Source organism: Shewanella sp. MF08487, from assembly GCF_050848685.1.
GTDB lineage: Bacteria > Pseudomonadota > Gammaproteobacteria > Enterobacterales > Shewanellaceae > Shewanella > Shewanella glacialipiscicola.
This window is the reverse complement of the sequence record NZ_JBOZPB010000002.1, coordinates 1-57671: the sequence shown is the minus strand read 5'-3', so window position 1 is coordinate 57671 and position 57671 is coordinate 1. Positions and strand designations below refer to the sequence as shown.

Genomic DNA, 57671 nt, shown 5'->3' with positions numbered 1-57671 from the left:
CAAATAGCGCATCACGGGCGCGATAACCACAGTGAGTAACGAAGCAAAGGCTATCGCGATAAGATAATGTACGTTCTCAACCCAAATTAACGGATAATTGCCTAGCATCATATCCCTTAGCGTGCCGCCGCCAATCGCAGTAGCGCAGCCAATAATCACCACACCAAATAAATCCATCTGCTTACGACCCGCCGCTAAAGCGCCCGTCATCGCCTCAGCAAGAATACCTATTAACCAAAGTAACCCAATAATCTCAGTCTCATGCATCTTAACTACGGCCGACAACTCAAAGAAGCTGATTTTGCCTGAAAAGTCTGAGGTTCTATAATGATTTAATTTTGATTTAAGCATTAGTAATTTTAATGCAAAGATTAGCTCTCAGCTAAACGTAATGTGATTTACTATCAAAGGCCATCAAATAAAGCATTTTAATAATAGCGAGTTATAAAAATGCTGATTCTAACTGTGACTTATTTCGCAAAAACTATGATAAGTATTAGTAAAGCAAATTTAACTAAATTGTAAATAACGACTCAAACTCTGTTTTAGTGTGTGAATGTATAAAAATCAGCCACAAAAAAACAGCCATAAGGCTGCTTCATTTTTACTAAAACACTATTAAAATTTAAGCTTGAACAGTGTTACTACTTAGCATCGGGTTTGGGTGGATAATTTGCCATCACACTCGCCACCGCTTCATTAATAATCTTCACTCTTTCTTCTGGGGTATTTTTATCACGAATAGTATCAACGACCGATCCGCGCCAGACAAGTTTAGAACTTTTATTATCAATAAAATCAATTATTAAGGTACCCACTTCATATTCTCTAACCGTAGTTTGAGTCTGCATATTACCGCCCCACCCCCAGCCAGGCCCATAGTAAGGGCTGTAACCGAAGTTACTATTAAAGGTGTCTACATTGATTTTTTTATCCACTTTAGTGAAGTAGTTAACTAACACATCGGCATCTTTGGCATCGACTAACGTCATACCTTTTGCTACCAACTGTGTATTAACGGCTTCTCTTACTCTTTGGTCCATTAAACCATCGAGGTGATAATTTGTAGAGTCTGATTTCTGAGCAACCCAAGCATAGGTTTTATATTGCGTAAAACTGGCGCTGGGATCGTAGTCCCAACCGGCCTTCATTGTGCTACAAGCACTGAGTGCCAGTGCGGCTAGCGCGATAAAAATATTTTTCATCTTAATTTCCTCAGATATACAAACCGAACAAAGATAAGTAAGTGCTATAGATATAAATTTAGCTTACATAGCAATTGCTGGTTCTACAACTCAATTGATTATTAAACTAGCATTTCATTTAACTTGACTTAAGCAAAATAAAACCAGATGATAATGATTATCAATTGAATGATTAGGCAAAGGGTGGCGTACATGTATTGGTTTGCGAGCGCGTTTATTGTAGCGTCTATTATTTTTTTCCTTGCACCAGAAAAAATTTCACTTGAAGCCAATAACGCTAAGCTAAAAAGGCACTTACCCGTAAGCCTGCTTGTTTTACCTATCATAGTGCTAGGTTGGTTAGTGATTAATGCCCTTTCTAACGGCGCCAATTTTACCACAGTCGCGGCTTTTGGGTTCGTCATCACCGCCTGCTTAATTGCTTTACCTAAGCTACATAAATTTATCATGCCCAGCGCCTTACTCACTGCTACCGCTTTGATTATCATGCTAGTCCTACGCATTCATTAATCTCATTTTCAAAAAATATGCTTACCTCCCTGCAAAGAGTTAGCATTTTGTTTGGACCACTTAGTGATAATTCTTAAGTGGTCTTTTTTTACCTCCCAGAACCCCCTCTAATTTGGTAAACTCAATGAGTACCAGCCACTTCTCTTACCAATGAATAAAATCTATGAAAGCAGATCCTAATGTGTCTTTAGTATATAGCACCGATAAAGGCCGTATTAATGCAGAGCCTGTTGCTCCGCTTATTCCAGAATCCGATGGCATCGTCAGGATCTATAGGGACAGTAAGGGCCGAAAAGGCAAAGGTGTTTCTATTATTTCTGGCTTGGGTCTTGATGAAAGCGCATTAAAAATACTGGCTCAAACCCTTAAAAAACAATGTGGTTGTGGTGGAACTGTTAAAGATTTTACCATTGAAGTCCAGACGGACAACCGCGAACAACTCAAGCTATTACTAGAGAAGCTGCATTACAAAGTAAAATTAGCAGGCGGTTAATCTCGCTCAATACAGCAATATAACCCTATGCGCTAATACAGCTTAGCCATATCAAACGGAGTCGTTTAATGGAGAGTTTGCAAAACCATTTCTTAATTGCCATGCCTTCACTGCATGATACGTTTTTTGAACGCTCGGTTATCTACATCTGTGAGCATGATGCCAAGGGCGCCATGGGGCTAGTGATCAACAAACCACTTGATATCGAAGTTAATTCTTTATTAGAACAAATGGAATTACCTACTGAGCAAATTTCCTCGGATATGGTACTCAACACCAATGTTATGATGGGTGGACCTGTTTCCCAAGATCGTGGCTTTGTGCTGCATACCTCTCAACCTTATTGGGCCAACAGCACAGATCTTAATTGTGGTTTAATGTTAACTACCTCTCGCGATGTATTAACCGCCATAGGAAGCAATAGATCGCCAGATAAATTTCTCGTCGCTCTAGGTTATGCTGGCTGGAGTAAAGATCAGCTTGAACAAGAACTTGCTGATAATTCTTGGTTAACGATTCCTGCAACGCATGCCCTTTTATTTGACGTTAAACACGAAGACCGTTGGCCGCATGCTAGCCGTACTCTTGGATTTGATGCTTGGCAAGTTTCAGCTCAAACGGGCCATGCTTAAACCTATTTTTTAATATAAGTCTGCACACTATGAATTCGAAAACTGTATTAGGTTTTGATTTTGGCACTAAGAGTATTGGTGTGGCTATAGGCCAAGAAATTACTGCCAGTGCCACACCATTATTGTCAATTAAAGCCGTCGATGGCATTCCAAACTGGGATCAAATTGGTGATTTAATCAAAGAATGGCAACCCGACTTAGTTGTCGTAGGCCTCCCCTTAAATATGGATGGCACAGAGCAAGACATGACCCATAGGGCGCGTAAATTTGCCAATCGCATCAATGCTAAATTTAAAGTAAAAATAGCCACTCAAGATGAGCGGTTAACCACTGCCGATGCTAAAGCCAGACTGTTTGAATTAGGTGGCTTTAAGGCGCTGACTAAAGGCCAAATCGATGCTGTGTCAGCGGTGCTGATTATTGAAAGCTATTTCGAAAATAATTTCGGTCAATAAAACCACCGCAAAAAGAAAAAGGATAAGTTGCCTTATCCTTTTTATATCATTTCAACACTCTGATTTGTCGAATTAAAAATAGGGTTTAACTAAGTTAGCCATCATAGTGATATGTTCGTCATTATCATTCAGCGCAGCAATATAACGGAATTTCTCGCCACCCGCCGCTGTAAATATATGGCCATTTTCACCGACGATCTCCTCCAGCGTTTCTAAACAATCGGCGCTAAAAGCAGGGCAAATAATAGCAACATCACGCACACCTTCTTTAGGTAATGCTCCCATTGTCGCGTCGGTATAGGGTTGCAACCATTTCGCTTTACCAAAACGCGATTGGAAAGTCATCACAAACTCATCTTTACCTAAACCCAGTTTTTCGGTAACGAGCCGAGTCGTTTTCATGCAGAAACAGTAATAAGGATCGCCTAAATGCAAATTACGCTCAGGCATACCATGGTAAGACAACACCAATTTTTGCGGTTTACCATGGGCGTCAAAATCTGCCTTGATAGAATTTGCCAGAGCATTAATAAAGTCAGCATTGTCATGATAAGTATTAATAAAATGCAGTGCTGGAATATAGCGCCACTTGGACAACTCAGCCGCAATCGCATCAAAAGCAGACCCCGTAGTTGGCGCCGCATATTGGGGATACAGAGGTAACACAATGATTTTATCAACGCCATTTTTATGCATTGTCTGCAACGTACTGGCGACCGATGGATTACCGTAACGCATGGCTAAATGCACCGAAACGTCATGGTTATCCGCTTTTAACTTTTCTGCCAACTTTGCCGCTTGGCGTAAACTAATGTCCATTAACGGCGAGCCTGCAGCGCTCCAGACTTTCTGGTACAACGCCGCTGATTTGGCCGGACGTATGCGCAAAATAATCCCATGTAAAATTAGCATCCAAACTAATTTAGGAATTTCGACTACGCGAGTATCCGCTAAAAACTCTGCAAGATAACGCCTAACCGCAGATGCGGTAGGCTCATCAGGGGTGCCTAGATTCAATAACAACACGCCAACTTTACCGCGTTGCCCGTGTCCAACCTCTTTGGATAAGCCTGAAAATTTAGCCAAAACAGCCTCTTAATTAATGTTATAACAATGAAATTACAGTACTGATTCTATCGCTTGTTTAAGCTCTTCGCTATCAGGCTTCACTTTAGAATTAAATTGTTGCACCACAGTACCGTCTCCACTGACGACATACTTATAAAAATTCCACTTTGGCGCCGCAGTTTTTTCGGCTAAGTATTTAAAGACACTATTAGCATCGCTGCCGCGTACTGGCGATGTGGCCAGCATAGTAAAGGTGACACCGTAATTGATGTAACACACCTTAGCGGTGTCTTTTTCATTATTTTCTTCTTGGAAAAAATCATCCGATGGAAAACCAATAACGACTAAGCCTTTATCTTTATAGTTTTCATGCAATGCTTCGAGTGCTTTAAACTGCGGCGTAAAACCACAATTACTGGCCGTGTTTACAATCAATACCGGTTTTCCTTGCGTTAGCTCGCAAAGATTAACGGTTTCTTCAGAATGTAACTTTCGTACTTCAAGGTTCAGATACTCGGGACAAGTGGCCGCCATAGCGCCAACGCTCATCAAGCTCGCGGTTAAAGCCAAAACTGTGGGTAATTTATTCATTGCTTTCTCCTTTACCTTTTCATTACGCAAACATACGAGGTAAAGATCATATTGAATTAAAAAATAAAAGCTACGCCTATGGACTGCATAGCGATGAAATAAAACCACTTTATTTATAAGTCTTTATCCATATAAATAAAAAACAGCCCATAAAGAGCTGTTTAACACTTACTTTGACTGAGTTAATCCATATCTAAGGTGACGCCTTCCATAAAACCTGAGCCGGTAGATTCTTTACTTTGTAATTTAATCATTAGACGTAAATCATTCGGCGAATCAGCATGATGCAGAGCATCTGCATAACTAATCTCACCATCGGTATAGAGTTTTAATAGAGCTTGATCGAATGTTTGCATGCCTTGTTCATTCGATTTAGCCATGGTTTCTTTCAACAAATGTAGTTCGTTCTTCGCAATTAAACTTGCAACTCTTGGAGTGTTAATTAACACTTCAATTGCGGCGCGGCGGCCATTACCATCGAGTCTAGGAATTAATTGTTGTGCGACAATACCGCGTAAATTCAATGATAAATCGAACAATAATTGTTGATGTTTACTCTGGGGCACGAGATGCATAATACGATCTAAGGCTTGGTTAGCGTTGTTTGCATGCAAGGTTGCCATGCAAAGGTGACCGGTCTCGGCAAATGACAGGGCAAACTCCATCGTCTCTTGGGTACGAATTTCACCAATTAAAATAACATCAGGCGCTTGGCGTAAAGAGCTTTTTAATGCAGCATCAAAAGACTCAGTATCGATACCGACTTCACGCTGGGTAATAATACTCTTTCTATGGTCGTGAACAAATTCAACCGGATCTTCAATCGTTAAAATATGTCCACGCGCATGACCATTTCGATAACCGACCAATGCCGCCAAAGATGTCGATTTACCCGTACCCGTTCCACCCACCATAATGATGAGACCACGCTTACTCATCACTAAATCTTTTAGGATTGGCGGTAATTTAAGTTCATCTACATCAGGAATTTTTGTTTCAATACGGCGCATAACGCAGCCTGGAGATTCACGCTGCCAAAAAGCACTAACCCTAAAACGGCCTAAATCCTTTACGGCAAAAGCAAAGTTACATTCACGACTCGTATGAAACTCTTTTTTCTGAGCCTCAGTCATCAATGACTCTACAAAATCCAGTGATTGGGCTGGCGTAAAAGCACTTTCTGCTAAAGGACGCAACTCACCATCAATTTTAGCGCTTGGCGGAAAACCAGCTGTGATAAATAAATCAGAGGCTTTACGTTCAACGATCACCTTTAAATACGGACGAACATCCATCATAAATCCTTAAAATGTCGCTTGCTTATTTGAACTTTTCGCCATCGCATCTTCACGAGTGATAAGACCGCGATTGACCAAGTTCTGCATACATTGTTCTAAGGTCTGCATTCCGTGAGCCATACCCGTTTGAATTGCCGAATACATCTGCGCCACTTTATCCTCACGAATAAGATTACGAATTGCCGGGGTGCCCATCATTATTTCATGTGCTGCCACACGGCCTCCACCCACCTTTTTGATCAGGGTTTGTGATATTACGGCTTGTAATGATTCTGACAACATAGTGCGCACCATGCTCTTTTCACCCGCAGGAAACACGTCAACTACACGGTCAATAGTTTTAGCGGCAGACGTGGTATGCAAGGTGCCAAAGACTAAATGGCCTGTTTCTGCAGCCGTCATAGCCAAACGAATGGTTTCAAGGTCGCGCATTTCACCGACTAAGATCACATCAGGATCTTCACGCAATGCGCTCCTAAGGGCGGCATTAAAGCTGTGAGTATGGCGGTGAACTTCACGTTGATTTATTAAGCATTGTTTATTTTGGTGAACAAATTCAATGGGATCTTCAATGGTTAAGATGTGATCATGTCGATTTTCATTCACGTAATCCACCATAGCAGCAAGTGTGGTACTCTTGCCTGACCCCGTTGGCCCCGTCACTAATACCAATCCTCTGGGGAAACTGGCAATTTTTTTAAAAATTTCCGGAGCACCTAATTGCTCGAGTGACAAAATATCACTCGGGATAGTACGAAATACAGCGGCGGCACCACGGGACTGATTAAATGCGTTAACACGGAAACGCGCTAAATTAGGGACTTCGAACGAAAAATCGATTTCTAAATGTTCTTCATAATCCTTACGCTGCTTATCATTCATTATGTCATACACTAGACTGTGTACACCTTGATGATCGAGCGCCGGCAGGTTAATTTTTCTCACTTCACCGTCGACACGGATCATCGGAGATACCCCTGCAGAAAGGTGTAGATCTGAAGCTTTGTGTTTTACACTAAAGGCCAATAACTCAGTGATTTCCATCGTTTGGGATATCCTTGCAACTAGATAATTACATCATGACAACAATAGCAGACAGACTCGCAATCGCCCATAGCAGGATTGCACAAGCCGCACAAAAATGTGATCGCCAGCCTAGCAGCATTCGCTTACTTGCCGTTAGCAAGACTAAACCTATTGAAGACATTATAGCAGCCTACCAAGCTGGGCAGCGCTGCTTTGGAGAAAACTATGTCCAAGAAGGCGCTGAAAAAATTACCGCACTCAAAGGGAATTATCCGGACATTGAATGGCATTTTATTGGCCCACTTCAATCCAATAAAACCAGCATAGTCGCGCAACATTTCGATTGGATGCACACAGTGTCTCGAGATAAAATTGCACAACGTCTTAATGATCAACGCCAAAACGAATTAGCACCATTAAATATCTGTATTCAAATTAATATCAGCGCAGAAGACACAAAATCGGGCATAGATGCCACCCAAATGTTACCACTGGCCCAACTGATAGCTCAGTTACCTAACCTAACACTGAGGGGCTTAATGGCTATTCCCACGGCAACCGCGGATACCGAGTTACAGCTTAAAGAATTTTCAACCTTACATAATTTATTCCAAACATTAAAATTGCATTATCCCTCTGTCGACACGCTTTCTATGGGGATGAGTAATGACCTAGATGCAGCCATTAGCAGCGGTTCAACTATGGTACGCATTGGCAGTGCTATTTTTGGTGAGCGCAATTATCCAGTATAAAAACGACTCATTGGCATGAAATGTAATGATAGCGTGTTACTTTAGCCTTGTTTTTAATAAGTTTCGCCCAAATATTTTATTTAAGATCCATTAATTTTAACGATTATAAGGTCAATTAGCTTAAGCCGTTCAATCAGGCTTTCATATTCAAATGACTAGCCGTTTTATCATCTTAATTTAAGGTGAATCTGTTACAAGATAACGGTTAACACACTGAAGAGAATCAAATGAGTCAACAAAAAATCTGCTTTATCGGTGCCGGCAACATGACGCGCAGTATCATCAGTGGCCTAGTGAAGAGTGGCTACCCCGCTCAACTTATTCAAGCGACCAATCCTAGCCAAGGCAAACTCGATGCACTCCAAGCGGATTTAGGCATTTTGGTTTCTCAAGATAATTTAGCTGCAGCGCAAACTGCTGATGTCATAGTGCTGTCGGTAAAGCCACAATTAATGCAGCAGGTTTGTGAAGCATTACAAACTGTTGATATGTCAAAAAAGTTAGTTATTACTATCGCAGCAGGCATTAAAGCACAGCGTTATACCGACTATTTAGCGCAAAATATTACACTTATCCGCGCAATGCCAAACACACCGATGCAAATAGGTGTGGGTATGACAGGTCTTTATGCGCCTCAAGCTATCTCAGACAAACAAAAAGCCATTTGCGATCGTTTGATGTCAAGCGGCGGCGAAATCGTGTGGGTGAATGAAGAATCAGAATTAGACCAAGTGATTGCACTATCAGGCAGTTCACCGGCTTATTTCTTTTTGCTGATGGAGTCTATGATAGATGCAGGCAAAGAAATGGGCATGGATGAAGCTAAAGCCAGAAGTTTAGTGCAGCAAGCCGCACTCGGTGCTGCTATGATGGCCAAGCAAAATCCACAGCTTACTTTAGGTAATCTAAGAGAAAATGTGACCTCAAAGGGTGGTACCACCGCGCAAGCACTTGCGACCTTTGAAGATGCGGATATGCGAGGTTTAGTCAAAAAGGCCATGGAAAATTGCATTAAACGTGCAGAAGAAATGGCAAAGACATTTTAACTTATACCCTTTACTCTTAACGCGTTTTTTATCGAACTTAAATAGGTAGAAATATCGATGAATGCATTAACCTTTTTAATCACCACCCTATTCGATCTCTACTTGATGGTAGTGATTTTGCGGATCTGGCTCCAATTGGCAAGAGCCGACTTTTATAATCCATTTAGCCAGTTTATTGTCAAAGCGACTCAGCCCATTATTGCGCCAATGCGCCGTATACTGCCTTCACTAGGGCGATTTGATACCGCATCTTTCGTGCTGGCACTGCTGGTTGTTATCGTCAAAGTGTTACTCATCAGTCTTATCGCTGGCGGTGGTATAGATATACTGTTGTTCTTGATGTTTGCCGTCGTATCTGTGATCAAAAAAGCAGGGGTCTTACTGTTTTGGATGCTGTTGATACGCGCAATATTAAGCTGGTTTAACCAAGGCTATAACCCAATTGTGATGGTCATGGGTCAGTTAACTGAACCCGTATTAGCGCCAATCCGCCGTATCATACCGCCAATTGGTGGCTTAGATTTATCCGTAATGCTGGTCATTATTGGTATGAATTTTCTCAATATGTTACTTGCCCAATATATCCCTTATTGGGCTGTGATCTAATGAGTGCAGTGACTTTGCAGCAAGGTGACTTGCTGCTTAATCTCTACATTCAGCCTAAGGCCAGCCGAGATCAAATTGTAGGACTGCACGGTGATGAGCTAAAAGTAGCCATCACTGCGCCGCCTATTGATGGCAAGGCAAATGCCTATTTAAGTAAATACTTAGCAAAAGCCTTTAAAGTACCAAAGAGCAATATCCACATAGTAAAAGGTGAACTTGGCAGACATAAGCAAATTAGGGTTATCGACCCTAAACTTATCCCAAGTGTGATCACTGAACTCATAGAACACAGTAGTAAAGGTTAATACTGTTGAAAGACTGAAAACGAATTAGCCACATTGGATGTCAATAATTTATTGAAAACTGTACTGACTGCGGCTTCTACTCAAGCATCTCAAATATAAAGGTACCCCATTATGCTGCGTAATCTTCTCGCTATATTAGCTCTCACTGCGAGCCTTTGCGGCGTTGCCAGCGCTGAGCAAAAAGAAACCGTAGGTAAGTTTGATATCCACTATATGGCTCTTGGCAGTACATTTTTAACACCTAGCATAGCCAAATCCTATGGTATTCAGCGCAGTAGTTATAGAGGTATTATTAATATTGCCGTACTGGACAATAGCGAAACCAATAAACCCGCAGTGCCTGTTGAAATAACCGGTGTCGCTAATAATTTATTAGATGCTCGCATCAATCTCATCTTTAAAGAAATTCGTGAAGATGATGCTATTTATTACATAGCAGAAGTGCCCTACCGCGATGATCAGGAGATCAACTTCAATATTGCGATAAAGCACGGTAATCAATTAAATACCAATTTACAGTTCAAGCAAAAATTCTACGTCGAATAAGCTAGGCTACGATTATCGCAAAATATAAGTCACTTTTGGACGATACAATTCTGTACCGTCCCGCCCTTTTTCTATCCTTTAGCCCACAGCTTGGGTATCATTGCCGCAGTATAAGTCGCCCCAATGATATAGGTATTCCATGCAACAAATCGTCCTCGCCAGCGGTAATAAAGGCAAACTCGCCGAATTTGATCAAATGCTCGCAAGCTACGGTGTCACTGTACTGCCGCAGAGCCAATTTAATGTCAGCGAAGTGGCAGAAACGGGCACTACTTTTGTCGAAAATGCCATTATCAAAGCCAGGCACGCTGCCGAAATCACCGGACTTGCGGCCATTGCTGATGATTCCGGTTTAGAAGTGGATTTACTCCAAGGCGCTCCTGGCATTTATTCAGCGCGTTACGCGGGCGAAAATGCGAAAGATCAAGATAACGTCTTAAAACTACTTGAGACATTAAAAGACCAGCCTGCACCTCGCAGTGCGAGATTCCAATGCGTACTGGTGTATATGCGCCACGCGAAAGACCCAACCCCAATTATTTGCCAAGCGTCATGGGAAGGCCAAATCGACTTTAACCAACGCGGCGACAATGGCCATGGCTACGATCCGATTTTTATCCCTGAAAATCATCAATGTAGTGCCGCGGAGCTGAGCAGCAACGAGAAAAATGCCTTAAGCCATCGTGGTAAAGCTCTAGTGCAACTCATCGCCGCCATGCAAGCCCAAGGCGTGTTAACCGGCGGGAATGCACAATAATGTCGTCAACTGCCGTGACTACTGCGATGAAGCTCGAACTGCCACCACTGAGTCTATATATCCATATTCCTTGGTGCGTACAAAAGTGTCCTTATTGTGACTTTAATTCCCATGGTCAAAATGGCGAACTGCCACAGGAGGCCTATGTTGATGCGCTATTGGAAGACTTACGCCAAGACTTACATCTCGTCCAAGGGCGGCAAATCCATACCCTCTTTATCGGTGGCGGCACGCCATCATTATTCGATGCTAAACAAATCAAACGCATACTCGATGGTGCTAATGCGCTAATCCCCTTTAGTGACAATATTGAAATCACCATGGAAGCCAACCCTGGCACCTTAGAACACGATGACTTTAGTGCCTATCGCGCAGCGGGTGTCACTCGTTTATCTATCGGGGTGCAGAGTTTTTCTAAGGATAAGCTCAACTTGCTCGGACGTATTCACGATCAAAACGAGGCACAAGTCGCTGCTCAAAAAGCCAGCCAAGCGGGATACTTGAGTTTTAACCTCGATTTAATGCATGGATTACCCAACCAAAGTTTTGCTGAAGCGATGGCCGATATCGACACGGCAGCGGCGCTCAATCCGCCCCACCTATCTTGGTATCAGTTAACAATTGAGCCCAACACCCTATTCCACTCAAAACCGCCGCAGTTGCCCGATGACGAAGCGCTCTGGCATATCTATGAGCAAGGTCAACAAAAGCTGGCCGCATTAGGGTATGAGCAATACGAAATATCCGCTTATGCGAAACCCGGTTACCAATGTAAGCACAATCTCAACTACTGGCAGTTTGGTGATTATCTAGGCATAGGCTGTGGCGCCCACGGTAAAGTGACGCTGCCAGAAGAAAACCGCATTATACGCACGGTAAAAATTAAACATCCCAAGGGATATCTGAGTGCCAGCAACTACACCTTCGAATCGATTGATGTGGCAGAGGAAGACCGCGCGCTCGAATATTTAATGAATCGCCTGCGCCTGATGACACCTATCCCTAAGCAAGAATTTGAACTGCGCACCGGACAACACAGAGACACATTGACCGAAGGAATGGAAAAAGCCAAACAACGCGGTTTACTCACAGAATCTGCTGAACATTGGCAATTAACCAGCAAAGGTCATATGTTTGTTAATGATTTACTGACACAATTCTGCTGAGTGAGCCGTTAAAATAGCTCTATAAATAATGTGTTAGTAACTAATAGTACAATTTAACACTATTACTGCTAACACATTTTCTAACATTAATATCCATACATTCTTGTCCAGCTTCTTTAGAATTGATGCAACTCAATCCAGGAAGCCTGATCATGCCAATAAAAACTAAAATCAGCTTAGTCGCACTGACCCTTTCAGCTCTGCTGACCATTCCCGCTTATGCAGCATCAACTTCGCCAGCCTTACACAGTGCAAGCGAACCTGTGAATGCAGTAGCACAAACCGAGTCAGAAAAAGCCAATGCGCTGTTCGAAACCATCTTCATGGAAAATATTATGGCGAGCCCCATTTCGCAGACCTATATGGGGATCAAGCAAGACTATGATAAATGGGATGAACTAGGTGATACCGCCGATGATAAAGCCCTAGCTCGCACGAAAAAACAACTGGCGCAGGTCAATCAGATTGATGCCGCCAAGCTCGATCCACAAACAAAACTCAGCCTCACCTTACTAAAACAAAATCTGCAAAATGACATCGAAGATGACCAATGGCGCTATCATAATTATCCTGTAAATCAAATGTATGGCGGCCACTCTATGATCGCCTCCTTCTTGATTAACCAACATCAAATCACAGATGTTAGCGATGCGAAGGCCTATATCAGCCGCTTGAATGGCGTGCCCAAACGCTTAAGTCAATTACAGACAGTATTAGACGTTCGCGCAGATAAAGGCATTATCGCGCCTAAGTTTGTATTCGCTTATGTGATTTCAGACAGCCAAAACATTATCAAAGGTGCGCCTTTTGATAAGGGCGACGACAGCGCGCTACTCGCAGATTTTCGCCGTAAAGTGAACGCATTAGCGATTCAAGAAACGGAAAAGCAAGCGTTAATAAAACAAGCTAAGCAAGCACTCGTTACTCAAGTTGAACCCGCCTACAACAAGCTCATCAGTTACATCAAAACCTTAGCAACAAAAGCTGATGACCGCGATGGTGCGTGGAAACTCCCTAATGGCGCGGCTTTTTACAATAATGCTTTGGCCCGTACTACGACGACAAACATGACCGCCGATCAAATCCATGACTTAGGCCTTTCTGAGGTGGAACGTATCCATAATGAAATGCGCGCCATCATGAAGAAGGTCAATTTTAAAGGCGATTTACAGCAATTCTTTAGCTTTATGCGTGACGATCCCCAGTTCTACTACCCCAATACTGCCGAAGGCAAAGCAGCTTATTTAGCTGAGGCGACTAAGTTCATCGACAATATGAAGTCGCGCTTGGATGAAGTGTTCAAAGTAAAACCTAAGGCCGCCATGGTAGTGAAGCAGGTTGAAGCCTTTAGAGAGAAATCCGCGGGTAAAGCCTTCTATGAACAACCAGCACCGGATGGTTCGCGTCCCGGTAGCTACTATGCAAACCTATATGACATGAAAGCCATGCCGAAATACCAAATGGAGGCACTGGCCTACCACGAAGGTATTCCGGGTCATCACATGCAGATCGCCATTTCCCAAGAACTGCAAAATATTCCTAAGTTCCGCAAGTTTGGTGGTTATACCGCGTATATCGAGGGCTGGGGTTTATATAGCGAATCTTTCCCAAAAGAAATGGGACTGTACGCCGATCCTTACTCTGATTTTGGTCGCCTAGCAATGGAGTTGTGGCGTGCATGTCGCTTAGTCGTTGATACTGGTATCCACACTAAAAAGTGGACCCGCGAGCAAGGCATAACCTATTACGTGGACAATACGCCCAATGCTAAATCGGATGCGGTGAAAATGGTTGAACGCCATATCGTTATGCCATCGCAAGCGACAGCCTATAAAGTGGGCATGATTAAGCTGCTGGAACTCAGACATAAAGCAGAGCTACAGCTTGGCAGTCAATTTGATATCCGAGACTTCCATACGCTAGTGCTTGCTAACGGCGCATTGCCACTGGATGTGTTAGAACAACAAGTCGATGTTTGGATTGCCAGCAAGAAGAAGGCCTAATACCCTGATGTTTTAAAGCCTTAATGCCTTAATGCTGAGTCGTGAAGTACTGTTAACTTGCTTCACGACTAAAGCGACATAGATGAAAGCCTTAAGCTGCGCCCAATAAAAAAGCCACTCGAAAGTGGCTTTTTTATTGGTACCATTATCCCGTTAGATAACAGAACCCTTCTCACTGTGGGTCACTATATTTGTTGTATTAATTTATGCTTTAGCACTCGCTTTCACATCACTTAACACACAGTTGCGACTTTAGGGTACAGGGAGACAAAACGCTTATCTAAGGCTGCACAAACCATCAATAAAAAATTACCTCAGCGATAAGGCTGAGGTAAACCAAAAACTAGGATGATGGTTTAAAGAGCCAACATTGTTTTAGTTCTCAAACTTCTGTTGGCTGTGATCCAAAACTGCATTAACGCCGACCTGTATACAAAAATTGAAAGGGGTCATTTCCAATAAACGTATAGGACTCAGATCATTCCGAATCAACTGTCACCATTGTATTCAATTAAGAACAGAGTTCAAGTATGTTATAAAAAAGTGCTTTAGAAAACCCTAAAAAACCATCAGCAAATGCACTCAAAAACTCAACCTAACGTATTGATTTTAAATAACCAACAAAGTGTTAGCTCAATTTAAAACCACATAAAGCTGCTTTTGAGAACAATGTTTCCTATTTTACTGACGTTCACTGAATAATTCGACATAGGGCGCATCCCAGTAAGGCGGTGTTCCTATGTGTTCTTTAATAAACTCGATAAAGGAACTGACCTTAGGTGCCAAGTGTTTACGACGAGGATAAACCGCCTGTAAGGGTAAATGATTGGTCAATTGCCAATCTTTGAGTAAGGGGACTAATGTCCCCTTAGTAATTTCATCTTCCATAAGATAACTCGCCAGATACACGACTCCAAGACCACTGATTGCAGCAGACTTTAATGCGGGCGCATTATCCACTCTGAAATTACCTGATACGCCAATTTCACAATAATCATCACCCTTTTTAAATTGCCACATACTGTGCTCATGCCATTCACCTTGATAGACCAAACAATTATGGTCAACCAATTGTTCAGGTCGAGAAGGCTCGCCATGTTGAGCAATATAGCCAGGAGATGCAACTAACAGGAATTGGCACTTCATCAGCGGTCTTGCGACCATGCCTAACGGTAATTGCTCGGACATGGTTAACAGTAAATCTAAGCCTTCACTCACCACATCGACTTTATGGTCAAGTAAGCTCACCTGTAGCTCTAACTCCGGGTGTTTTGCCATAAAGGATGGCAAAGCGGGAATGATATGCATCACCCCAAACGATTGCGAGATTCCCACTTTAAGCACGCCGCGAGTCGCATCATTTAAGTTATGTACGCTAGCAATCGCTTGCTCTGCATCACGCAGGAGCTCTTCACCCTGTAGATACAATAAATGCCCCGCTTCAGTCAGACTTAAGCTGCGCGTTGTACGTTGGATTAATTGAACACCAAGTTTATGTTCAAGATCAGCGACTTGTGTACTAACCTTCGACTTAGAAATTCCAAGTCTTCTTGCGGCTGCACTAAAACTACCTGCTCTGGCTACATGAGTAAAAATCGCAATAGGTTCTAACAGTTCTAACATGGAAGTCGCCTTAAGCTGTTTACGACAATAATATTAATTTTCGGTGGGGCGGCAATGGCTTAGCGCAATCTTCGCTTAAAAATAACCAGAGCATGGAGATCTCGCATTTAACGTACAAAACACTGAGATTTAGACCGAAAACATCCACTAAAGTAGGAGTTATATCTGACTGATATGCCAGCTTTTAATTATATTTTAAGAGTATATCAAATATTACTCTGCAAAATGTAACATTCAACGCCAAATTAGCGTAAGTGATAGCATGTTAAACGCTTTACGCTTTCAGTCATTAGTATTACAGGCAATTAACAGTCATATTCTGCATTGTAAAAAATAAAGCCCCTAGCACGATTAAGTGTAGGGGCTCATATGATAAGGTATGGTCACTGCTTCTTAACTTAAAATGATACTGTTAATCACGCAAAATATTTATTTTAATACCGTTGGCGAAGTCTCTTTAGTTAACGGAAAAGGCGCAAGTTCTGGCACATCTTGGCGCACTTGTTTTTCTAGTACCAATAGTGATTCCATATTACCGCACACTTTATCTGCGCGTAATTTTAAAGCGTCAGATTGTGATTCAATTTGCTTTTCAATGCCTTTACCTAAACCATCCATTTTTTTAGAAAACGCATTCATTTTTGCTTCAAAAGAACCACCATCAGCAGACATTAACTGCCCACCCATAGTCATCATAATAGTGCCTAATGAGCTTTGTACTATCTGGCCCATTTCAGCCTCAAATTCATTGTTAAAGGTATCCTGAATTGAACCTTCAGTTGCACTTAAATAGAAGTTATTGCCATTTTGATGAGCTATCCCATCGACTCTTGTCTGTACGCCGCCCATCATCTTATCAATCTGTACACCTGAGGCATCGCCCAATAACGGGGTAAGCGCCGTACTCACAGCTTGCGTTGCGAGTGTCACGCCATCATTCACTAAGCTCACCACTTCAGGTACTTGTGTTGATACATCTGCGGCATATTGGCTAACTAATTTTTGCTGTTTATCATTTAACTTAACTTGTTTACCTTGCACAAATAATTTATTGCTATCAATACGATATTGCTCGGCCCCCTTGTCGCTCACAATAACTTTTTTAGGTTCAATGTTAATATCATAATTAAGCGCCACGTCGCAGCGCTTATCCGCAGTAAATGACATCGCAAAAGTCGATTGCCCACTACCCATGCCAAATAACACCGCTGATAACACCAATCCACTACCTATATTTATGTTCATATTGACGATTCCTGTAAGTGAAGTGGCCTTTGAATTAAATGGCCCAATAAACGAAATGAGTGCCCAACTAACAGCATTGGCTATAACTAAGTAAGCTTTAGCAGAATACATGCCAGAATCGTAACGAGTTGATTTAATGAATCTTAAATAATAAGTCGGCTATTAACGGGATATAACGCTTTGTCAAAAGCGCAACTTTTACATTGTTACGCCAAATAGTACCTTATTTTACAACTAGATAAACTAAGGTACGAATATGGTAGCAATGCGGTGATGATTAGAAAATAGATCGGCCAAGACGTTGGCTTAAATGCTCAAGCATGGCCGTACCAGCAAGTGAATTACCATGGTTATCAAGCTCTGGCGACCAAACGCAAATCGACAGTTCCCCAGGAATAACGGCAATGATGCCACCACCGACGCCACTTTTACCTGGCATACCAACACGATAGGCAAACTCACCTGCACCGTCATATAGGCCCGAGGTCGCCAACAGGGCATTAAGCTGCCGAGTTTGCACCGGAGAAATAAGCTCAGTCCCCGCGATACTTTTACCGCGATTAGCCAAATACAACATGGCCTTAGACAAGTCAGCACAATTCATCTTTAAAGCGCAGTAATGAAAATACGTGCGCAGCACAGTATCGACATCGCCTTGAAAATTACCAAAGGACTTCATCAAATAAGCAATCGCCGCATTGCGCGCACTATGCTGATATTCTGAATCGGCCACTTGTTTGTCGAAACTCACTTTATCGTTTTGGCTAAGTTGCCTAACTAACTCGAGCATTCTATGTTTAGGCGCACCTAAACGGCTCTGCAATAAGTCAGCAATCACTAACGCGCCTGCATTGATAAATGGATTACGCGGCTTGCCACGCTCTAACTCGACTTGCACTAAAGAGTTGAATGAATGGCCCGAAGGTTCTTTGCCAACACGGCTCCAGATTTCGGCTTCTTCATATAAAGTTAACGCTAAGGTTAAGCTGAAAACTTTGGAGATACTTTGAATCGAAAACGGCTCAAGGTAATCGCCCGCACCTAAAGTTTCACCGTCAACAGTTGTAACGGCAATGCCTAATTTGCCAGCATCAACGCTGGCCAGTGCGGGGATATAATTTGCAACCTTTCCTTGGCCGAGCAAGGGTCGAACTTTCTCGACCACTTCCTCAAGTAATGCCAACTCGGGCATTAACCCCACCAAATGTCATACAGTTCGCTAACTTCAACCTGAGACACTTTTTGGGTCGCCCAGAATGCCTTAACTGCAGCAATATCTTCTTCGGTACATTTACCAATCGTTTGGGTGGCGATAATGCCTTCCCATTCGATGTGGCCGCCGCCATGGAAACCTAATTTACGGGTTTCGATCACTTCATCGATGAATTTATCTACCGTTGCATCGATATCGGCTTCTGATACTGATGCATCAAAAGACCAAGTCATATCAAAACCTAACTCTTGGAATTCATCAACGCGCATTTTCTTACGTAAACGACGGCTACGATTAGTTGCCATAGAGATTTTCCCCGTTGTGTTAAAAAACTAATTAATCATTCAATTGAAATATCTAAATTAAGCGATACGCTCAAACATTAGATCCCATACACCGTGACCCAATCTATGGCCGCGGGCTTCAAACTTGGTTAATGGACGATGATCGGGGCGTGGCACCACAGTGCCATCACTTGACTGGTTTTGATAACCAGGAGCCGCCTGCATCACTTCCAACATATGTTCGCTGTATTCTTCCCAGTCGGTTGCCATATGGAACACGCCACCAATTTTTAGCTTACCGCGGATAAGCTCAGCAAATTCAGCTTGCACGATACGGCGCTTATGGTGACGTTTTTTATGCCAAGGATCGGGGAAAAACAATTGCACTCGAGCTAATGAACCGTCAGCAATTGCATGCTCTAATACTTCCATGGCATCGTGATGATACACACGTAAATTAGTCACCTCTGCAATGGCGGCATCGCTTAAGCAAGAACCGACACCCGGTTTATGCACTTCAATACCTATGAAATTTTGCTCTGGTGCGTCTTTAGCCATTTGCACTAAAGAAGCGCCCATGCCAAAGCCAATTTCCAGCACGGTATCAGCTTCACGACCAAAAACGTCACTTAGTACCAATGGCGTTGGGCTGTAATCTAAACCCATTGTTGGCCACTGACTGTCAATAGCGTGTGCTTGGCCTTTGGTTAAGCGACCTTCTCTTAGGACAAAGCTTCTGATCTTACGCAGATACTTGCCTTCTTCATTAAATTCAGCGGTAGTAACTTCGCTCATTTTTGCCTCGTCTAGTGGACAACACCGTCATAAAAGAAGGGCATTATCCAAAGTTCAACATACAGTGCAAGCACTAATGGGGCGAAAGTATACCAAGATTATTTAAGAGTGCGAATTTAGTATGACTTTCGGCTTATTAACCTCTATATAGCATGTCTTTGGCGCTTGTCTAAGAAGGGAACTGCCGCTAAACTGCGCCGATGAAATCTACAGCCTCCTTTGCTACACGTATCGTATCTTGGTACGACAATCACGGTCGTAAAACCCTCCCTTGGCAGCAAGATAAAACCCTATATCGCGTATGGGTTTCTGAAATCATGCTGCAACAAACTCAGGTTGCGACGGTTATTCCCTATTACCTTAAATTTATGGCGCGTTTTCCCGATGTGTTAGCACTTGCTAACGCGCCAGACGATGAGGTATTACATCATTGGACCGGCCTTGGGTATTACGCTAGGGCGCGTAATCTGCATAAAGCAGCCAAGATCATCCGCGACGATTATCAGGGATTATTTCCAACGGATTTTGAGCAAGTACTTGCGCTGCCTGGCATTGGCCGCTCCACAGCAGGCGCGGTATTGTCACTGTCACTTGGACAACATCACCCTATTCTCGACGGTAACGTAAAGCGTGTGCTAGCAAGACACGGCGCTATTGCGGGTTGGCCGGGGCAAAAAACGGTCGAAGCGCAGCTTTGGCAACTAACGGATGCCTTCACACCGCAGCAAGATATTCAGAAATATAATCAAGCCATGATGGATATCGGCGCCAGTATTTGTACCCGTAGCAAACCTAGCTGCGCCGCTTGCCCTGTCGCGATTGATTGCAAAGCACAGCTTATTGGCAGGCAAACTGATTTCCCCGGCAAAAAGCCTAAAAAAACCATACCAACTAAAGCGGCGTGGATGTTAGTGCTAATGCAAGACAACCAAGTGTTTTTAGCTAAACGTCCGCCAGCGGGAATTTGGGGCGGACTTTGGTGTTTCCCTGAGTTTGCCACCCAAGCCACCCTAGAAACTCACCTCGAAGAGCAAGGGTTTGCTACGCAGCAGCTTGAATGGTTAACTGGCTTTAGGCACACATTTAGCCACTTTCATTTAGATATTCAGCCCATTATGCTTAATTTAGATAAAATCCACGGCAATAAAGAGAGCGTGGGCGTTGTCATGGAACAAAACCAGTCTCTCTGGTATAACATAAGTCATCCTTCCAAAGTGGGACTCGCCGCTGCCACCGAGCGCGTGCTAGCCAATTTGGGATCACTCGTTCAATCCGCAGTCAGTAAGGAATAATCATGGCGCGTACAGTCAATTGCGTATATTTAAATAAAGAAGCCGACGGCCTAGACTTTCAACTGTATCCAGGTGATTTAGGTAAGCGCATTTTTGATAACATCAGCAAAGAAGCTTGGGGCCTATGGCAAAAAAAGCAAACCATGCTGATCAACGAAAAGAAACTCAACATGATGAATGTTGATGATCGTAAGTTTCTTGAAGAACAAATGACCGCTTTCCTCTTTGAAGGTAAAGAAGTAGAAATTGAAGGTTTTGTGCCTGAAAAAGACCAAGATTAATTCTTGTCGTTAACTTAACGATAAAGCTTACAAAAAGCGCCTTTCGGCGCTTTTTGTTTATTAATCTTGTGAAGAATAACTGAGCGTTACTTACGCACGCCTTCAACCACAAGATCTAACTCAACATGGCTAGAAGCTGGGCCTAAATCCATTTTGATGCCAAAATCTTTCATCGCAAAGGTAGTTGTGCCCGTAAAACCAGCACGGTAGCCCCCCCAAGGATCTTGACCTTCGCCCACTGCATGGGCATTGATCGCTAATGGCTTAGTGACACCATTTAAGGTTAAGTTGCCGTTAATCACTAAGTCGCCATTACCTTTATCTTCAACTGTGGTTGAGGTAAACGTCGCTTGCCCAAATTGACTCGTGTTTAGGAAATCGGCGCTACGAATATGCTTATCACGCTCGGCGTGGTTTGAATCCACACTAAGCGTATTTACTGTCACATTCACTTTAGCCGCAGTGGGTTTAGCCGCGTCATAGCTAAAGTCACCGCTAAAATCATTAAAGCGACCAACGACATAGCTATAACCTAAGTGACTCACTTTGAAAGTAATAGAGGCATGTGCTCCTTCACTGTCAATGACATAGTCCGCCGCAAAAGCCGCCATCGGAGCCAATAGAGATGCACCAATCAGTGCGCTTAACAGTTGCTTTTTCATTGTGTTATCCTCGATTAAATTTAATCATTTTGAGTAAAGTTGCGTCTTTATCGATAAAGTGATGCTTTAACGCACCTGCAGCGTGGATCACCACGAGTGCGATTAAGCTATAAGCTGCGTATTGGTGGATATCGCCTGCTATATCGGCTTGGTTTTCAAAAAAAGGTCCAAATCCTGGTAGTTCAAACCAGTCAAACACCATAATTCCACGGCCTTCTGCCGTTGAAATAAGAATGCCGGCACACATGATCACCAGCAGCAAGGCATAGATAGCTAAATGCGCAATATGAGCCGCCTGCTTCTCCCAAGGCTTATGATTCGCCTCAAGTACGGGTTTAGGGTTAACTAAGCGCCACAACAAACGGAATAACGTCACCACCAAGAGTAAAATACCGATACTCTTATGTAGATAGGGCGCTGTTTGATACCAAGCACTGTAGTAGGTTAACTCCACCATCCACACACCTAGGGCAAACAACCCAATAACGACAATCGCACTCAGCCAATGAGTCACTATTGCAGTTATCCCATACGAAAACTGATTATTTCGAAACATACTGCGACTCCGTACTCGCGCTTTATTCATGCCTTCCATGAAATAATATTCATTATCATAAGTCTAAATTTAAAAACTAAAATCAGTAAAAATCGCTCATATCTTTCTAAATTTTAGAAAGTAAGCCGAAAGCTGGGATTTATGAGCACAACTCTATAGTAAACATCAGTATCTCTTGGCCTTGAAAAGTATAGTCAACGAATGATATTGACCTAAACTCGCAGAATAAAAGATAAAAAACAGCCAAGCTGCACATTAAACCGTCGAACGAGTTATTAATTGGGAAAAAGCACTTGCAGAGGATAAACAGCCTAGCTAATATAGCGGCACTTAGAACGAGACGGCTCAGCCAACGAGTTCAAAGTAGTTAACTAACGCTTAGTTAGTTGCCCGAATAGCTCAGTCGGTAGAGCAGAGGATTGAAAATCCTCGTGTCCCTGGTTCGATTCCGGGTTCGGGCACCACTATTTAACGTAATAGATTCTAAAGTTATATAGAGTTTTTACGACGTTTTAGCCGGCATAGCTCAGTTGGTAGAGCAACTGACTTGTAATCAGTAGGTCCCGAGTTCGACTCTTGGTGCCGGCACCATATAAACAAAAAAGCCACTCGTCGAGTGGCTTTTTTGTATCTGAATTTTGACTAACAACTCATCAAAAATCGCAACTGACTGACTCTTTACAATACCAATAGCTCCAGATCTAGATTCTTAAGCGATTGTTCAGTAAAAATTTACATCAAAATCAGAGTTACAGATAAGCATAGCTACCAAAACCTGCTATCGATAAAAGCGGTGTAACGCTAATAAATCTTCGCAGTCAGCATCCCCTCCTTCGCATAAGCTGAATGACTTAAGCGTTAATGTTATTCCCTAACACAAAATAAACGAGCGCAGAAGCTAACCTAATCATCCCAAAGGGAGCGCTATCGTCACTAAAATGCTGAAACTTTCAGCGACTCAATATGAGTAAAGTGGAAGAATCAAATAAATGTTCGATTTTTGTTTAATAGTTAATCAGTCATTTAAAAAGGGCTTGCACAGCCAAAGCGAGCACTATACTATACGCGCACTTCGAACGAACAAGGTCTTTACGACTTAGTTTAAAGTAGTTAACTAACGCTTAGTTAGTTGCCCGAATAGCTCAGTCGGTAGAGCAGAGGATTGAAAATCCTCGTGTCCCTGGTTCGATTCCGGGTTCGGGCACCACTATTAAAGTAACAAATTCGATAGAGTTTTTTACGAAGCTTAAGCCGGCATAGCTCAGTTGGTAGAGCAACTGACTTGTAATCAGTAGGTCCCGAGTTCGACTCTTGGTGCCGGCACCATATAAACAAAAAAGCCACTCAATGAGTGGCTTTTTTGTATCTTTATTTTAACTAGCAACTGACTTACTCCCGAGTTCAGCTGTTGGCGCAAACTGTTCAGACTCAAATGTTATTCTATCTATTATCTAAATCCTAAATTAGCCCAAGCAGTTTATCTCTCTTATACCCTTAAGTTTAATTGTGTATTTGATTACCAACTCAAAATTGCGTGTTAGCGCACTGTTAAAACAAGCCACTACAAGGTATCTTGGCTTAATAAACATGACTAGGAGGCGTTATGACAGCCAATATTTTAAAACTCATTTTTGTCGCAATTGGAATATTTCTGGTCTACAAATTGATATTTGGTAGTAAAAAAGGGCTGACTCTTTTTGAAATACATTTTAAAGATGGCCGTATGACTCAACATAAAGGCAAGATCCCCGAACGGTTCGAGCGAGAGTGTCGCCAAATCGCTAAAGTAGAAAAACTGACATGCACTATTAGAGCTGAAAAATCTGGCGATGTACGCTTACACATTTCAGCTAACGTGAGTGACAATGTGAAGCAAAGGATTCGCAATCTATTTCCGTTTGAATATTATGATAAAAAAACGATAGATAACAATCGTCAAGCGGGTTAATACCCTATATATCACGAGATGTTTAGTGGGATAAAACTTAAGTGATTACGACTCGGTATCACTCTGAAATTTAAACGTGCTAGGGTTAAACGAAGTTACTGCACAGTAAAATAGCTCAGCGCATGCTCAAACGACGTAGATTGAAATACCTAACTGTAATTTCAGTTAGGTATTTCAAAATGATGGGGAATTGATGAGTCGACGATCAACTTAACGCCATAAATCAATTAATATTATTTTTGAATCACTAAAGTAACCTGAGCGACCGTGACACCAAACTTAATAATATCGCTCTGATTGATAATGGTATTGTCATTAACTAAGAACATCCAATCATCGAAATGCACTTGATATTCATCGCCATCTACAGGCAACAACATATCGTATTTCCAACGTAATGCACTCCCACTCGATTGCCCCAACGCCGTGCCTAAGATATCGCCAGCGGTTCCTGTGTATTGTCCATTACCTAAGACTATAATCTTCCATACTCGAGTTTGAGTTTCGCCATCATCGTACACAAACCACTCATTAATAACGCCTTCATTCCCCTGCCAGCTGGCTTCCATTGTGACATTAAATTTTCGGATCACTTTGCCACTAAAATCATGCACTACTCCAGAAGCTTTTAAAGGACCGTTAAAAAATGATTCCAACACTAATGTCGGGGAAGTATCTTTATAATCAGTGACTTCCACTGAGGAGCAACTCGATAGCAAACCTATCATTAAGCAGCCTAAAAACAACTTTCTACCAATCAATTTTTTGCCTATCAAGGTGTTTAACAGTCGCATGATTTTTCTCCGAGTAATTGCGCCCGCAAACTCGGACGACTGGTGTCTTTAGATAACCAGATGGCTAAAAACGCTGCAGCGAAATTCGCATCGTGCATAACCCCTAATGGCTGTTGATTAAAGAAAAACTGACTGGTTTGTTCATCGATAACCTTAAAGCTTAAATGATCGCCCGGCTTCACATCGGGCCAAGTCGCAGCTAATAAATCTTGCCAACGCGCAATATCATCGGCAGAAAACTGTAAATGTTGCCATTGATCCCGCGTTGCTTCTAACAAATCTTCAGCTGCAATATCTCGGTAATATTCAATGTCGAGTAGTAGAGGATATTGTCCCTGTTGATAACGGCCAGTTAGCGTTATCAGTTTGGCTCTATATAAACTAAACCACAGCCAATCCATTTCTCCACGGCCCACTTCTAGGAACTTCTGCTTAGGCTCACTAATCCATGTACTTTCAACAGCGGCAGTCGTTGACACTAAAGTATCCACCTCTCGTGCAGCTAAAGGCACAGTTAATAGACTAAGCAACAACAAACCTAAGCTGCTTGAATTAAGACACGATAAACTAAGCTTTAAGTTGCAATAACGATTAAAAATAACTGCCATAGGAACTCTCCTTCACTGCAAAATATTACCCATGTTTAGCCACGCTACTGCGACCGATTCAATTACCGTCAAAATACCTTGAAAGAGCGAGCTTTAGAACGACGATTAAAACCATAGGGATTAGCACATTGAACTGCAAATGGCAGTAAAATAGACCAAACAACAAAGAGGATTAATACAGAAATCACAGTGCCATAGGGTAAGAGCACCGCATCAAATTTTGCCCCAGCCAAATAACTTAACGAGCCAAATATGCCGCCGATTAGCGCCTGAAATATTAGTGGTAAAGGCCGCATAAAAGCCAAGCTATGATTCAAACTCAACGCAAAGTGCAACCACAGACAGCCAAGCCACCAAGGGAAAACAGCAAACTCAAACACGCCTAAAACTGACAACACTGTGTCTATGCCTATTCCCAAAGCAGCAATCTTCAACATCAAGCCCAAATCTATTTTACGATACTGACTCTTTCCCGATGAAGACAATAAAATAAAATGCACGAATAACAGCGGTATTGTCAGCAAAAGCGACAAATTAAGCCAAAGCACACTAGACCACCATACGACTTGAAAACTAAGGGCATTGTAGAGAACAAAACCCTGATGTTTCGGAAGATGACGAGAGTTAGCTAACATCGATTTCATTTTTTCCTCACTGATACCTAAGTAACCTGATGTGATGGTCTCCTCCCACTACAGTGATTGTGCTACGGGCAGACGATAATCAGGACGCACCGCAACCAAATGGACAGTGCTAGTCGTACGCTCTAAAAATCCACCTTCACAATAACTTAAGTAGAATTTCCACATACGGATAAAGTCTTCGCCATAGCCTAATGTGCGGATTTCATCTAGGGCATGGTCAAAATTCTCATGCCAATGCTTTAAGGTTCTAGCGTAATCAAGCCCCATATCATTGAGCGACCAAACCACCATATCCGTTTGCTTGGCAATATGACCCGCCATTTGGCTAACCGAAGGTAAGCAGCCACCAGGGAAGATATAACGTTGAATAAAATCAACGCTTTTGCGATAGCTATCGTAACGTTGGTCAGCAATCGTAATGGCTTGCAGCAACATGCGCCCATCAGGTTTTAACAATGATTCCAACTTTTTAAAGAAACCGGGTAAATATTCATGCCCCACTGCTTCAATCATTTCGATAGAAACGACTCTGTCATATTCGCCCGTAAGATTGCGATAATCCTCCGTTAACAGGGTAACTTTATCGCTTAATCCTTCCTGTGCGACACGCGCTTTGGCGTAGGCATATTGAGCATCAGAAATCGTTGTCGTCGTCACATGTACGCCATAATGTTTGGCCGCATAAATAGCCAAAGCTCCCCAACCAGTACCGATTTCCAATAGAGTTTGGCCCGGTTGTAAATCGAGTCGCTCACAGATAGTCATTAACTTAAACTGCTGCGCCTCTTGTAAACTGGCTTCTTCATGGGGATACAGCGCACTTGAGTACAGCATTTCTCGGTCAAGAAATTGCTCATACATGGCATTACCTAAATCATAATGGGCAAGAATATTACGCTTTGAACCTTCTTGTGAATTACGATTAAGTACATGCTTAACTCGGTTTATCGTGCCTGTTAACCAAGAGAATTTGGCCTCAATCCTATCAAGCAAAGCTAAATTACGGGCAAACAATTGCACCACTGTGGTTAAATCTGGACTGGTCCAATGGCCTTGGATATACCCCTCCCCCGCGCCAATAGAACCGGCAAGCATCACTTGACGATAAAAACTCGGATGCTTAACCACCAAAGTGGCATGCAAATCAGTTTGAGCCTCACCAAAACGATAACTCTTATCGCCTTCAACTAAAGTTAAACAACCATGAGGTAAGCTTTCAAGCGCCTTAAGTAACACCTTACGCGCAATACTGTCGGGCAGTTTCTCTGTGGTGATTGAGGTTTGCGAAGCAGTATTTTCCATGTTATTTCTCCATCTGAGCTGGATGCGGCACAAAAGGCACACGTTTGAAAAAGAGTTTTAACGCTTGCCAATAAATCCCGAAAAAGATCTTAAGCGTCATAAAAGGGAAGCGAAACAGAAGCGTGCGTAAATTCTTGGCGTTGATAGGTTGACGTTTCATCACTAAATTGGCGTTAAACAGTTTTTTACTGTCCTCTTGCGCCGACTGGTTTTCAATACCAATATTCAAGCGCTCACTTGGGGCTGACACGTGCCAGAGATAACGCATGTCCAATGACATAAAAGGTGATACGTGAAAAACCTTGTCAGAGGCTTTTGGCGTTGTTAAATCCACCAAATAACAATGACGTTGATCCCAAGGGGTATTACTCACTTCTGCGAGCATGTATAACGGTGTTTGATTTTGATAACAAAAATAGAAGTTAACTGGGCTGAAATAAATACCAAAATGACGTATCTGACCAACAAACAGTACACGGTCACATGGTTTAGCCCCACCTAACTCAGTCACTTGCGTCAATACTCGGCTCTTGAGTGCTGCCACGCTCGGATCCGCCACGGCAACGGCATTACTTTCATTGGTTTTCTTCGTAAAAGACCTTAAGTAGTCTTGAGGATTAAATCGCAGTAAAGCGCGATGCTGGCTCGCAAAAACTCGTCCCATAGCACTAATTTTATCGACTTCATCTAAATCGATGGCCATCAGCGCCATTTCGTAGTCAAAACTATGTTTAATCGGCGTAAAACGGCTGTGAGACACAGTGCCATAATAAATACTGCTATTAAGCTCTCCCATATTGAGCTCTGGCATATTAAGAAGTGTCATAGGCTGACCCCAAAATGTGCGCACACATCAAGTGCACTGCGTACACCATCTTCATGGAAACCGTTGTGCCAATAGGCGCCTGCAAAATGAGTATGGTTTTGACCAGAAATCTCTTCACGACGACTTTGGGCTTTAAGGCTAGCCTCGTTAAATACAGGATGAGCATAGTTAAAACGGCGCAGCACTTTGGACGTATCAATCAATTCTGACTGATTTAAAGTGACGCAAAAAGTCGGCGCATTGGCAGGTAACTGCTGCAGAATATTCATGTTGTAAGTCACTGAAGCTGGACGCTTTGCATTGCCGTCTAAACGATAATTCCAACTTGCCCACGCGGCTTTGCGCTTTGGCAAAATGGTAGTATCCATGTGCAATACAACATCATTATCTTGGTAACTTAAATCACCCAGAATGGCCTGTTCCGCGGCTGTCGGATCCTTTAACATCCGCAGCGCTTGGTCGCTATGACAGGCAAGGATCACCTCATCAAACTCCAACCACTGCCCGTTAACCTGTAATTTAACGCCATTGCCATTGCGTTCTATAGCCGTGACCGGAGAATTGAGGCGGATATTGTCTTTAAAGGGGGCAATTAAATCCGGAATATAACTACGAGAGCCACCTTTTAGCACATACCATTGCGGCCTATCACTGACATTTAATAATCCGTGATGTTCAAAAAAACGGATGAAAAACTTTAATGAAAACGAGCGCATATCTTCGATACTGGAAGACCAAATCGCCGCGCCCATCGGCAAAATATAATGCTCAGCAAAAAAGGACGAAAAGTTCTCACTATCTAAGTAATCACCTAAGTTGCCATCAGGATAAATATCTTGTTGATATATAGCTTTACAGCTTTTGTTAAAACGTAGAATTTCCCTTAAAAAAGCCCAAAAACGCGGATTGAGTAGATTACGCTTTTGGGCAAACAAACTGCCTAAATTGTTGCCATTATACTCAAGCCCAGTGAGCGCATTATGTACGCTAAAACTCATCTCTGTTGGTAATATAGTGACCTTAAGACGCTTTAATAAACGCTCAAACATTGGGTAAGTTCTGTCGTTAAACACGATAAAACCCGTGTCTATGGCATAGGTTTGGCCTTGATGCTCTATATCAACGGTTGCAGTATGCCCACCAATATAATCATTGGCCTCAAATACGGTCACTTGATGCGATTCGCTGAGTAAATGGCCACAGGTTAATCCAGAAATACCGGTGCCGACGATAGCGATATTTTTCATCAGTTCTTGTCCTTAAGCGACTTGGATTGGGTGTCGTTTGCCATCATTTTTTGCCACACAAAGGCAGGCAAAAACGACATCAATTTTAATAAATAGGTAAAGCGGCGCGGAAAATGGATCTCGCGTTTATTGTGTTCGAGTCCGTTACGGATGGCTTTTGAAGCGGCTTGTACACTCACTTGCATCGGCATAGAAAAATCGTTTTGAGCCGTCAGCGGCGTCGCCACAAAACCAGGACAAATTAGACTGACACCAATATCACTCTTAACAAGATCAAGCGCCAAACTTGATGCTAAATACTGCACGCCAGCTTTTGAGGCGCCATAGGCTTCAGCACGTGGAAAGGGCAAATAAATAGCGCTAGAGCTCATCAATCCAATGCGCGAGCCCCTTGGCATTAATGGTAAAAATGCCCCAAGGCAATATCCCATTGCAATTAAATTGGTATGAACAACACGCTCAAATAACGCATCATCAAAGGCTTTAGCATCATCGATGTATTCACAACTGCCGGCATTTAAAATAACTAAATCAAGCTGACGGTCGGTTTGTGTTAATAACTCTGCTAAATCTTGGCCAGCCTGCTGCACTTGGCTGCGCTGGGTAATATCAAAGTTTAGCAGTGTGACAATTCCAAGATCTTTAAGTGCTAACGCTTCAAGTTTTTGCAGGGAGCGGCCACAGGCAATCACATGCCACCCCAGTGCTAAATAATCCTTTGCCAGTTGCAGCCCAATACCCGAGCTAGCACCTGTAATAAGCACAGTTTTGAGTGTCATCGCGTTAATGGCGTTTATCACTTTGCCGCCCTCATTTTAAGCAACCGAATAAGGCCGCCAATAAAAGGCACCTGCTCATATAACATTTGTCCAAGGTCAAAATAATCCCTATGGAAATAGATCTTGTCGTTAAATTTGAGCTGACTCATACCGTCAACACTAATTAACTGACCCTTATTTAGTTTAGGATGGCGGTACTGCATTTGCCAAAAGAGTGAAGCTTGGCTGTCACTCTGCTGCACTTCTTTGATTTCAAATTGAATGTGTTGGACATTCTCATATAACTTAGCGAAGTACTGGGTTAATGACTCAAGACCGCTGATTTGATGCATTGGATCAGTGAAGATAATGTCGTCGCCATACACTTGCCCCAGCAGATGCAGATTATTTTTATTTAACGCCTGATACAGTTCAATAAAATTATCCACGAGTGGATTAGGCTTAATCACGGCACTATTTATCATCTGGTTATTGCTCCAATCCTAATCTAAGTAATCGCGGCTTTTTTTAATACGCCCAACACGGTTAACGCCCTGACTCTTGCGGTGCTGTGGTCAACAATCGCACTCGGATAAGCCGTTTGAGTATTAAATAACGGCGCTTCAAACAAAGACGGTGTTTTGGCTGCACTGGGTTGATGTAATTGCTTAATTCCCCAAGATGCGAGCTCTGGTAAGTACTTACGGATGAAGCTGCCATCTGGATCAAACTTTTCGCTCTGGCTTATGGGATTAAAAATACGAAAATAAGGCTGGGCATCACACCCACAACCGGCAGACCATTGCCAACCGCCATTGTTAGCGGCTAAATCACCGTCAATCAGCTTTTGACGAAAATAACGCTCCCCCCAACGCCAATCAATCAACAAATGTTTCGTTAAAAAGCTGGCAACGACCATACGCAGGCGATTATGCATCCAACCGGTTTGATTAAGCTGTCGCATCGCGGCATCCACAATCGGGTAGCCCGTTCGCCCCTCACACCATGCAGTGAACTCATCGGGATTATTGCGCCACTGCACTTTATCCGCTTGACGATTAAAATTATGATTCTTAGATAAATCAGGAAATGCCACCAGCAAGTGACGATAAAACTCACGCCAAATAAGCTCATTTAACCAAGTTCGAGCTGGGCTAGTATCATCAACAATCACCTCTGGGAAGCGTTGTAGTAGCGCAGCCACGCATTGCCTTGAACTAAGCACCCCTATCGCCAAATAAGGTGATATTGAACTGGTACCATCGATGGCTGGGAAATCCCTATCTTGCTTATAATCCTGAACTTTCTGTTGAATAAATTCTGATAGTAAACGCTTAGCCTGCCCTTCTCCTGCGGCCCATAGTTCGCTTGATAGTTTAAGCGTATTGATAAAGGTCAGCTGCGGTGGCTGATTGATGACTGGCCCAAGCGGCGCAGGAACATCAAGAGGCAAAATGGCTTTACGGGCGGCGATGTCTCGCCACTTACGACTAAAAGGCGTGAAAACCTTATACATGCCACCGGATAAATTAAGTACGCTACCCGAAGCCAGTAAACAATGCTCGTCAGTTAATACCAAAGGTATGCCTGATTCAATACAGGCTTGGTCGCGTAGTTGTTCGTTAATTTCAGGCTCTTTGCCTGCAAATACTCGAGTAACACTGTGTTGCTGGCAATAATCAAGCATAAAACTTGGCACATCGGCAAAGGTATCGAGCTGAATAAGTTCAAATGCAACACCTAAACTCGCTAACCCTTGGGCAAGCAAATTAATATGCCGCTCAATAAAATCTAGCTGAATGGGTGCAACATCATGGTGTTGCCACTGGGTTGGCGTAGCGATGTAAATCGCTTTCAATACAGCCCCATTCACCCTCGCCCAATCACAAGCGGCGGTTAACGCCTGATTATCAGCAAGACGTAAATCCTGGCGAAACCACATCAACGCATTTTGATGCTGCAAAGCCATTGAATGATGTTTAGCTGATGTCATGATTTTTCCTAATCTTGTGATGTTCGCGGTGACTTACTGCGGCGATTTTTTCAGTGTGTTTGATACTTTTGCGAGCCTTGCTCGTCGAGCGAGCCGACACTTGCCCAATTAAGTCTGCAATTGAAGGTGTATAAAAAGCAGATAATGACGTTAAAGTCGGGGTAAATGGGCCAACAAACCGACATGGAAACGTCATTTGCGCTAACACGGCCTGCATTTCTGCTTGTTCAGTGCCCGAGTGATTCGGTTCGGGCAGCAGTAAAAGCGCATCAAGATTAAGCCGACTACTCAACAGTGACACACTCGCAATGGTTTGGTTACCAAGGTCGATAACCGATGCTCGCAGCGCCGCAAGTTCTAATAACAACAACAGTGAAAAAAGTGTTTTCGTGCGTGTAGAATTCGGCGGTGTCAGTGCACCATGGGTTAAATTAATCACAGCGATTCGCGCTGACACCGTTTGACCAGCAAAGGCTGCGCGACCACCGATACGGCTTAGCAGCTCACTCTTTAACCAAGCAATAATTAAGTCAGCGTCGAGTCGATCGACAACTAAATCATCTAACTGATTCAGCCAAGGTTGCAGTAACTTCTCTTTCACAAGTACAAATGGATACAGGCCAACAGCATCATCTAGAATCTGCTGTAACTTATGCTGATTAAAGTCGAATAATGCTGTTGTCAAAGCGGTGATTTGCTCGCCCCAGCTATCAGCAGCTTGGCTTTGAAGCATTTCATTTGATGATTTAGCTGAACGATTCAGCAAAGGTTTAACCTTACTGATCGCGACGCCTTTAGCTAGCCATGTATTGATCTCATGAATTTCTTCAATATTATCGCTGGTATACAATCTGTGGCCCTTGGGCGTGCGCGCAGGGATCACTAAGCCAAAACGGCGCTGCCATGCCCTTAAGGTGACAGCGTTAACCCCAGTTAGCGCCGACACCTCACCTATGGGCAATAATGCATCGCCGTTAGATTCAATGTCGGTAGCGGATGCTATCATCTGTTTCATATTTCAATATCACCCACTCGAACAAAGCAAAAAAGACTGCCTAACAAAGCTTGGCTAGTAGGCATAACGCAGCTTTAATGCCTCAGGATGGGGGTGCAAATACACTTGTTCTTCAATGTAAGGCGTTGGAAATTCGCGCAAATAATGGTTAATAAGTGTAATAGGCACTAATAACGGTAATAAACCTTCGTGATATTTCATTATGGCTTCAGACAGTTCATTTTTTTGCTCTTTACTCAGATGCTTTTTAAAGTAACCCTGAATATGTTGCAGTGTACTGGTGTGATTTTTACGGGTTGCGTTGATTTTCAAGGCGGTCATAAAGCCTTCGAAATAACGGGTTGCGCTTTGTTCTAGATCGTCGATATGCGCCACTATTGGCCCAAGATCGCGATACCATGTAGGGCTATGAGCCATCAGCAGATATTTATAACGGGAGTGAAATTTAACCAATTTATGCTTAGTTAAGCCTTCATGCTTCATTAGCTGCCAATCGTGGTAGGCGTAAACCCGAGTGAAAAAGTTTTCCCGCAGTACTAGGTCATGTAAACGCCCTTCTTCTTCCACCGGCAATAGCGGATAACGTTCCATAAGCTTACGGGCAAATACACCGATACCAGATTTAGAACCATTATTGGTACCAATTTTGTACTCTGTAACGCGTTCCATTCCACAGGTAGGCGACTTAGCGCAAAGTAAATATCCACCGAGAAAGTCCAATTCTTGCACCTTACTCTCACTGTACGCGTTGAGTTTGTCAGTGACATCTAAGCTGCCATCACCGCTTTGCACTAATACGGTTTCACCATCACGGACTAAGCGAATGCTTTTACGCGGCGCCCCGAGGCCAATCGCCATTTCAGGACAGACGGGAACATAATCGAAAAATTGCTTAATCTCTTGATTACAATAGGTCGAATTTTTATGTCCACCATCAAAACGAACCTTCTCGCCTAAAAGGCAAGCACTGATCCCAATCTGAATTCGCTGCGGGTTAAACTTGTACATAAGTAAGCTCCTTGTATAACTATAACTTTCATTACGGCTCATACTTGTACAAGGATCAAGTTTTTGTATAGATATTTTTAAATATTGTTGGATTATCTCCTGTAAAGCGCAAAACATTGCAGTATCGGTGTGCTTTACAGTAAAGAATGGAGTTACAAGATGACTAACCTACACTCAGGATAAGCATATAAACGAGGGGATAAGAGATGAGCCTACCAAGACGAATAGAATAACGAACATTATCAAGCCTAAATTATTTTATTACGCTTGATAATGAGCCGAGCATAGGTTTACATCAGCCAGTTACAACCCCATGCATCATCCATGATATGCAAACAGCTTTACTAATTTAACGCGGTAGATGAGCATCTAATGCTTATTACAATTTCAGCTATCTACTGCCATTTTTGCCTAATGCACGCTTCTTGGCTCGCTGTTTTTGAGCCGCTTTACCGTTGCGTCTTGGCTCAGCTTCCATCTTATTAAAGTCAGGCTCAAAGCCGGGTAACCATTGTTGCGGTAAGCGTTTATCGAGTACCACTTCGACCTCTTCTAGTAACAGGGCGTCATCTTGACTAAAGAGCGTGATAGCCAGCCCTGCACTGCCCGCTCGGCCTGTGCGGCCAATTCGGTGAATATAATCCTGCGCAATAAACGGCAGCTCAAAGTTAATCACGTATTTGAGTTCAACAATATCTAAGCCACGGGCGGCGACATCTGTAGCCACCAGCACTTGAATTTTGCCTTGTTTAAACTCCTGCAATACTTTTTCGCGCGCACCTTGGGATAAATCTCCGTGAAAAGCCTGCGTGATAATATTGGCTTTATTAAGCTGCAAAGCGAGCTTATCGACGCCTTGTTTAGTTCGGCTAAAAATCAACACTTGTTGCCAATTTTTACTGCGCACTAAATGACTAACCAGTTCCGTTTTACGGTCGGCATCAACGGCGTAAACAACTTGCTCAATTTCAGTGGCGGTAGTGTTGCGCTTGGCAACTTCAATCAGCTTGGGATCGCGCAGTAGCGTTTTGCTTAAGCTAAAAATAGCGGCATCTAAAGTGGCAGAAAACAATAATGTTTGTCTGTCTCTGGGCACTTGCTTAAGCACTGCCGTAATTTCATCCATAAACCCCATATCGAGCATACGGTCTGCCTCATCAAACACTAGCATACTCAGTTGGTTAAGACTTAGTACACCTTGTCTGAGATGATCGAGTAAGCGGCCCGGTGTTGCCACCAATACATCAATACCAGCATTAAAAACGGCCACCTGCGCATCAATACTCACGCCGCCATAGGCGATACCGACACGAATATCGCTTCCTTTAGCATACTTAACAAAGCTCTGTTGTACCTGTACCGCCAACTCCCGCGTTGGCACTAACACTAACGCGCGTATCGGCCTAACTGTGGCTAAATCTGGCGAGGGACAAAGTGTTAATAAATGATGCAAGATGGGCAATGCAAATGCGGCTGTTTTACCGGTACCCGTTTGCGCGCCAGCCATAACATCGCGTTTCGCTAAAATGACGGGAATGGCTTCCAATTGGATAGGCGTTGGCGTTTCATAACCCAGATTGGCTAAGGTGCTCACTAACGTGGAGTTTAAGGATAAAACACTAAAAGACATAACAGAGCGCCGCAAAAAATAGTGTGCAGAATTTTAACAGACACAGACCTAAGCGACTAGCGGCATGACGCTAGTCTGTTATGCATTGGGTTTAAGCCCATTTCACGATAAAAATGCGTCGAGATCCTGCGGGAGTTGTGGACGACTAAAGAGATAACCTTGGGCTTGATCGCACTGATTTTGCAGTAGAAAATCGGCTTGCTCTTGGGTTTCAACGCCTTCGGCGATAATTTCGAGCTTCAGCGCATGCCCAAGCGCAATCACAGCTTTAGCGATAGCGGTATTATTGGTATCAAAGGGAATATCCCGCACGAAGGATTGGTCAATCTTAAGTTTGTGGATAGGTAACTTTTTCAAATAATTTAGTGACGAATAACCGGTACCAAAATCATCTACCGATAATTCGATACCGAGATCGCCAAGTCGCTTTAAATCACTAATGGCTACATCTGGGTTTTGCATCATTACACTTTCGGTCACTTCAAGTTCTAAGTGTTTGGCTGGTAAACCCGTTTCAGCTAGAACACGTTTTACATCATCAACAAACGAGCTGCGTTGCAACTGCTGTCCGGCGACGTTCACCGCAATACGGCCAAAGTGTTTGCCGTCGCTAAGCCAGCGCACTCCCTGACGACAGGCGGTTTCTAACACCCATAAGCCTATTTCATGAATAAGACCAATTTTTTCAGCCACAGGAATAAATACCGACGGTGAAATTAAACCAAGCAAGGGATCATGCCAACGCAATAATGCTTCAAAGCCTAAGGTTTTGCGGGTCACTAAATCTAATTTGGGCTGATACATCAGATACAAAGCATTTTGTTCAATTGCGCCATAGAGGGCGCTTTGCAGCTTAAGGTGTTCCAATGACAGTTGAGTTAAAGACTCGGTATAAAAAGCATAATTATTACGGCCATCATTTTTGGCGCGATACATAGCCGCATCGGCGTTACGCAGTAAAGTGGCGGCATCTTGTCCATCGCTCGGGTACAAAGAAACTCCCATGCTCGCGGTTAAACGTAAGTGATCGCCCGTGCTCACAATAAAAGGCTGTTCAAAGACTTGCCGCAATTGATTAATGGCAACCGTAGCATCATCACTACTATCAATCCCCGAAATTAACGCCACAAATTCATCACCGCCAATCCGCGATAACACATCTTGCCCGGCAACTTGACCGCGTAATCGTTTGGCAAGTTCAACCAACATTTCATCGCCTATGCTATGGCCAAAGCTGTCGTTGATATGCTTAAACAAATCGACATCTATCATCACAATGGCTAACTGTATGTTCAGCCGCTTAGCGTGTCGCACTTCTTGTTTGAGCTGCATCATAAACTTCATGCGATTGGGTAAGTGCGTTAGTGGGTCGAAATAGGCTAAGTGCGTGAGTTGCGCTTCATTCTCTTTCTGGGCTGAAATATCGGCAAACACGGCCACAAAATAGCGAATATCCCCCACTTCATCATAGATAGTACTGATAGTGATATTTTGCGGGAAAATAGTACCGTTTTTACGTCGATTCCAAACCTCACCATTCCACTTGCCGTCAGCCAACAATGTGCTCCACAGTGTATCGAAGAATGCTTTATCGTGCCGACCCGAGCTAAAAATCCGTGGATTTTGACCGAGTAACTCTTCCCTCGTATAGCCTGTTATCTCAAAAAACGCGCCATTAACATCAGTAATATTACCGTGTCTATCTGTTACTACAACGCCTTCAAAGGAGTGTTTAAATACATTGGTCGCCAGCGTCAGTTTATCTTCAACGGCTTTGTGCTTTGAAATATTGCGCGTCATCCCGATAACCCCTGCGAACTCACCGGCAGCATTAAACGCAGGCAGTTTTAGGGTTTCTAACCAAAGATGGGGTTTAGGCTCTGCGCCAGCTAAGCACTCAGCGACAATAATAGGCGTACCCGATTCAATCGCAAATCGGTCACCTTCTAGGTAGCTATCTGCTGTATCGGCACCAAAAAGTTCTACATCGGAATGCCCAATGATCTCATTGCGTTGCTTTGCCCATGCTTGTTCGACGCTACGATTACACAAAGTGTATATACCATAGGTATTTTTCATCCAGATATGTTCGTCAAAACTATCAATGAATGATTGTAAATCAATCACATCAATATTATTGGGCGTGCCACGATTGAGCGATTCTGTGGCGTTATGCTGGCGTAATATGTCAGCTAACTGCCGTTGAATACTGTCGCTGACAAGCTTAGTAAGCTGCAATGTTTTAGCATCAACACCCTGTGGCTCATTATGGTAAAAACATAAGAAGCCAAAATTGGCCCCTGATGGCCAAGCAAGTGGGATAAAAATGACACTACCGATAACAATACTGGTGCACCAAGCTGGGTAAAACTGAGTATCCGTAATCAACTCGGCCTCACCCACTAACGCTGATAATTGCGAGGGGGATAAAAATGTGCAGTGCTGATTAACCTCTAGCGGCGACGATTGCAAAATGGGTTCGCTCAAGCTAACTCGCTTATCCTGAATGGTGTTTTGAGCGGCGTAATCTTTAATGTAACGGTCAGTGGTAAATGCAGATGAGGTAGTCGTCGGGTTGGGGTTAGCAATATTTCTGCCACTCAACTGGGTTAGTATTGCCTGTATTTCGTTTTCAACAACGGCGTCTGAACATAACAAACTACTCAGCTCACCCACTGGATTCCATGCTAATAGCGTGGCTTTACAGTTTGATATGCCAGCGATTAAATTTAAGTCAGCTAACCAGAGGTCAAGTTGTTGCTGCGAAATGGGCACATTCATCATCTTATCTAACACCTAGTTACTACTTAATGCACTTGCGGTTAGAACGCTACAGAGCCAAACGTATACTCGATAGAATTCTACAGATAAGCGTTAATCAAACAAAAAACATTCTGTATCTCAATTCAATACACATCAATTAATGCCAATTTCAGCTCCTACACAACGGTATCATATCGGCCTTTACCTACTTTAGAGGTCAAACCATTCACTGTCGTGATACTTGTCTAACGAGCCACACCAATCAAGTTCAATTCAATCAATATTCCCCTAATAACTTTAGCACAAAAAATGAACACACTATTTCAACAAGTTAAATGGCTAACAATGACTTATCCGTTAATGTACTAAGTATAGATACAGTGCCATGCGGTCCTTTTCACGCGAGTGCTCCTTGCCCTACCAACATAAATAGTCAATTACGAATTTATGTTTGACAAAAATGCTATCTTATTGTCTACAATGGAAATAATAAGGCTAAAAATAAGGATACTTATGCCCACTGATGTCGTATCAAGCCAAGCCATGCCACTAAACAGTAAACAACTGTATCGCATTTGCGAACTCGAACAATTAAGCAAAGATTGTCAGTCTACGGCCGAACTCACTCCACTTGACGATATTGTGGGCCAAGAGCGCGCCCAGCAAGCGGTAGAGTTTGCGATGGGGATTAAAGAAAAGGGCTATAACATTTATGCCATAGGTCAAAACGGTTTAGGTAAACGCACTATGATGCTACGTTACTTAAGCCGCCACGAACCCAGCGATCATACTTTGTACGATTGGTGTTATGTGGTCAATTTTGATGATACTCGTAGTCCAAAAGTGCTAAAACTCAATGCTGGCACTGGGCTTGAATTTAAAAAATCCGTCGAAAAATTAATGCTAAAACTGGTTAAAGCTATGCCTTTAGCCTTTGATAACGAAATATATTATGCCCGCACTGAAAAACTCAAAAACCAATTGGCACACAAACAAGAAGTGGCACTCTCAGAACTAACCGAAGAAGCGAAACAAAAAGGCATAAGCCTCAGTTTAACCCTGCAGGGCGACTACCAAATGGTGGCGCTAAATGGTGAAGAACCCCACGACGAAAGCTCATTTGAAGCACTGACAGAAGCTGAACGTAACCAATTTGAAAGTAATATCAATGGCCTTGAAGTTAAGCTGCGCGGCATTATTCGCCAGATAACTGAATGGGAAGAAGAGTTCAGCGATAAACAGCAAGAGCATGACGAGCAAGTTGCCAAAGAAGTGTTAATTCATTTTATTAAGCCACTCAAAGATAAGTTTAAACATCAGCCTGAGGCGCGCACTTTCTTAACGGGTATGCAGGCAGATATCTTAGATAATCTGGACATTTTTTTAGAAGAAAGCGAAGAACAACTGGGCTTAGCTTACGCATCACTTGAAAAGAAAATGCCCCGCCGCTACCAAGTTAACGTTTTGGTCGGCCAAGGCACTCAAAAATTCCCCATAGTCGTTGAAGAAAGCCCGAGCTATCACAGCCTATTTGGCTATGTGGAGAACGCCACATTTAGAGGCACAGTGTTCACCGACTTTTCGCTTATTCGCTCAGGTAGCCTGCACAAAGCTAACGGCGGTGTACTGTTGATGGACGCCGTAAAAGTATTAGAGCGCCCTTATGTGTGGGACGGACTCAAGCGTGCCCTGCGTTCACGCAAACTGGATTTAAGCTCACTCGAACGGGAAGTTTCGCTGTCCGGTACGATTTCACTGGCACCAGAACCTATCCCCTTAGATGTGAAAATTATTCTGTTTGGCGATCATGAAACCTATCAGCTGTTACAGCATTATGATCCTGACTTTAGTGAGTTATTTCGTGTTACCGCCGATTTTGAAGATGTGATGGACAGAACTCCAACCTCTGAGGCGCATTATGCTCGTTTTATTTCTAGCATAGTACACGACAACAATATGTTGCACTGCGATCGTGCCGCCATAGCGCGCATCATTGAATACAGCTCACGGGAAGCTGAGGATCAGCAAAAGCTGTCGCTGCATTCAGCTAATGTAGCTAACCTGCTGCGAGAATCTAACTACTGTGCAAAATCGGCTGGCAGTGAACAAATTTTAGTACCACACGTTGAGCAAGCGCTGCGTAATCAAGAGCAACGAGTCTCGCGCCTACACGACAACATAATGCAAAGCTTTAGTAACGGCACAACCTTGATCAGCACTCAAGGTAAAGTGGTCGGGCAAATCAATGCTTTATCTGTGATATCGACCTCAGATCACCAGTTTGGTATGCCTAATCGCATCACAGCAACCACGGCCTTTGGTAAGGGTGAAGTGATGGATATCGAGCACAGAGTCAAACTTGGAGGGCAAATTCATTCTAAGGGCGTACTGATCTTAACAGCTTACTTGGCCTCGGTTTTAGGCAAAACGGCGCATATCCCGCTCACCACTTACCTCACCTTTGAGCAATCTTACAGTGGTGTGGACGGTGACAGCGCCTCAATGGCCGAATGTTGCGCGATTATCTCGGCTATTAGCGAGCAAGCAATTAGGCAAGATATTGCCATCACAGGTTCGATGAACCAGTTTGGTGAGGCTCAACCCATTGGCGGTGTGAATGAAAAAATTGAAGGTTTCTTCGATGTCTGCAAAATAAAAGGCCGTACACCGGAGCAAGGGGTGATTATTCCAGCCTCGAACATGGCCAACCTTATGCTGCGCAAAGACATTGTCGATGCAGTGGCACAGGGGGAATTCCATATTTGGGCTATTACCCATGTGACTCAAGCAATGGAATTACTGCTCGGTAAAACCGCAGGAAGTTTGCAGCAAACGGCCGCACCTAGCCAAGGGCAATATTCTCCCGAGAGCATTTTCGGCATCGCTCAGCAAAAACTCACCGCACTCAGATCCTTAGTTAAGACGGATTAAATAAAAGGCACGAGATAAACAAAAAGGGTTAGCAAATGCGAACCCTTTCTTTATTAAGTTATTCAGCTATCAAGCAAAATTACACTAAGCTTGCTAGCATTTCGTCACTGTAAGGCACAAGTTCAACGCCATCACGTACGCGAGCAACATAGTCAGGATTAGCAATGAATGGACGGCCAATAGCAATCAAATCAAACTTGTTCGCCGCAATCGCTTCACTGGCAGTTTCAGCGCTGTAACTTCCCACTCCCACTAAGGTTTTGCCATAGTGTGCGCGTACATAGCTTGAAGCGTTGCCGCCTAGATAGTCGAATTCCATACTGTCATCGAAAATCCCAATATGCACAAAGGCGATATCGCGTGACTCTAGTTCCGGCAAGAAGTAATCGAACACTTCGCGGTCACGGCTATCCGCCGCCATATTGAAATAAGCCCCAGGTGAAATCCGCAGACCAGTTCTGTCTTTGCCGATACGAGCCACAACAGCATCGACAACCTCAAGCGCAAAACGGGACATATTGGCAGGTGTTCCACCGTATTCATCGGTGCGGCGATTGCTGTCATGGTGTAAGAAAGTATCAATTAAATAACCATTTGCACCGTGGATTTCAACGCCATCAAAACCAGCTTCAATGGCATTTTCCGCCGCTTTGGCGTAATCACGCACTAGGCCTTGAATATCCTCGAGTGTGGCTGGTTTTGGCGTGACATAAGTTAGCTCACGCATTCTTGGCACGCTGCCTTCAATCTTCTGTGCTGATGCAGCAAGCACATCGCCACCACCGAAAAAGTGTGGATGTGCAACACGGCCCGTATGCCATAACTGCACAAAAATCTTACCGCCATTGGCATGTACTGCATCGGTCACTTTACGCCAGCCAGCAATTTGCGCTTGAGTAAAAATACCAGGGGTATTTGGGTAACCTTGGCCATCAGGACGAATAATCGTCGCCTCTGTGATAATCAAACCTGCTTCGGCGCGGCGTTCATAATAAGCAACCATATCGTCGGTTGGCACCAACTTAGCATCCGCCATACAACGGGTTAATGGAGCCATGAGAATACGATTTTTTAAGCTAATAGTGTCGTTAAGCGAGTAGGTTTCGAACAGATTAGCCAATAGATTTGGCGCAGTTTGTGTGGTCATTTTTCTGGTCCCATTCTTGAATATGCGTTCAAGATATTATTATTTGAACAATCATTCAAGTTTATTTTTGAATGTCCGTTCAAATTTAGGTAGAATTTCGCCTAAGTATTTCAACTAGGTGAATTAAATTCGATGCGTAATGCAGAGTTCGATCGAGAGCAGGTACTTCGCGGCGCTATGGCTGCCTTCATGCACAAGGGTTACACCAAAACGAGCATGCAAGATCTCACTCAAGCCACGGGGTTACATCCAGGGTCGATTTACTGTGCTTTCACCAATAAACGCGGATTATTAATCGCGGCCATTGAACAGTATCAACTAGATAGGAGCGAGCAATTTAACCGTTTGTTTGCCAATAGCGATAATGTGATCGCCAATTTTAAAACATACTTAGATTATCTGGTTATTGAGTGCTTAAGTTGCGATAGTGGCCAAGCCTGTCTATTGACTAAGGCGCTCAATGAAATTGCAGAACAAGATGTTGAAATCCAAAACATCATCAACCAGTATCTGCAAGCCATGCAGTTGGCGTTGATGCAACAATTCGCCGCAGCGAAACTGCAAGGTTTGTTGCAAGGTCATCGCAGCAGCGAGCAAAGAGCACAATATTTAATGATGGGAATTTATGGTTTAAGAACTTTCGCCCACACTCACCCTGAAGCGAAAACCTTACAACATCTTGCCGAACAATTACTGACTGACGTTTGCCAATAAGCCATTTCACGCTCAATTTTAAACGACGTAAAATGGCCTATACGAGCGGGATAAAACCGATATTTGGCCGCACTTAACGATACGATGTGTTCCGATAAACGCAGCTTTTTAGTTAGTTCTCTATTTTATTAATACTGCCCTTATACCCAGTTTTATCGACCGCCTTGAGCAAGATGTCTAGATTAAAATCCTCAGGCACAGTCACTATGGCTTGCTCGGTTTTTAGCGAAGCCTTAGCCTTAATCACACCATCGGTTTGTCGCAGGGCTTTATTGACGACAGTGACACATAGCGGGCAGGTCATGCCCTTAACATCTAAGGTGACTTGCCTATTTGCCGCCCAGCTCGATACTGAACAAAAAATCAAGGCAAGAAATAGTACTAACTTCATTCAAAAACCTCTAATAACCAAGGTAATACAAAGGGATATAACTGAAAAGCCAGCACTATAGGCACAGTTAACCAGTAGAGCCATACCATCTGAGCACGGCTTAACGTCGCGGTGCACAATGGTTTTTTCGCAAAATAGAGCCGCCAAAATCCCATTAAGATAAGCCCAGTGGACAATATCAACATAGGAACTTGCAGCCAGCTTAGTTGCTCTATCCCCGACAGGCTCGCGGCCGACACACCGAATACCAGATAAATAAGTGGCGCAATGCAGCACAAACTTGAAGCCACTGCAGCAATAACGGCAGCGGCCATAGTCGCAAAGAGTCCCTTAGCGTTGTTCGGTTGACTGGTAGTCATAGGCAAATACTTTAGGCTCATAATAATTCACAGGATCGCCATCAACTTCCGCGTAGGGATAACCAAAGTTATTCAATGGTGTTTGCTCAGCTTCAGGGAATAAATCAAAGTCTCGGCCATAATTAAAACCAACCCAGTTCATTTCCCAATTGCCAAAGAGGTAATCATTAACTGCCTGAACAGCAGGATCGCTATGCTCTTTTTTCTCGGTTAAACGCATTTTAGTCACATCAGCAGGATCGGCAGGCAACCAACCATAACCCGCTAAATAAAACATAGCGCGGCAGTGCTGACCAGCACTAACATCGGCAACGCCTTTGTCATCAGCACTACCAAACGCTTTCTTAGAATATTGACCCATCTTGATCGCCTGACCTAAGCGAATACCAAACATTTCGCGGGCAGGAATACCCACGGCGCGCATTAGCGCTACAAATACGGAGTTAATATCGGTACATTTACCGCCCAATATGCCACTGGTTAAAATACTAGCCACATCACCCGAACCACAGCCAATCACACTATTATCGCGGAACATATTGGCGCTCACCCAAAGATAAATCAGCCGCGCTTGTTTTAATGGTTCTGTTTCGCTACCCACGATTTTATCTGCGGTTAGCTTCACAATACCGTTAATTGGCATATGTTTAGTGGGTAATAAATAGTGCTCAACATCTGCAGGATAACTAATTTCTGTTGGCGTACGGTAATGGGCCAAGGCGCCGCTTTTCAAGGGTTCCCAATCTAACGTTTCAATATCGAGCTCAACCGTCATGGTCATGCTCGATTTAGCATCTGGCCAAGTTGCAAACAAGGTTTTAGCACCGTAACGGTTATTTGAAGTTATGTAGGCATCTTTAAAACTGCCAGTAAAATTCAGCTTACGCACCCATTGGAATTGCGTGTCTTCTGGTAGCGGGATCCACAACTTAACCACGCCTTCAGAGCCTTCTGGGGCAACAAGTTGGTAAGTATTGATTAGAGTAAAATGGCGGCGTCCATCCGCTGAACTATGCTCAACACTCGATTGAGAAGACGAAGCCAATACCGGCGTGATAAACCCCGCGGTCGACAAAATAGCCGCACTTTTTAGAAAATTGCGTCTTTGCATGATGACATTCCTTAACATTATTGAGCACGAGAAAAAAGATATGACTAGAGTGACTATGCGCCATTATAAGGGCTCTCACTGTCAGCACAATAACGCCGTTATCTCAGTCGTAAAAAACACGCTAAAGAGCACATTAAGCCGACAACTTCTCATAAAAAACAGACAAAATAGCCCACAAGAGTGTTAAATCTCACATAAAAAAACAGGTGTTGATCAATTCAACACCTGTTTTTTATAGTTAAATTTAACTTCGACTTGAGGTTAGTTAGCTAACCTCAAGCGCTTTAATGTTAACTAAACGCCAAGAACGGGGATATACACAGTAATAAACCGGTAATGATAATAATGTATAAAGACGCGCCCTTGTACTTATGCAGCGCTGGCACTTGATATACTAAATAAGCAGGGATAAGGCATCCAACCAAACCAAAAATAGGACTACAAATTGAGGTAAAACTTAACACTGGGGCATTTAATACAATCGCACCCCAAGACAGTAAAATGGTGAAAATCATGATGCCGTAACCAACCAGCTTTTTGTTGATACGATCTTCAGGCATATAGCGGCGTAGCATGTTCATAGTCAAACCTTGGCAAGCTTCCCTAAAACCTAAATACACCCCAAAGTAAGCCGTCATTACTGCAAAAATATTTAAGGTCAGGCTGAGTAGTTTAAGCGTTTGTCCCTGCATACCTTGGGCGACCATAGCTAAGGCCGAGATATTTTCTTCTGATGCACGCACCGCTTGATCATGTCCCATCGCTAGCGTGAATGACACTGCATAAAAGAACACCACAACAAACAAGATACCAAAGGCAATGTTCATCGCCCGCATGGCTTTAAAACGGGCAACAGCTAAAGATTTTTCCCGCGAGCGGTATGAAATCACCATTGGACTCAAGCTTTGAATGAAGAGAATCGATGTTAGCGTGAAAGGCAACATAACGATGGCATCTTTTAACCAATCCCCTGTTGCTGGAATCGCGCCAATATTATTGATATCCCACTTATCCACCATTAATAACCCTAATACAGCGACCACGCCCAACTTAGTCAGCACCATAAAAGTAGATATTTTGAATAATAGATTTTCACCACGTGATGCTAAAGCGACTAAACCACAAATCAGCAATAAACCGTAGAAGGGATTATTCGACAGTAATTCCTTTGTCACGCCAAAGCTTTGCAAGAATGAGGCGCTATCGTTAGTAATGGCTGTTGAATAAACAAACACCCAAATAACCAACATAGTGAAGTACAAGCCACCCAATAACATGCCCCAGTTTTTACCTAAGTAACCCGAAATCACACTCGGGTAATCTTTACATTCTGGTGATTCTGCTAAGGTGTTGATAAACAAACGCTGAAACATATACATAGCAGGGTAGCCAATTACGCCTGACAGTAAAAACACCCACAGGCCCATTAAACCGACCTGTACGGGCAAAAATACGATCCCCGCGCCAATTGCCATGCCGATACTCATAATAATCCAGCCCCAATCCGTACTATCGAAGCGGGTATCTATTTTCCATTGGGCAGCATTAGCCGCCGTCATTGTTGCATCCATCATTTCACCTTTACCTTGTTGCTATTATTTTTTGCAAATATATTTGAATGAAATAAACTCAGCAACTAATACGTTCAACTTTTATTGAACAAAGCGCTAACGCTCACAACTTGGCTAAAATTGGGATTAATAACGCACAAATTGCAGATGCAAATCAAATCCATTAAAAAATAATTGCAACAAAGCCTAAAAATACAAATAATGTTGCACATCAGCCGACCGCGGTATTCAATTTTATTTGCAAGCTGGAGAAACAATGAAAACGATTATTAACGCAGAACATGCTCCCGCAGCCATTGGCCCATACTCCCATGGCACAACTTATGGCAATCTGATTTTCACCTCAGGCCAGCTCCCTGTATGTAAGAAGAAGGGCAGCGTCGTTAACGGTGGGATCACAGAGCAATCGATTCAGTCGTTAGAAAACCTTAAATACGTGCTCGAAGCTGGTGGCGGCAGTTTAGAAACTGTCCTAAAAACCACTTGCTATCTTGCCGAAATCAGTGACTTTGCCGCGTTTAACGACGTGTATAAAAGCTATTTTAAAACCGACTGCCCAGCACGTAGCTGTTTTGCGGTAAAGGACCTTCCACTGGGCGTTAAAGTAGAAGTCGAAGCGATAGCACACGTTAAAATGTAAGTATTAATATAAGGTTATAAAGCTCATGAAACCCCAATGGCAACAATATATTCAAATTATCAAACAAGTTGTTAAGCCCGCATTGGGCTGCACAGAGCCTATCGCTGCCGCTTACGCCGCCGCTGTGGCCCGCGCTTTACTCGGCGTTGAACCCGATTCAATTGCAGTACAAGTGTCTGACAATCTTTATAAAAATTCTATGGGTGTATTTGTACCTGGCACAGGCAAAATTGGTCTTGCAATTGCCGCCGCTGCGGGTGCCATTGCGGGTAACCCTGATGCCGGTCTAGAAGTGTTGGCGGTGATAACACCTGAACAAGTTGCAAAGGCACAAGCACTGATCGATACGGGTAAAGTGACCGTTGAACGTACACCAACGGCAGAGTTTATTTATTGCTGCGTGATTGCTAAAAAGGGCAGTCGTGAAGCCCTAGTTAAAATTTGTGGCGGCCATACATTGATTGCCGAAAAACGCCTTAATGGCGAGTCGGTCTTCATTGTTGATAGTACAAAATCGACAGCCACGGGCTCAATTTGTGAAGGCGTGGATATTACTATCGAATCCATTTATCACTTTGCGGATGAAGTCCCCTTCGAGGAGATCAAATTTATCCTTGAGGCTTCTGAATTAAACGGCAAATTATCCGATGAAGGCATGGCTAATCCCTATGGTCTGGAAGTCGGCCGTACCATGAAAAGCGGTATCGCCGCAGGCATTATTGGTGAAGACTTACTCAATAAAATCGTTATGTTAACTGCGGCGGCGTCTGATGCACGCATGGGAGGTGCTAACTTACCCGCCATGAGTAATTTTGGCAGTGGTAACCAAGGCATTGCCGCAACCATTCCAGTGGTATTAACGGCGCAATGCTATAACGCTTCGGAAGAAAAACTCGCCCGAGCTTTGATTATGAGCCACCTTGGGGCAATTTATATCAAATCCCATTACCCACCATTATCGGCATTTTGTGGTAATACAGTCACCAGCGCCGCAGCCTCTATGGCGATGGTATATCTAGCCGGTGGCTCATTCGAGCAATCTTGTTTCGCAATTCAAAATGTTATTAGCGATAGCTCTGGCATGGTGTGTGATGGAGCAAAAGCCTCCTGCGCCATGAAGGTCAGCACTTCATCTAGTGCGGCCGTGCGCTCATTTTTAATGGCACTCAGTAGTCACAATGTCTCCGGCCAAGGTATTATCGCTACCGATGTAGAGAAAACCATTAAAAATATTGGTAAAATGATCCTCAATGGCATGTCATCCACAGATGTTACTATTATCGATATTATGTCGGCATAGTAATTTTGACTCGCTGCTCATTAGCGGGTTAACAACCCAAGGTTGAAACTTTGAAACTGCAAGATTTAACGCAAAGTGATCTGGATATTCTTAAATCCATCGAAAATATCGTCGATGGTATCGCAGCCATGTATGGCCAACACACTGAAGTGGTATTGCACAGCTTAGATGCTAAACATCCGTCGGTAGTTAAAATAGCCAATGGCCATGTGACAGGCAGAGAAGTGGGCGCACCAATCACTAACCTTGCCTTGCTTAAGCTCAAAACGGGTCAAGATATTTCTAATTCTTATCTCACTAAATGCACTAATGGAAAAACGCTAAGATCGATTACTACGGTGATCCGTAACCGTAAAAATCAACCAATAGCCTTACTGTGTATTAATAGCGATATGGATGCGCCGCTGCAATCAGTGCTACGCACTATGATGCCAGATAATTTACTAAATATTGAAGTCACCAGTTCACCCGAAACGTTTGCCCGTAATATTGATGAAGCATTGCACAGCACCATTGACAGTATCAATCATGAAGTGCGCTCCAATCCTTCGATTTCGACCTCACAAAAGAGCCGCGAAATCGTCAATCAACTACATGAGTTAGGTATTTTTGAACTCAAAGACAGCGCCCAAGTCGCGGCGACTCGATTAGGGATTTCAGTGCATTCAATTTACCGTTATCTACGGGAAATTAAAGCTAATCAGGCATAACCTCGATAACAATAAAAAAGCAGCGATTTATCGCTGCTTTTTTATTTGATAACTTAATCACCTCAAAATGAGTAAGGTTCAGCTCCTCTTACCCACTTTCTCTAACCCCCAAACCAGTGCTATTGCCGCCAACATACACACGATGGCAAAAGCGAGTTGTGAAGGTTGGCCTGTAATGTGTTCAAAATTAAGTGGCGAAATATTTTGCTCTAATAAAGGTACTTGTTCGCCATGTGAATTTGTCCGCCAGGTTAAGGTTTCTTTCCACGGCCAAATTTTACCTAAGGTGCCTAACATCAAACCGGTTAAAAACACGATAGTCGCATCGTGATATTTTCGCAGTAGTGCCGACAATAAATGGCTAAAAGTCAATAACCCCATCACTGCGCCAACGGCGAAACAGGCCAAAATATCGAGCTGAAAATCTTTAGCCGCCGCGAGCACCACAGGATATAAGCCTAACAATAATAAGATAAAGCTGCCTGAGATCCCCGGTAATACCATAGCGCAAATGGCAATCGCGCCACCGAAGAAGATGTTGATATAACTGGCTTCTACCGCGACAGGATTTAGCACAGTAATCGCCCACGCCGCTAGCACACCTAAGGCAAATAAACCTAAACGTGCCACAGTGAAACCACTCACTTGCTTAAGCATATGCACGACAGAGATAAGAATAAGCCCAAAAAAGAACGACCAAATCGGGATGGGATGTACCGCCAACAACCAAGAAATCAGCTTCGCAAAGGTAAAAATACTGGTCAGGATCCCCGCCAGCAGACTCACTAAAAAGCCACCATTAATATGGGCAAATGCCCCTTTTATGCCCTGCGACTTGATTACGCCCCAAAGGGAAGGATTAATGCGTTTTACACTATCGAGCAAGGTATCGAGAATACCGGTAATAAACGCTATGGTGCCGCCCGAAACGCCAGGCACTACATCAGCAGCGCCCATGGCCATTCCCTTAAAATACGTCAGCAAATATTTCACTGTGAGTCCTTGTAGTTAAATCAAAATACCCTTGCCGCTACACGACAAATTGGCCGCAATTATACGGTGTTACACTTAAAACCGCGAAATGAAGTTTACTTAATTAAGTCGACTGGTATTTGTTGTTATCCTAATGTTACACTCATCCGACCAGAGCAGTCCAAGCTCAACTTGGAACAGGCTCAAGATAACCATATCCCTTTGCATCATTATTAAGGATGACCATGAGCCAGACAGACTCTTCTAGCACTGCAGAACAAAAACCAAATAAAGTGCTCGCGCTCTACCACAAAACTCGCCGTTATCCCTTCGGCCAAAAACTGTTTTCAATCATGGTGTCACGCATGGCGCCCTATTTTGGCACCATCAAACCACTGATCACTGAATTACGCCTTAATCATTGCGCCTGTTTAATTAAAAAACGCCATGCGGTACATAATCATATAAAAACTGTGCATGTGATTGCGATTTGTAACGGCCTAGAAATGGCCATGGGCGTGATGGCCGAAGCCTCAATTCCAAAGCATTTACGTTGGATCCCTAAGGGCATGAGTTTGGATTATACGGCTAAAGCCGGCAGCGATATTTTGTGTATCGCCGAAGTGACCCCAGAGCAATGGACTCCTGGCGATATGCTCGTCCCCGTTACCGCCTACGACACCCAAGGTGTGGTCGTAGTAAAAGGGCATATCAAGTTGTGGATATCTGAAAAGCCGCAAAAATAGTATGACCTCATAGCGAAACGGCCGGCTGCCGCATTCAATGGGCTAAAGTGACAGGCATTGGCCTAATACGATCTTACAATGACAACAGATACATAACTTTAGCGTTAACTATCCTAAATGGTGGAACGAAAGATATTGGCAAGTCGTTAATCGTGCAATTTTCCATTAGGTTTTACGCTGCCTATATTCCACTGTTTATATTCTACTATCTAGGTTTTCTATATTTCATTGAGGGCGAGTGCCTGCTAGGCTAGCCCCTTAAATCAGCTCAAAAAGTCAAACATGCCTACTAGCGAAAGGAACTCAGCTAACGTGCCAGTCAACCAACCTAATGATGTGTGGTCAACTCCGCCTTCGGGAGCCATATTGCCAGCCAACGCTAGCTTCATACCCATACAGCGTAATGCCAATATCGATGCGATTCGCGGTTTAGCGGTGTTGGGGATATTTTTCATGAATATCTATTTTATGGGGATAACTTTTTATGGCTATGCCCCCCATGAAATACAGCCGCTGTCGGATCACATTATCAAAGTGTTCAGTCACTTTTTTATTGAGGCACGCTTTATCAGTCTGTTTTCCATCTTGTTTGGCGTCGGGCTTTTTATTCAGTATCAGCACTTTAACACCCAAGGATTAAATGCGTATCCGCGGTTACGTACACGCTTAAAGTGGTTGATGGTATTGGGTTTAGTCCATGGGATTTTTATTTGGTCAGGCGATATTTTACTCACCTATGGGATCAGCGGATTTTTAGCTTTGTGTTACAAAGATTTAAGTGTTGATGCCCTTAAACGTAAGGCCAATATCTTCATTTTCAGCGCCTTAGTGATCATTACCCTGATCACGCTTAGCAGCGGTGATAAACCTTTTACCCGCGAGTCGAATCTATTTACGGAGCAATATAGCGCTTGGACATCAAGCTATGTAGACCAACTCGTGTTGCATTTGATGCAAGTTGGCTATATGGCACTGGTGACCCCTTTTACCTTAATGTGGTTTACCGCAGGCTTAATGTTGCTCGGCATGGCGCTTTATCAGCAAGGGACGTTTGAGCAGGGATTTAGCAAAGCTACGCTCATAAAATTGGTGATAGCCAGTGTAACGCTTTCACTAATAGCGACACTCTTAGACTTAACGCAACGCCCAATTTTAGTCGCTTTTTCAGATATTTTAATCATGCTAAGTGCTATTCCGACGGCGCTGATTTATATCCATATTACAGTCAAAATTTGTAAAAATAGCCCTAAAATACTCGCTCCATTACAAAATGTAGGCAAACTCGCGTTTAGCCTCTATATTCTGCAATCCATCGTTGGCGTGTTAGTGTTTAGACACCTCGCCCCCGAATTACTCTTACACTTAGATAGATGGCAATATATGCTCATGGCACTCATTTATTCAGTAGTGCAACTGCTACTAGCCAGCCTCTATTTATGCTATTTCAAGCAAGGGCCGCTAGAAAAGCTTTGGCGCCACCTCGCGTTTAAAAAATACGCAATATCATAAGTACAGAACCATATTTAGCACAACGATACGAGATTGATACCTGACCATGACGAATAGAAAAACAGCCAAAACGAGCAACAACGCCGCATCTCAAACAAAGCGTACTCAAAAGAGCCGACCACAAAGCAGTCGCACTCAAAAGTCCAACGCAGACGCTTCAAGTTCAAGCATCATGCCATTGTTGTTAGTGGTGATTTTTCTTGCTGGGTTAATTGGTGCAGCGCAGCAGCATATGTTGCCTATTGGCATTGTGGGTATTTACCTCACGCTTAGCTTACTCAGCTTTATCGCCTACGCCATCGATAAATCTGCCGCCAAGCGGGGTAAGTGGCGCACTAAAGAGAGCACCTTGCATCTACTTGCCCTTATGGGCGGCTGGCCTGGCGCCCTGTTTGCCCAAAACGTGTTAAGACACAAGTCAGTTAAGGCCTCATTTAGAAACGTTTTCTGGCTCACCGTTATCGCCAATTTAGCCGTACTAGCTTATGGTATCCAAACTGGCGCTATAGATATGTTTATTTAATAGCGATACCTGCGTTGATACGGGGCATATATAAGTTAGGTTTACACTGTGACTCAAACACCATAAAAAAGGGCAATCTAAGCTTGCCCTTTTTACTCACTTAACTGTGGAAGATAAGATTAACTTAGCCGCTTAGTTATCTTTAGAACCAGCTCAAGGCGATACTGATAATCACGCCAGTGATTATCAGCTGCATTAAACAGCTACATCAAATAAAAACCCATAATATCCCGGGCTTTTAAGCCCGCCATTGCCTGCACTGGCAATGCCCAAAAAAGGTTGAATAAGGTTAGTCTACGCATCGCACCAAGCAACGGCCATAACAACCCGAGCAGCATCGGCGCCTAAAGCTTGCGCATCGGGTAACATAATCGGTGCCTGCACAGCCAGCGTGCGCAGTGATAGCATCTGATGCTAAAAAACTGATAATATGGCAAAAATTAACTAAGGTGCTCTTTATATGAAAATGTTACTTGCCGTTGTGGTGATTGCTGGGGTGATTTTTTACTTCTTTACCTCGATGAACGGCCAAAAAGCCGCCCAAGAGAATATCCGTTTAGGCAATGAATTTTTAACGCAAAACAAAACCAAAGAAGGTGTCATCACCACAGCTTCGGGTTTGCAATATCAAGTGTTAACTAAGGGTGATGGCACAGTTCATCCTAAAGCCAGCGATACAGTGACAGTGCATTACCATGGCACTTTGATTGACGGTACTGTGTTTGATAGTTCGGTTGATCGCGGCGAGCCTATCGCATTTCCGCTTAATCGGGTGATTAAAGGCTGGACCGAGGGCGTACAACTTATGGTTGTTGGCGATAAAGTGCGTTTCTTTATCCCGAGTGAACTCGCCTACGGTAACAGCAGCGCGGGTAAGATTAGCGGTGGTTCAATGTTAATTTTTGATGTAGAACTGCTTAAGATTGATTAAATCAGTCTTCAATGAATCAGTCTTAACGCATTCGGCTGTATTCATAAAATAAGCCTAACGCTCAATAAAGAAAAAGCCCTGAACCTTCGCAGGGCTTTATTTTTTAAACAATAATATCAAAAATTTGGATGATTATTGACAGCTTGCTGCGCCAATATCAACCCATACCGCCGCAACGCCCGGTACATCACCTTTAGTCCAGTAACTCGCCTTCCATACACGACCATTATAGCTGGTGGTTTGACCACCGTTATACACCACACTCGCATCCCAACCGAGATCAACTTGGCTAAGCAACTGCCATTGATCAGCACTGCGAGATGGTGTATTGCCCTGCGTCCAGTACTTCGCTTTCCATACCAACTGACTGTGGCTCACAGTATCGCCCGTATTGTACACCCCACTGGTTTGCCAAGCAGGATAGTTACCGGTATTAGGATCGGTTGCATCACAACCACCACCGATTACTTTTGGCGTCACGGTCAGATTCGTCGATGCGATCGCATCTAAGGCACCATCGGAAACCAGTACGCTCAAACCATAGCGGGTCGCTTCGGTGACATTAGGCCCAGTGACAACTAACGTGGCACTATTTTGTCCGGTTGCCGACACGCCAGCAGGCACAGTCCAAGCATAGGTTAAGGCATCACCGTCGGCATCAGAGGCACTCGCTACTATGCTGACGGTTTTACCCGCTTCCACTGTTGCAGTGGCAGCCACACTCACCACGGGAGCTTGGTTCGGTGTATCCGCCTTATTAGTCACTGTCACTGAATCCGTGGCAGATAACCCTTCAGGATCTGTCACTTTAAGGCTAAAACCATAGGCAACATCAGTTTGCGTTGCAGCCAATTGAATCGCCGCATTCGCCATATCCGCGTTTGTGATGGCAATCGTTGGGCCAGAGATTTGAGTCCAAAGATACGTCAGCGCCTCATTTTCAGGATCGCGCGAACTGCTACCATTGAGCGTCACATCGGCGGGACCGGTGATATTCACATCCGCGCCCGCATTGGCAATGGGCGCTTTATTCACTGGCGGAGTGGTGCCTTCACCATGGCCTAAACCTTCGTGCATGGCATTCAGAATGTCGCCATTATCGGCATCAAGTTCCCACGCAAAAAGCCCACCAAGTTGATTAGAAAGCACATATTGCCCCTTGGCTTTAACTGAACGAGCATCATCGAAAGTGATTAAATCCCCCGTAGATGCCTTGAACAATGATGGCGCCTCAGCCGTTTCATCATAGCTGTAAGTCCAACCGCTCCCCATGTACTCGTTCACTATCTGGCGATAATCCACCACGCCATCTTCCCATGTGCCTTTCACTTTGCCCGTTGCCGTCCCTGTGAATGGGTTATTACCCGTGTAGCCATTCACGCCTGTCCAGCCACGGCCGTACATAGCAGCACCGACCACAATTTTCCCAGGGGTCACACCTTGGCCTAACAGCGCATTAACGCCATTAGCTGTGGTGTAACGAGTATTAGGATCCCAACTCGCTTCATACAGATTGGTTTGATGGCCGAGTTCAGTATTAGTCCAACCACCATTAAAGTCGTAACTCATCAAGAAGATGTAATCCATGTACTGCTGAGCAGCCTGATAATCGACTTTTTGAATTTTATCGTCACCAGCGCTAATAGCTGAGGTCAGCTCATAGGTACGACCCGTTTCGGCGCTTAGTTCATCAAGCATGGCGCGCAATTCACGCATCAGGGTCACATAGGTTTCACCGTCATTGGCATTGCCTAAGTTTGGATTTGCACCACTGCCACCGGGGAATTCCCAGTCAATATCAACACCGTCAAAGAACTTCCACGTTTGTAGGAATTCCTTCACCGATGCGACAAAAGTATCGCGCTTACTTTTATCACCGAAGAAAAAGAAGGGATCAGATAGCGTCCAGCCACCAACCGAAGGCAAAATCTTTAGATCGGGGTGGGCTTGCTTGAGCGCCATCAATTGACCGAAGTTGCCTTTGTAGGGATCAGAGTAGTCACTCACCCCCGCCTGTGGCATTTGAATTGCCGCCCAAGGATCGTGGATAGCGACTTTAAAATCTTCACGGCCACTACAGGCACGTTGCAGCGCTTGGAAACTGCCGTCGATTTCTTTCAAACTATCGTTAATGCCATCACCACCACAAATAGGGGTAAAGCCATATAAAATATGAGTTAAGTTATGTGCAGGGATCTTATCGACCGGGAATTTACGACCGTATACGCCCCATTCGACAAAGTAACCTCCCACCACTTTGCCTGATTTATTAGCATAGGGACGGTTGTTTTCTTTTAGGGGAGCATTGAGTGGCACTAAATGGCTGCCATCGGTATCGGCCACGAGGATTTCTTTGGCATCGCTCTGCGTACAACCATCGCTGTTACACAGTTGCACTTGTATCTGATAACGGCCGCCCTTGTTCACCTTAAAGTTAGCGGTGCCCGAAGCGCCTGAGGGGCCTTCCCAAGCTACATTACCGTTGAGCAGCACTTGGGCTTTATTGCCCACATCACCACTCCAAAGGTTCCAGCTGACGGACACATCGGCAGCATCTTTAATGGTCACCAACTGATTGTAAGCGGTAGCCGCTTGATTAACTTCAATAATAGCGAACTTGGTTTCGCCCCAACCTATAGTCGGTTTGCCGGGCGCTGCGGCAAATGCACTGACACTCACGGTAGATGCCAGCGCCGATGCCACCAGCAAGGCTGATGTTGAAATTTGAGTCTTGAACATGAGATATCCCTATTGAATTTTTATATGAATCAATAAGGCAAACAAAGCGTAGACAGGAAACAACACTCTCTTAAAACCATGCAAAACGACTGACAACTGCACGAAGAAAAACCTGTGGTATCCCCGCTATCATAGGTACAGACGAACCCTTAGACCGGAGGCTTTGCGTCCCAGTTTTTCAACTGGTTTGCCTTTTACACGCAATGACAACGTTGTCATTGCAATAATCAGCATAGACGTAAGCGCAATAAAAATGCAACAAAATATTATCAACCAAGGTAGTGGCTAAAATCGCAAATAGAACTAGGGTCTGTTGATCTTTGCTGTACAAATGTTGCTCAGCAATACATCGGCAGCCACATTAACATAAACGCCAGTGACACCATACTGGCGTAATTTCTTGCTAGCTTGTCATATCTTGTTGATATTGC

The 57671-nt window shown here is 43.6% G+C and carries 57 protein-coding genes, 4 tRNA genes, 2 pseudogenes and 1 riboswitch (1 of these 64 running past the window's edge); of the genes and pseudogenes, 28 read left to right on the top strand and 35 right to left on the bottom strand.

The features are described 5' to 3' along the window. Both ACRN9H_RS01630 and ACRN9H_RS01625 read right to left on the bottom strand, forming a co-directional pair. Positions 1-267: the 5' portion of a trimeric intracellular cation channel family protein gene (locus ACRN9H_RS01630; protein ID WP_220773740.1), read on the bottom strand. It extends 375 nt beyond the left edge of the window; only the first 267 of its 642 coding nucleotides appear in the window; its start codon is at positions 265-267; its stop codon lies off the left edge, out of view. 377 nt (positions 268-644) lie between these two features. Then, positions 645-1205, bottom strand: a complete 561-nt coding sequence (locus tag ACRN9H_RS01625; RefSeq protein ID WP_432312184.1) for a DUF4136 domain-containing protein — start codon at positions 1203-1205, stop codon at positions 645-647. A 192-nt stretch (positions 1206-1397) separates the two neighbouring features. Here ACRN9H_RS01625 and ACRN9H_RS01620 point away from each other — a divergent pair, with 192 nt between their 5' ends. The 4 genes from ACRN9H_RS01620 (at position 1398) to ruvX (ending at position 3295) form a co-directional block, all read left to right on the top strand. After that, a complete protein-coding gene (locus ACRN9H_RS01620) occupies positions 1398-1715 on the top strand; it encodes a hypothetical protein (RefSeq protein ID WP_432312183.1) in 318 nt (105 codons plus the stop codon). A gap of 163 nt (positions 1716-1878) precedes the next feature. After that, the gene (gene yciH, locus ACRN9H_RS01615; protein WP_432312182.1) at positions 1879-2208 is read left to right on the top strand and encodes a stress response translation initiation inhibitor YciH; all 330 of its coding nucleotides are present in this window, start codon (positions 1879-1881) and stop codon (positions 2206-2208) included. Between the two features lie 68 nt (positions 2209-2276). Next, positions 2277-2840: a YqgE/AlgH family protein gene (locus ACRN9H_RS01610; RefSeq protein WP_432312181.1), complete on the top strand. Its 564-nt coding sequence runs from the start codon at positions 2277-2279 to the stop codon at positions 2838-2840. Between the two features lie 29 nt (positions 2841-2869). Beyond that, positions 2870-3295 (top strand): Holliday junction resolvase RuvX, encoded by a 426-nt coding sequence (gene ruvX / locus ACRN9H_RS01605; RefSeq protein ID WP_220773728.1) that lies wholly within the window; start codon positions 2870-2872, stop codon positions 3293-3295. Positions 3296-3367: 72 nt separating this feature from the next. Here the strand turns inward: ruvX and hemH are convergent, their stop codons facing one another. From hemH to ACRN9H_RS01585, 4 genes are all read right to left on the bottom strand, one after another. Further along, entirely contained in the window at positions 3368-4381 is a 1014-nt protein-coding gene (hemH, locus tag ACRN9H_RS01600) for a ferrochelatase (protein WP_432312179.1), read from the bottom strand. A 33-nt stretch (positions 4382-4414) separates the two neighbouring features. Further along, entirely contained in the window at positions 4415-4954 is a 540-nt protein-coding gene (locus ACRN9H_RS01595) for a glutathione peroxidase (RefSeq protein ID WP_432312178.1), read from the bottom strand. A 182-nt stretch (positions 4955-5136) separates the two neighbouring features. Continuing rightward, positions 5137-6249, bottom strand: coding sequence for a PilT/PilU family type 4a pilus ATPase (locus ACRN9H_RS01590; RefSeq protein ID WP_432312177.1), 1113 nt, complete (start codon positions 6247-6249; stop codon positions 5137-5139). 9 nt (positions 6250-6258) lie between these two features. Beyond that, the gene (locus ACRN9H_RS01585) at positions 6259-7296 is read right to left on the bottom strand and encodes a type IV pilus twitching motility protein PilT (RefSeq protein ID WP_220773731.1); all 1038 of its coding nucleotides are present in this window, start codon (positions 7294-7296) and stop codon (positions 6259-6261) included. Positions 7297-7331: 35 nt separating this feature from the next. Here ACRN9H_RS01585 and ACRN9H_RS01580 point away from each other — a divergent pair, with 35 nt between their 5' ends. From ACRN9H_RS01580 to ACRN9H_RS01545, 8 genes are all read left to right on the top strand, one after another. Next, complete coding sequence (locus tag ACRN9H_RS01580; protein WP_432312176.1) at positions 7332-8030, top strand: YggS family pyridoxal phosphate-dependent enzyme; 699 nt, start codon at positions 7332-7334, stop codon at positions 8028-8030. A gap of 227 nt (positions 8031-8257) precedes the next feature. After that, positions 8258-9076, top strand: coding sequence for a pyrroline-5-carboxylate reductase (gene proC, locus ACRN9H_RS01575; protein WP_432312174.1), 819 nt, complete (start codon positions 8258-8260; stop codon positions 9074-9076). Positions 9077-9133: 57 nt separating this feature from the next. Further along, positions 9134-9682 (top strand): YggT family protein, encoded by a 549-nt coding sequence (locus ACRN9H_RS01570; RefSeq protein ID WP_432312172.1) that lies wholly within the window; start codon positions 9134-9136, stop codon positions 9680-9682. Next, positions 9682-9987, top strand: coding sequence for a DUF167 family protein YggU (gene yggU / locus ACRN9H_RS01565; RefSeq protein ID WP_432312170.1), 306 nt, complete (start codon positions 9682-9684; stop codon positions 9985-9987). Before ACRN9H_RS01570 ends, yggU begins: the two co-directional genes overlap by 1 nt. A gap of 111 nt (positions 9988-10098) precedes the next feature. Next, the gene (locus ACRN9H_RS01560) at positions 10099-10533 is read left to right on the top strand and encodes a DUF4426 domain-containing protein (protein WP_432312169.1); all 435 of its coding nucleotides are present in this window, start codon (positions 10099-10101) and stop codon (positions 10531-10533) included. Between the two features lie 139 nt (positions 10534-10672). Then, complete coding sequence (gene rdgB / locus ACRN9H_RS01555; RefSeq protein ID WP_432312168.1) at positions 10673-11290, top strand: RdgB/HAM1 family non-canonical purine NTP pyrophosphatase; 618 nt, start codon at positions 10673-10675, stop codon at positions 11288-11290. Continuing rightward, a complete protein-coding gene (gene hemW / locus ACRN9H_RS01550; RefSeq protein ID WP_432312167.1) occupies positions 11290-12456 on the top strand; it encodes a radical SAM family heme chaperone HemW in 1167 nt (388 codons plus the stop codon). Before rdgB ends, hemW begins: the two co-directional genes overlap by 1 nt. 152 nt (positions 12457-12608) lie before the next feature. Beyond that, positions 12609-14459: a DUF885 domain-containing protein gene (locus ACRN9H_RS01545; protein ID WP_432312166.1), complete on the top strand. Its 1851-nt coding sequence runs from the start codon at positions 12609-12611 to the stop codon at positions 14457-14459. Positions 14460-15140: 681 nt separating this feature from the next. Here ACRN9H_RS01545 and ACRN9H_RS01540 read toward each other — a convergent pair. The 5 genes from ACRN9H_RS01540 to trmB form a co-directional block, all read right to left on the bottom strand. After that, entirely contained in the window at positions 15141-16082 is a 942-nt protein-coding gene (locus ACRN9H_RS01540) for a LysR family transcriptional regulator (protein ID WP_432312165.1), read from the bottom strand. A 429-nt stretch (positions 16083-16511) separates the two neighbouring features. After that, positions 16512-17327 carry a YggN family protein gene (locus ACRN9H_RS01535; RefSeq protein WP_432312164.1) on the bottom strand — a complete coding sequence of 272 codons (816 nt, stop codon included), beginning with the start codon at positions 17325-17327 and terminating at the stop codon, positions 16512-16514. A gap of 277 nt (positions 17328-17604) precedes the next feature. Further along, positions 17605-18519 carry a glutaminase B gene (gene glsB, locus ACRN9H_RS01530; protein WP_432312162.1) on the bottom strand — a complete coding sequence of 305 codons (915 nt, stop codon included), beginning with the start codon at positions 18517-18519 and terminating at the stop codon, positions 17605-17607. Continuing rightward, complete coding sequence (locus tag ACRN9H_RS01525) at positions 18519-18845, bottom strand: YggL family protein (RefSeq protein WP_432312161.1); 327 nt, start codon at positions 18843-18845, stop codon at positions 18519-18521. Before ACRN9H_RS01525 ends, glsB begins: the two co-directional genes overlap by 1 nt. A 57-nt stretch (positions 18846-18902) precedes the next feature. Next, entirely contained in the window at positions 18903-19619 is a 717-nt protein-coding gene (gene trmB, locus ACRN9H_RS01520; RefSeq protein ID WP_432312160.1) for a tRNA (guanosine(46)-N7)-methyltransferase TrmB, read from the bottom strand. Positions 19620-19819: 200 nt separating this feature from the next. Here trmB and mutY point away from each other — a divergent pair, with 200 nt between their 5' ends. Further along, complete coding sequence (gene mutY / locus ACRN9H_RS01515; protein ID WP_432312159.1) at positions 19820-20911, top strand: A/G-specific adenine glycosylase; 1092 nt, start codon at positions 19820-19822, stop codon at positions 20909-20911. A gap of 2 nt (positions 20912-20913) precedes the next feature. After that, the gene (locus ACRN9H_RS01510; protein WP_432312158.1) at positions 20914-21192 is read left to right on the top strand and encodes an oxidative damage protection protein; all 279 of its coding nucleotides are present in this window, start codon (positions 20914-20916) and stop codon (positions 21190-21192) included. Positions 21193-21278: 86 nt separating this feature from the next. On the opposite strand, the gene ACRN9H_RS01505 is transcribed toward ACRN9H_RS01510, so the two are convergent. Both ACRN9H_RS01505 and ACRN9H_RS01500 read right to left on the bottom strand, forming a co-directional pair. Beyond that, entirely contained in the window at positions 21279-21854 is a 576-nt protein-coding gene (locus tag ACRN9H_RS01505) for a YceI family protein (RefSeq protein WP_432312157.1), read from the bottom strand. A gap of 4 nt (positions 21855-21858) precedes the next feature. Then, positions 21859-22410 carry a cytochrome b gene (locus ACRN9H_RS01500; RefSeq protein ID WP_432312156.1) on the bottom strand — a complete coding sequence of 184 codons (552 nt, stop codon included), beginning with the start codon at positions 22408-22410 and terminating at the stop codon, positions 21859-21861. Positions 22411-22798: 388 nt separating this feature from the next. On the opposite strand from ACRN9H_RS01500, the gene ACRN9H_RS01495 reads away from it, so the two are divergent. From ACRN9H_RS01495 to ACRN9H_RS01475, 5 genes are all read left to right on the top strand, one after another. After that, positions 22799-22874 (top strand) — tRNA-Phe (locus tag ACRN9H_RS01495). A 51-nt stretch (positions 22875-22925) separates the two neighbouring features. Continuing rightward, positions 22926-23001 (top strand) — tRNA-Thr (locus ACRN9H_RS01490). A 540-nt stretch (positions 23002-23541) separates the two neighbouring features. Next, positions 23542-23617 (top strand) — tRNA-Phe (locus ACRN9H_RS01485). 43 nt (positions 23618-23660) lie between these two features. After that, positions 23661-23736: transfer RNA gene (locus ACRN9H_RS01480), tRNA-Thr, on the top strand. Between the two features lie 277 nt (positions 23737-24013). Continuing rightward, positions 24014-24358: a DUF3634 family protein gene (locus tag ACRN9H_RS01475; RefSeq protein WP_432312154.1), complete on the top strand. Its 345-nt coding sequence runs from the start codon at positions 24014-24016 to the stop codon at positions 24356-24358. 233 nt (positions 24359-24591) lie between these two features. On the opposite strand, the gene ACRN9H_RS01470 is transcribed toward ACRN9H_RS01475, so the two are convergent. The 13 genes from ACRN9H_RS01470 to ACRN9H_RS01410 form a co-directional block, all read right to left on the bottom strand. After that, a complete protein-coding gene (locus ACRN9H_RS01470; protein WP_432312153.1) occupies positions 24592-25152 on the bottom strand; it encodes a DUF3833 domain-containing protein in 561 nt (186 codons plus the stop codon). Continuing rightward, on the bottom strand, positions 25140-25760 hold the full coding sequence (locus ACRN9H_RS01465) for a chalcone isomerase family protein (protein WP_432312151.1): 621 nt from the start codon (positions 25758-25760) through the stop codon (positions 25140-25142). The genes ACRN9H_RS01470 and ACRN9H_RS01465 overlap by 13 nt, the downstream gene beginning before the upstream one ends. A gap of 68 nt (positions 25761-25828) precedes the next feature. Further along, complete coding sequence (locus ACRN9H_RS01460) at positions 25829-26404, bottom strand: DUF2878 domain-containing protein (RefSeq protein WP_432312150.1); 576 nt, start codon at positions 26402-26404, stop codon at positions 25829-25831. A 48-nt stretch (positions 26405-26452) separates the two neighbouring features. Then, the gene (locus ACRN9H_RS01455; RefSeq protein WP_432312149.1) at positions 26453-27706 is read right to left on the bottom strand and encodes a class I SAM-dependent methyltransferase; all 1254 of its coding nucleotides are present in this window, start codon (positions 27704-27706) and stop codon (positions 26453-26455) included. 1 nt (position 27707) lies between these two features. Further along, positions 27708-28502 (bottom strand): DUF1365 domain-containing protein, encoded by a 795-nt coding sequence (locus tag ACRN9H_RS01450; RefSeq protein ID WP_432312345.1) that lies wholly within the window; start codon positions 28500-28502, stop codon positions 27708-27710. A 26-nt stretch (positions 28503-28528) separates the two neighbouring features. Further along, positions 28529-29779: an NAD(P)/FAD-dependent oxidoreductase gene (locus ACRN9H_RS01445; protein WP_432312148.1), complete on the bottom strand. Its 1251-nt coding sequence runs from the start codon at positions 29777-29779 to the stop codon at positions 28529-28531. Further along, a complete protein-coding gene (locus ACRN9H_RS01440) occupies positions 29779-30558 on the bottom strand; it encodes an SDR family NAD(P)-dependent oxidoreductase (RefSeq protein ID WP_432312344.1) in 780 nt (259 codons plus the stop codon). Before ACRN9H_RS01440 ends, ACRN9H_RS01445 begins: the two co-directional genes overlap by 1 nt. A 17-nt stretch (positions 30559-30575) precedes the next feature. Next, positions 30576-31022 carry a nuclear transport factor 2 family protein gene (locus ACRN9H_RS01435; protein ID WP_432312147.1) on the bottom strand — a complete coding sequence of 149 codons (447 nt, stop codon included), beginning with the start codon at positions 31020-31022 and terminating at the stop codon, positions 30576-30578. 23 nt (positions 31023-31045) lie between these two features. Further along, positions 31046-32530 (bottom strand): deoxyribodipyrimidine photo-lyase, encoded by a 1485-nt coding sequence (gene phrB / locus ACRN9H_RS01430; RefSeq protein WP_432312146.1) that lies wholly within the window; start codon positions 32528-32530, stop codon positions 31046-31048. Next, positions 32517-33545 carry a MerR family transcriptional regulator gene (locus tag ACRN9H_RS01425; protein WP_432312145.1) on the bottom strand — a complete coding sequence of 343 codons (1029 nt, stop codon included), beginning with the start codon at positions 33543-33545 and terminating at the stop codon, positions 32517-32519. The genes phrB and ACRN9H_RS01425 overlap by 14 nt, the downstream gene beginning before the upstream one ends. A 54-nt stretch (positions 33546-33599) precedes the next feature. Continuing rightward, on the bottom strand, positions 33600-34553 hold the full coding sequence (locus ACRN9H_RS01420; RefSeq protein ID WP_432312144.1) for a YbgA family protein: 954 nt from the start codon (positions 34551-34553) through the stop codon (positions 33600-33602). Positions 34554-34944: 391 nt separating this feature from the next. Continuing rightward, the gene (locus tag ACRN9H_RS01415; protein WP_432312143.1) at positions 34945-36183 is read right to left on the bottom strand and encodes a DEAD/DEAH box helicase; all 1239 of its coding nucleotides are present in this window, start codon (positions 36181-36183) and stop codon (positions 34945-34947) included. A gap of 102 nt (positions 36184-36285) precedes the next feature. Then, positions 36286-38967 (bottom strand): putative bifunctional diguanylate cyclase/phosphodiesterase, encoded by a 2682-nt coding sequence (locus tag ACRN9H_RS01410; protein WP_432312142.1) that lies wholly within the window; start codon positions 38965-38967, stop codon positions 36286-36288. Positions 38968-39459: 492 nt separating this feature from the next. Here ACRN9H_RS01410 and ACRN9H_RS01405 point away from each other — a divergent pair, with 492 nt between their 5' ends. After that, a complete protein-coding gene (locus ACRN9H_RS01405) occupies positions 39460-41877 on the top strand; it encodes a Lon protease family protein (RefSeq protein ID WP_432312141.1) in 2418 nt (805 codons plus the stop codon). A 79-nt stretch (positions 41878-41956) separates the two neighbouring features. Here the strand turns inward: ACRN9H_RS01405 and ACRN9H_RS01400 are convergent, their stop codons facing one another. Beyond that, complete coding sequence (locus ACRN9H_RS01400; protein WP_432312140.1) at positions 41957-43024, bottom strand: alkene reductase; 1068 nt, start codon at positions 43022-43024, stop codon at positions 41957-41959. 132 nt (positions 43025-43156) lie between these two features. Between ACRN9H_RS01400 and ACRN9H_RS01395 the strand changes: the two genes are divergently transcribed. Further along, positions 43157-43738: a TetR/AcrR family transcriptional regulator gene (locus ACRN9H_RS01395; protein WP_432312139.1), complete on the top strand. Its 582-nt coding sequence runs from the start codon at positions 43157-43159 to the stop codon at positions 43736-43738. A 112-nt stretch (positions 43739-43850) separates the two neighbouring features. Here the strand turns inward: ACRN9H_RS01395 and ACRN9H_RS01390 are convergent, their stop codons facing one another. The 4 genes from ACRN9H_RS01390 to ACRN9H_RS01375 all read right to left on the bottom strand — a co-directional run bounded on the left by ACRN9H_RS01390 (position 43851) and on the right by ACRN9H_RS01375 (position 47170). Further along, complete coding sequence (locus tag ACRN9H_RS01390) at positions 43851-44129, bottom strand: heavy-metal-associated domain-containing protein (RefSeq protein ID WP_115406081.1); 279 nt, start codon at positions 44127-44129, stop codon at positions 43851-43853. Further along, positions 44126-44443 (bottom strand): hypothetical protein, encoded by a 318-nt coding sequence (locus ACRN9H_RS01385; protein WP_432312343.1) that lies wholly within the window; start codon positions 44441-44443, stop codon positions 44126-44128. The genes ACRN9H_RS01390 and ACRN9H_RS01385 overlap by 4 nt, the downstream gene beginning before the upstream one ends. A 16-nt stretch (positions 44444-44459) precedes the next feature. Further along, positions 44460-45599 (bottom strand): transglutaminase-like domain-containing protein, encoded by a 1140-nt coding sequence (locus ACRN9H_RS01380; protein WP_432312138.1) that lies wholly within the window; start codon positions 45597-45599, stop codon positions 44460-44462. A 290-nt stretch (positions 45600-45889) separates the two neighbouring features. Further along, a complete protein-coding gene (locus tag ACRN9H_RS01375; protein WP_076496538.1) occupies positions 45890-47170 on the bottom strand; it encodes an amino acid permease in 1281 nt (426 codons plus the stop codon). A 256-nt stretch (positions 47171-47426) separates the two neighbouring features. On the opposite strand from ACRN9H_RS01375, the gene ACRN9H_RS01370 reads away from it, so the two are divergent. Genes ACRN9H_RS01370 through ACRN9H_RS01360 form a run of 3 tightly spaced genes read left to right on the top strand, consistent with a single transcriptional unit; the run spans position 47427 to position 49820 of the window. Further along, a complete protein-coding gene (locus tag ACRN9H_RS01370; RefSeq protein WP_432312137.1) occupies positions 47427-47810 on the top strand; it encodes a RidA family protein in 384 nt (127 codons plus the stop codon). Between the two features lie 25 nt (positions 47811-47835). Continuing rightward, positions 47836-49110 carry a serine dehydratase subunit alpha family protein gene (locus tag ACRN9H_RS01365; RefSeq protein ID WP_432312136.1) on the top strand — a complete coding sequence of 425 codons (1275 nt, stop codon included), beginning with the start codon at positions 47836-47838 and terminating at the stop codon, positions 49108-49110. Positions 49111-49160: 50 nt separating this feature from the next. Continuing rightward, positions 49161-49820 carry a helix-turn-helix transcriptional regulator gene (locus ACRN9H_RS01360; protein WP_107883425.1) on the top strand — a complete coding sequence of 220 codons (660 nt, stop codon included), beginning with the start codon at positions 49161-49163 and terminating at the stop codon, positions 49818-49820. Between the two features lie 78 nt (positions 49821-49898). On the opposite strand, the gene ACRN9H_RS01355 is transcribed toward ACRN9H_RS01360, so the two are convergent. Beyond that, entirely contained in the window at positions 49899-50813 is a 915-nt protein-coding gene (locus tag ACRN9H_RS01355) for a DUF368 domain-containing protein (RefSeq protein ID WP_432312134.1), read from the bottom strand. A gap of 224 nt (positions 50814-51037) precedes the next feature. Between ACRN9H_RS01355 and ACRN9H_RS01350 the strand changes: the two genes are divergently transcribed. From ACRN9H_RS01350 to ACRN9H_RS01340, 3 genes are all read left to right on the top strand, one after another. Further along, on the top strand, positions 51038-51538 hold the full coding sequence (locus ACRN9H_RS01350) for a hotdog fold domain-containing protein (RefSeq protein ID WP_006085741.1): 501 nt from the start codon (positions 51038-51040) through the stop codon (positions 51536-51538). Positions 51539-51850: 312 nt separating this feature from the next. Beyond that, positions 51851-53047 (top strand): DUF418 domain-containing protein, encoded by a 1197-nt coding sequence (locus ACRN9H_RS01345; protein ID WP_432312133.1) that lies wholly within the window; start codon positions 51851-51853, stop codon positions 53045-53047. Between the two features lie 46 nt (positions 53048-53093). Further along, on the top strand, positions 53094-53570 hold the full coding sequence (locus ACRN9H_RS01340) for a DUF1294 domain-containing protein (RefSeq protein WP_432312132.1): 477 nt from the start codon (positions 53094-53096) through the stop codon (positions 53568-53570). Positions 53571-53712: 142 nt separating this feature from the next. Here ACRN9H_RS01340 and ACRN9H_RS01335 read toward each other — a convergent pair. After that, positions 53713-53957 (bottom strand): annotated as a pseudogene (locus ACRN9H_RS01335) (TIGR00366 family protein); the annotation flags it as partial. Between the two features lie 73 nt (positions 53958-54030). Between ACRN9H_RS01335 and ACRN9H_RS01330 the strand changes: the two are divergent. Beyond that, positions 54031-54501 (top strand): FKBP-type peptidyl-prolyl cis-trans isomerase, encoded by a 471-nt coding sequence (locus ACRN9H_RS01330; protein ID WP_432312131.1) that lies wholly within the window; start codon positions 54031-54033, stop codon positions 54499-54501. A gap of 132 nt (positions 54502-54633) precedes the next feature. On the opposite strand, the gene ACRN9H_RS01325 is transcribed toward ACRN9H_RS01330, so the two are convergent. Then, a complete protein-coding gene (locus ACRN9H_RS01325; protein ID WP_432312130.1) occupies positions 54634-57240 on the bottom strand; it encodes a glycosyl hydrolase family 18 protein in 2607 nt (868 codons plus the stop codon). Positions 57241-57353: 113 nt separating this feature from the next. Continuing rightward, a riboswitch (cyclic di-GMP riboswitch) is annotated at positions 57354-57442 on the bottom strand. Between the two features lie 136 nt (positions 57443-57578). Further along, positions 57579-57671: pseudogene (locus tag ACRN9H_RS01320) on the bottom strand (IS5/IS1182 family transposase); the annotation flags it as partial.

Coding starts and splice junctions, on each gene's coding strand:
- ACRN9H_RS01625 (WP_432312184.1), bottom strand. CDS start 1,205: ATGAAAAATATTTTTATCGCGCTAGCCGCACTGGCACTCAGTGCTTGT.
- ACRN9H_RS01620 (WP_432312183.1), top strand. CDS start 1,398: ATGTATTGGTTTGCGAGCGCGTTTATTGTAGCGTCTATTATTTTTTTC.
- yciH (WP_432312182.1), top strand. CDS start 1,879: ATGAAAGCAGATCCTAATGTGTCTTTAGTATATAGCACCGATAAAGGC.
- ACRN9H_RS01610 (WP_432312181.1), top strand. CDS start 2,277: ATGGAGAGTTTGCAAAACCATTTCTTAATTGCCATGCCTTCACTGCAT.
- ruvX (WP_220773728.1), top strand. CDS start 2,870: ATGAATTCGAAAACTGTATTAGGTTTTGATTTTGGCACTAAGAGTATT.
- ACRN9H_RS01595 (WP_432312178.1), bottom strand. CDS start 4,954: ATGAATAAATTACCCACAGTTTTGGCTTTAACCGCGAGCTTGATGAGC.
- ACRN9H_RS01590 (WP_432312177.1), bottom strand. CDS start 6,249: ATGGATGTTCGTCCGTATTTAAAGGTGATCGTTGAACGTAAAGCCTCT.
- ACRN9H_RS01585 (WP_220773731.1), bottom strand. CDS start 7,296: ATGGAAATCACTGAGTTATTGGCCTTTAGTGTAAAACACAAAGCTTCA.
- ACRN9H_RS01580 (WP_432312176.1), top strand. CDS start 7,332: ATGACAACAATAGCAGACAGACTCGCAATCGCCCATAGCAGGATTGCA.
- proC (WP_432312174.1), top strand. CDS start 8,258: ATGAGTCAACAAAAAATCTGCTTTATCGGTGCCGGCAACATGACGCGC.
- ACRN9H_RS01570 (WP_432312172.1), top strand. CDS start 9,134: ATGAATGCATTAACCTTTTTAATCACCACCCTATTCGATCTCTACTTG.
- yggU (WP_432312170.1), top strand. CDS start 9,682: ATGAGTGCAGTGACTTTGCAGCAAGGTGACTTGCTGCTTAATCTCTAC.
- ACRN9H_RS01560 (WP_432312169.1), top strand. CDS start 10,099: ATGCTGCGTAATCTTCTCGCTATATTAGCTCTCACTGCGAGCCTTTGC.
- rdgB (WP_432312168.1), top strand. CDS start 10,673: ATGCAACAAATCGTCCTCGCCAGCGGTAATAAAGGCAAACTCGCCGAA.
- hemW (WP_432312167.1), top strand. CDS start 11,290: ATGTCGTCAACTGCCGTGACTACTGCGATGAAGCTCGAACTGCCACCA.
- ACRN9H_RS01545 (WP_432312166.1), top strand. CDS start 12,609: ATGCCAATAAAAACTAAAATCAGCTTAGTCGCACTGACCCTTTCAGCT.
- ACRN9H_RS01540 (WP_432312165.1), bottom strand. CDS start 16,082: ATGTTAGAACTGTTAGAACCTATTGCGATTTTTACTCATGTAGCCAGA.
- ACRN9H_RS01535 (WP_432312164.1), bottom strand. CDS start 17,327: ATGAACATAAATATAGGTAGTGGATTGGTGTTATCAGCGGTGTTATTT.
- glsB (WP_432312162.1), bottom strand. CDS start 18,519: ATGCCCGAGTTGGCATTACTTGAGGAAGTGGTCGAGAAAGTTCGACCC.
- ACRN9H_RS01525 (WP_432312161.1), bottom strand. CDS start 18,845: ATGGCAACTAATCGTAGCCGTCGTTTACGTAAGAAAATGCGCGTTGAT.
- trmB (WP_432312160.1), bottom strand. CDS start 19,619: ATGAGCGAAGTTACTACCGCTGAATTTAATGAAGAAGGCAAGTATCTG.
- mutY (WP_432312159.1), top strand. CDS start 19,820: ATGAAATCTACAGCCTCCTTTGCTACACGTATCGTATCTTGGTACGAC.
- ACRN9H_RS01510 (WP_432312158.1), top strand. CDS start 20,914: ATGGCGCGTACAGTCAATTGCGTATATTTAAATAAAGAAGCCGACGGC.
- ACRN9H_RS01505 (WP_432312157.1), bottom strand. CDS start 21,854: ATGAAAAAGCAACTGTTAAGCGCACTGATTGGTGCATCTCTATTGGCT.
- ACRN9H_RS01500 (WP_432312156.1), bottom strand. CDS start 22,410: ATGTTTCGAAATAATCAGTTTTCGTATGGGATAACTGCAATAGTGACT.
- ACRN9H_RS01475 (WP_432312154.1), top strand. CDS start 24,014: ATGACAGCCAATATTTTAAAACTCATTTTTGTCGCAATTGGAATATTT.
- ACRN9H_RS01470 (WP_432312153.1), bottom strand. CDS start 25,152: ATGCGACTGTTAAACACCTTGATAGGCAAAAAATTGATTGGTAGAAAG.
- ACRN9H_RS01465 (WP_432312151.1), bottom strand. CDS start 25,760: ATGGCAGTTATTTTTAATCGTTATTGCAACTTAAAGCTTAGTTTATCG.
- ACRN9H_RS01460 (WP_432312150.1), bottom strand. CDS start 26,404: ATGAAATCGATGTTAGCTAACTCTCGTCATCTTCCGAAACATCAGGGT.
- ACRN9H_RS01455 (WP_432312149.1), bottom strand. CDS start 27,706: ATGGAAAATACTGCTTCGCAAACCTCAATCACCACAGAGAAACTGCCC.
- ACRN9H_RS01450 (WP_432312345.1), bottom strand. CDS start 28,502: ATGGGAGAGCTTAATAGCAGTATTTATTATGGCACTGTGTCTCACAGC.
- ACRN9H_RS01445 (WP_432312148.1), bottom strand. CDS start 29,779: ATGAAAAATATCGCTATCGTCGGCACCGGTATTTCTGGATTAACCTGT.
- ACRN9H_RS01440 (WP_432312344.1), bottom strand. CDS start 30,558: ATGACACTCAAAACTGTGCTTATTACAGGTGCTAGCTCGGGTATTGGG.
- ACRN9H_RS01435 (WP_432312147.1), bottom strand. CDS start 31,022: ATGATAAATAGTGCCGTGATTAAGCCTAATCCACTCGTGGATAATTTT.
- phrB (WP_432312146.1), bottom strand. CDS start 32,530: ATGACATCAGCTAAACATCATTCAATGGCTTTGCAGCATCAAAATGCG.
- ACRN9H_RS01425 (WP_432312145.1), bottom strand. CDS start 33,545: ATGAAACAGATGATAGCATCCGCTACCGACATTGAATCTAACGGCGAT.
- ACRN9H_RS01420 (WP_432312144.1), bottom strand. CDS start 34,553: ATGTACAAGTTTAACCCGCAGCGAATTCAGATTGGGATCAGTGCTTGC.
- ACRN9H_RS01415 (WP_432312143.1), bottom strand. CDS start 36,183: ATGTCTTTTAGTGTTTTATCCTTAAACTCCACGTTAGTGAGCACCTTA.
- ACRN9H_RS01410 (WP_432312142.1), bottom strand. CDS start 38,967: ATGATGAATGTGCCCATTTCGCAGCAACAACTTGACCTCTGGTTAGCT.
- ACRN9H_RS01405 (WP_432312141.1), top strand. CDS start 39,460: ATGCCCACTGATGTCGTATCAAGCCAAGCCATGCCACTAAACAGTAAA.
- ACRN9H_RS01400 (WP_432312140.1), bottom strand. CDS start 43,024: ATGACCACACAAACTGCGCCAAATCTATTGGCTAATCTGTTCGAAACC.
- ACRN9H_RS01395 (WP_432312139.1), top strand. CDS start 43,157: ATGCGTAATGCAGAGTTCGATCGAGAGCAGGTACTTCGCGGCGCTATG.
- ACRN9H_RS01390 (WP_115406081.1), bottom strand. CDS start 44,129: ATGAAGTTAGTACTATTTCTTGCCTTGATTTTTTGTTCAGTATCGAGC.
- ACRN9H_RS01385 (WP_432312343.1), bottom strand. CDS start 44,443: ATGGCCGCTGCCGTTATTGCTGCAGTGGCTTCAAGTTTGTGCTGCATT.
- ACRN9H_RS01380 (WP_432312138.1), bottom strand. CDS start 45,599: ATGCAAAGACGCAATTTTCTAAAAAGTGCGGCTATTTTGTCGACCGCG.
- ACRN9H_RS01375 (WP_076496538.1), bottom strand. CDS start 47,170: ATGGATGCAACAATGACGGCGGCTAATGCTGCCCAATGGAAAATAGAT.
- ACRN9H_RS01370 (WP_432312137.1), top strand. CDS start 47,427: ATGAAAACGATTATTAACGCAGAACATGCTCCCGCAGCCATTGGCCCA.
- ACRN9H_RS01365 (WP_432312136.1), top strand. CDS start 47,836: ATGAAACCCCAATGGCAACAATATATTCAAATTATCAAACAAGTTGTT.
- ACRN9H_RS01350 (WP_006085741.1), top strand. CDS start 51,038: ATGAGCCAGACAGACTCTTCTAGCACTGCAGAACAAAAACCAAATAAA.
- ACRN9H_RS01340 (WP_432312132.1), top strand. CDS start 53,094: ATGACGAATAGAAAAACAGCCAAAACGAGCAACAACGCCGCATCTCAA.
- ACRN9H_RS01330 (WP_432312131.1), top strand. CDS start 54,031: ATGAAAATGTTACTTGCCGTTGTGGTGATTGCTGGGGTGATTTTTTAC.
- ACRN9H_RS01325 (WP_432312130.1), bottom strand. CDS start 57,240: ATGTTCAAGACTCAAATTTCAACATCAGCCTTGCTGGTGGCATCGGCG.